Here is a 42165-nt window from a genome sequence, read left to right on the forward strand (position 1 = left end):
GGGTTGGTCCCCTCCACCCACCCCCACACCCCCCCCCGTCGGACGTCGTCCCCAGGAGGGTCTCAGCGCAGGAAGGGGTCCACGGCGATCGCGAGGAACAGCACCGACACGTAGGTGATGGACCAGTGGAAGAGCCGCATCTCCTTGAGCTTGCCGCCCGTGGCCTCGGACTTGGCGCGGTTCTGCAGCCCGTGCGCCTCCCACAGCCACATGCCGCCCGCCACCAGCGCGACGGCCGTGTAGAACCAGCCGGTGTAGCCCAGCGGGGTCAGCAGCAGCGACACCACGACCATCACCCAGCTGTAGATGACGATCTGCCGTGCGACCACCTTGTTGGAGGCGATGACCGGGAGCATCGGCACGCCCACGCGCGCGTAGTCCTCCTTGACCTTCATGGACAGCGGCCAGTAGTGCGGCGGCGTCCAGAAGAACATCACCCCGAAGAGGATGATCGGCGCCCAGGACACCGAGTTGGTCACGGCCGACCAGCCGATGAGCACCGGCAGGCAGCCGGCGATGCCGCCCCAGACGATGTTCTGCGAGGTGCGGCGCTTGAGGATCATCGTGTAGACCACGACGTAGAAGAGGAGCGCGCCGAGCGAGAGCCAGGCCGACAGCCAGTTGACGGTGAGGCCGAACAGCAGGGTGGAGACGACGGCCAGGGTGATGCCGAAGACGAGGCATTCCGCCGGGCTGACCATGCCGGTCACCAGCGGGCGCTGCGAGGTGCGGTCCATCAGTGCGTCGATGTCGCGGTCGATGTACATGTTCAGCGCGTTGGCACCGCCGGCGGAGAGGTAACCGCCGACGCAGGTCAGCAGCACCAGCCCCAGATCCGGAACACCCTGTTCGGCGAGGAACATCACCGGAACGGTGGTGATCAGCAGAAGCTCGATGATCCGCGGCTTGGTCAGCGCCACGAACGCCTTGACACGGGCCCCGAACGGCCGGTGACTCGGGCTCTGGTTCGTCCCGATTACCCCCGCAGGACGGGATTCAACGGCCGTCACGCACACCCCTGACAGAGACATCCCAGCAAGCCTCCCCGTGTGAAGTGGCGGTAAAGGCTCGCGCGTACCACGCCACTTTAGACGTTGCCCATACCTCGGCCTTCGCGGGGGTGGGGTCGTGTTGGAAGGGGTGCTCCGACGTGCGTTCGGAGAGTCGATTGAGCAGTCAGATGAGCGGCGCCGTATTCACTTGCCGAATGCGGTTTCGCCCAGTCGACAGGCGGATCGTGAAGAGTCCCGGCAGTCTGGATTCCAGCGGAAAAACGCACGTACTTACGGGGGTAGGCTCGACAGCGGCCGGCCGATCTCACGGACGCGCCGGCAGCCGGTGGGCGCCCACGTGCACCGGCATCCGACATGTGGAGAGGAGCCCTGACTCAGGGTGAGCACCAAGCCGACCACCACAGACCTCGAGTGGACCGAACTGGACCAGCGGGCCGTGGACACCGCCCGCGTCCTGGCCGCCGATGCCGTACAGAAGGTTGGCAACGGCCATCCGGGTACGGCGATGAGCCTGGCGCCCGCCGCCTACACCCTCTTCCAGAAGGTGATGCGGCACGACCCCGCCGACGCGAACTGGGTCGGACGCGACCGCTTCGTGCTGTCGGCCGGCCACTCGTCCCTGACCCTCTACACCCAGCTGTACCTGGCGGGCTTCGGCCTGGAGCTGGCGGACCTGGAGTCCTTCCGCACCTGGGGCTCCAAGACCCCCGGGCACCCGGAGTACGGGCACACCACGGGCGTGGAGACGACGACCGGCCCGCTGGGCCAGGGTGTCGCCAACGCCGTGGGCATGGCGATGGCCGCCCGCTACGAGCGCGGTCTGTTCGACCCGGAGGCCGCCGAGGGCACCTCCCCGTTCGACCACTTCGTCTACTGCGTCGCCGGTGACGGCTGCCTCCAGGAGGGCATCTCCTCCGAGGCCTCCTCGCTCGCGGGCCACCAGAAGCTCGGCAACCTGGTCCTGCTGTGGGACGACAACCACATCTCCATCGAGGGTGACACGGAGACCGCCGTCTCCGAGGACACCTGCAAGCGCTACGAGGCGTACGGCTGGCACGTGCAGCGCGTCGCCCCGAAGCCGGACGGGGACCTGGACCCGAACGCGCTCTACGACGCGATCGAGGCGGCGAAGAAGGTCACCGACCGGCCGTCCTTCATCGCCCTGCGCTCGATCATCGCCTGGCCCGCCCCGAACGCGCAGAACACCGAGGCGGCGCACGGCTCGGCGCTCGGCGACGAGGAGGTCTCGGCCACCAAGCGCGTCCTGGGCTTCGACCCGGAGAAGTCCTTCGAGGTCTCCGACGAGGTCATCGAGCACACGCGCGGCGCCCTGGAGCGCGGCCAGGCGGCCCGCGCCGTGTGGGAGAAGTCCTTCCAGCAGTGGCGGGACAACAACCCCGACCGCGCCGCCGAGTACGAGCGCGTCGCCAAGGGTGAGCTGCCCAAGGGCTGGGAGGAGAAGATCCCGGTCTTCGAGACGGGCAAGGGCCTCGCCACCCGCGCCGCGTCCGGCAAGGTGCTCCAGGCGCTCGGCGCGTTCGTGCCCGAGCTGTGGGGCGGCTCGGCCGACCTGGCCGGCTCGAACAACACGACGATCGACAAGACGTCGTCCTTCCTCCCGGCGGGCAACCCGCTGCCCGAGGCGGACCCGTACGGCCGCACCATCCACTTCGGCATCCGCGAGCACGCGATGGCCGCGGAGATGAACGGCATCGCGCTGCACGGCAACACGCGCATCTACGGCGGAACGTTCCTGGTGTTCTCCGACTACATGCGCAACGCCGTGCGGCTGTCGGCGCTGATGCACCTGCCGGTGACGTACGTGTGGACGCACGACTCCATCGGTCTCGGTGAGGACGGCCCGACCCACCAGCCGGTCGAGCACCTCGCCTCGCTGCGCGCCATCCCGGGTCTGAACGTGGTCCGTCCGGCGGACGCCAACGAGACGGCGATCGCCTGGCGGGAGATCCTGCGCCGCTGGACGAAGGAGTTCGGCAAGGGCCAGCCGCACGGTCTGGCGCTGACCCGTCAGGGCGTGCCGACGTACGAGCCCGACGACGACGCGGCCAAGGGCGGCTACGTGCTGTTCGAGGCCGACGGAGGCGACGCCGAGGTCGTGCTCATCGCCACCGGCTCCGAGGTGCACGTCGCCGTGGAGGCGCGTGAGCGGCTGCAGGCCGACGGTGTGCCGACCCGCGTGGTGTCGATGCCGTGCGTCGAGTGGTTCGAGCAGCAGGACCAGGGGTACCGGGACAGCGTCCTGCCCCCGTCCGTGCGTGCCCGTGTCGCGGTCGAGGCCGGTATCGGCCTGACGTGGCACAAGTACGTGGGAGACGCCGGCCGGATCGTTTCCCTGGAGCACTTCGGTGCCTCGGCGGACGGCAAGGTGCTCTTCAAGGAGTTCGGCTTCACTGCCGAAAACGTGGCCGACGCCGCGCGGGAATCCCTCGCCGCGGCTCGGCGCTGACGCCCGTATACGACACGTAGGAGATGCATTTTCCATGACAGACGCACTCAAGCGCCTCTCCGATGAAGGCGTGGCGATCTGGCTGGACGACCTGTCCCGCAAGCGGATCACGTCCGGCAACCTCGCCGAGCTGATCGACCAGCAGCACGTCGTGGGCGTCACCACCAACCCGTCGATCTTCCAGAAGGCGATCTCGCAGGGCGACGGCTACGACCAGCAGCTCGCCGACCTCGCCGTCCGCAAGGTCACGGTCGAAGAGGCCATCCGCATGATCACCACGGCGGACGTCCGCGACGCCGCCGACATCCTGCGCCCCGTCTTCGACGCCACCGGCGGCAAGGACGGCCGGGTCTCCATCGAGGTGGACCCGCGCCTCGCGCACCACACCAAGGCGACCGTCGCCGAGGCCAAGCAGCTCGCCTGGCTGGTGGACCGGCCGAACACCTTCATCAAGATCCCGGCCACCCTGGAGGGCCTGCCGGCCATCGCCGAGACCATCGGCCTGGGCATCAGCGTCAACGTCACGCTGATCTTCTCGCTGGAGCGCTACCGGGCGGTCATGGACGCCTTCCAGACCGGCCTGGAGAAGGCCAAGGAGCGCGGCCTGGACCTCTCGCGGATCCACTCCGTGGCGTCCTTCTTCGTGTCCCGCGTGGACACCGAGATCGACAAGCGGATCGACGCGCTCGGCACCGACGAGGCCAAGGCCGCGCGCGGCAAGGCCGCCGTCGCCAACGCCCGGCTCGCCTACCAGGCGTACGAGGAGGTCTTCTCCTCGGACCGCTGGGCGGCCCTGGAGAAGGCCGGCGCCAACAAGCAGCGTCCGCTGTGGGCGTCGACCGGCGTGAAGGACAAGGCGTACAGCGACACCATGTACGTCACCGACCTGGTCGCGCCGAACACGGTCAACACCATGCCGGAGGCCACCCTGGTGGCCACCGAGGACCACGGCGAGATCACCGGCAACACCGTCGCCGGCACCTACGAGCAGGCCCGCGCCGACCTCGACGCGGTCGAGAAGCTCGGGATCGGCTACGACGACGTGGTCCAGCTGCTGGAGAAGGAGGGCGTCGAGAAGTTCGCGGACTCCTGGAACGACCTGCTGAAGTCGACCGAGGCGGAGCTGAAGCGCCTCGCCCCCTCGGAGGGCTAGGACATTGTCAAGCAGCAACCCGCTGCGTGACCCCGCAGACCGACGGCTCCCGCGTATCGCGGGGCCGTCGGGTCTGGTCATTTTCGGCGTCACCGGCGACCTCTCCCGCAAGAAGCTCATGCCCGCCGTGTACGACCTCGCCAACCGGGGTCTGCTGCCGCCGGGCTTCTCGCTCGTCGGATTCGCCCGCCGCGACTGGGAACACGAGGACTTCGCCCAGGTCGTGCACGACGCCGTCAAGGAACACTCCCGTACGCCGTTCCGCGAGGAGGTCTGGCAGCAGCTCATCCAGGGGATGCGCTTCGTCCAGGGCACCTTCGACGACGACGACGCCTTCGAGCGGCTGCGCGGCACCATCGAGGAGCTGGACAAGGCGCAGGGGACGGGCGGCAACTTCGCCTTCTACCTCTCGGTGCCCCCGAAGTCCTTCCCGGTGGTCATCCAGCAGCTGAAGAAGCACGGGCTGGCCGACCAGTCGAGCGGCTCCTGGCGCCGCGCGGTGATCGAGAAGCCGTTCGGCCACGACCTGAAGTCGGCCGAGGAGCTCAACGCGATCGTCCACGAGGTCTTCGGCTCCGACCAGGTCTTCCGCATCGACCACTACCTGGGCAAGGAGACCGTCCAGAACATCCTGGCGCTGCGCTTCGCCAACACGATGTTCGAGCCGATCTGGAACCGGTCCTACGTCGACCACGTGCAGATCACGATGGCCGAGGACATCGGCATCGGCGGCCGGGCCGGTTACTACGACGGCATCGGCGCGGCCCGTGACGTCATCCAGAACCACCTCCTCCAACTGCTCGCGCTGACCGCCATGGAGGAGCCCGCCTCCTTCGACGCGGACGCGCTGGCCGCCGAGAAGACCAAGGTGCTCGGCGCGGTCCGGCTCCCCAGGGATCTGGGCCGGGACACCGTGCACGCCCAGTACGCGGCCGGGTGGCAGGGCGGCGCGAAGGCCGTCGGCTACCTGGAGGAAGAGGGCATCGACCCCAAGTCGAAGACCGACACCTACGCCGCGATCAAGGTCGGCATCGACAACCGCCGCTGGGCGGGCGTCCCCTTCTACCTGCGCACCGGCAAGCGCCTCGGGCGCCGGGTCACGGAGATCGCGGTCGTCTTCCAGCGGGCCCCGCACTCCCCCTTCGACTCGACGGCCACCGAGGAACTCGGCTCGAACGCGATCGTCATCCGCGTCCAGCCGGACGAGGGCGTCACGGTCCGCTTCGGCTCCAAGGTGCCGGGCACGTCGATGGAGATCCGGGACGTGTCCATGGACTTCGCCTACGGCGAGTCGTTCACGGAGTCCAGCCCCGAGGCGTACGAGCGCCTCATCCTGGACGTGCTGCTCGGCGACGCGAACCTCTTCCCGCGCACGGAGGAGGTCGAGCTGTCCTGGAAGATCCTCGACCCGATCGAGGTGTACTGGGACCAGCACGGCACCCCGGCCCAGTACCCGGCCGGCACCTGGGGCCCCGTCGAGGCCGACGACATGCTGGAGCGAGACGGACGGAGCTGGCGCCGCCCATGAAGACAGATCTCACGGACACCACCGCCAGCAAGATCAACAAGGCGTTGGTCCTCGGCCGCCGGGCCATCGGCACCCCGGCCATCGGCATGGTGCTGACGCTGGTCATCGTCACCGACGAGGAGAACGCCTACGACGCGCTGAAGGCCGCGAGCGACGCCGCGCACGAGCACCCCTCGCGCACGCTCGTCGTCATCAAGCGCGTCTCGCGCTCACCCCGGGACCGCACCAGGTCCCGGCTGGACGCCGAGGTGCGCCTCGGCGCCGACGCGGGCACCGGCGAGACGATCGTGCTGCGGCTGTACGGCGACGTCGTCGACCACGCCCAGTCGGTGGTCCTGCCGCTGCTGCTGCCGGACGCGCCGGTCGTGGCGTGGTGGCCGGTGAACGCGCCGCTGGACCCGGCCCGGGACCCGCTCGGCGCCCTCGCCCAGCGCCGGGTCACCGACACCTACGCCTGCGAGGAGCCGATCCGGGAGCTGGTGGCCCGCGCCGACGCCTACGCGCCGGGCGACACCGACCTGTCGTGGACCCGCATCACGCCGTGGCGCTCGATGCTGGCGGCGGCCCTGGACCAGGTCGACTGCGAGGTGCAGGCGGTCGAGGTGGAGGGCGAGGAGTTCAACCCGAGCTGTGAGCTGCTCGCGATGTGGCTGGCGGACCGGCTGGACGTGCCGGTGAAGCGTTCCGCGTCGAGCGGTCCGGGGCTGACGGCGGTCCGGATGGACACCGACTGCGGTCCGGTCGTCCTGGACCGGGCCGACGGATCGCTGGCGAACCTGTCGATCCAGGGCCAGCCGTCACGCGCGGTCGCGCTCAAGCGCCGCGACACGGCCGAACTGATCGCGGAGGAGCTGCGGCGCCTCGACCCGGACGACACCTACGCCTCGGCGCTGCGCTACGGGGTGGACCGGCTGAACGCCCCGGCCAAAGGGGACTCCGGCGACCGGGAAGGCGCCGTCGCGGTCGCCGCTCCCGTCGAAACGGTCGCGAAGGCCCGCGCGAAGGACGCGACGCAGGAGAAGACACCGGTGAGGAAGGCGGCGGCGAAGTGAGCGAGACCCCTCAGCTGGTCGTGCACCGCGACAAGGAGCTGATGGCCGAGGCCGCCGCCGCCCGGCTGATCACGAAGATCGTGGACGCGCAGGCCTCCCGGGGCAGCGCGTCCGTGGTCCTCACCGGCGGGCGCAACGGCAACGGCCTGCTCGCGGCGCTCGCCGGGTCCCCGGCCCGGGACGCCATCGACTGGAGCCGCCTCGACCTGTGGTGGGGCGACGAGCGCTTCCTGCCCGAGGGCGACCCGGAGCGCAATGTCACCCAGGCGCGCGAGGCGCTGCTGGACTCGGTGCCGCTGGACCCGAAGCGGGTGCACGCGATGCCGGCGTCCGACGGCCCGCACGGAGCCGACGCGGAGGCCGCGGCGGCGGCGTACGCGCGGGAGCTGGCCGAGGCGTCCGTCCCCGAGAACCACGCGGCGGTCCCGTCCTTCGACGTCCTGCTCCTCGGAGTCGGCCCGGACACGCACGTGGCGTCGCTCTTCCCGGAGCACCCGGGCGTGCGGGAGACGGAGCGCACGGTGATCGGCGTCCACGGCTCCCCCAAGCCGCCGCCCACCCGCGTCTCGCTCACCCTGCCCGCGATCCGCGCGGCCCGCGAGGTGTGGCTGCTCGCGGCGGGCGAGGACAAGGCGAACGCGGTCGCGATGGCCCTGTCGGGCGCGGGCGAGATCCAGGCCCCGGCAGCCGGCGCGAGGGGCCGCGCCCGCACCCTGTGGCTACTGGACTCGGCAGCGGCGTCACAGCTACCGAGGTCGCTGTACCCGCCGGCCTCGGCGTAACCAGGCACCGTCCGGCGCCCCCGACCGTGTGCCTTGCTCGCCCGGTCGGGGGCGGTGCCGCCCTGGTGGAGGATGCCTGGGCGGGGCTCCTGCGAGGGGCGCTGAGCGCCCTGGGTGTCGAGTTCCCGGTACGGGTTGGTCTCCGCCGGGGTCACGCGCCAATCAATAGGTCTCGACCATGGCCTTGTACTAGGTCCGGGTAATCGAGTGCGAGGGGCACAGCCGGACTGGCATACTCCGCGCGGTGACAACCCACCACAGCCCCGGCCCGGCCCTGATCACCGGCGCACGCGACGCCGAACTCAACGAACGTCTGACTGCCGAACTCGTCGCCTTCAACAGGGGTGCAACAGGTTCGGCCGATCGCGACATGTTTTCGGTCAAGGTCACCGATGAAGCAGGTGAGCTGATCGGCGGATTGGCTGCCTGGACCTGGGGCGGTTTGTGCGGCATCGAACTGCTGTGGGTGCGCGAGGACGACCGCAAGGATGGATGGGGCAGCAGGATCCTGCATGCTGCCGAGGCCGAGGCCCAGCGACGCGGCTGTGACCGCGTAGCTGTCTCTTCCTTCACCTTCCAGGCCCCCGACTTCTACCAGCGGCACGGCTATGTCGAGACCGGCCGAACCCTGGGCATTCCCGGCGGACATGCGGACGTGCACATGTTCAAGCCGCTGGCGTCAGGGCTCACGGCCTCGGACGAGGCGTGAACACCAGCCTCACAGCCACTCATTGACGGCCAACCAGGACGAGGCGTATCGGGGTACCGAGGGGGCACCTACTGTGAGCAGCGGAGCGGCGGATAGCGTGCGGGCATGGCGATGACGGGGAAGCGGCGGGTCCTGTACCGGCAGGGCAGCGGGTTCTGGCGGATGACGGCGAAGTGGGTTCTGGTCTTCGGGGCCCTGTACCTGCTGGACGGCGGGCTGCTCCGGACATGGGGCGACGCTCTGGTCTGGCCGATGATCGGGATCCTGCTGTGGGTGCCGTTCGGGGTCGGTGGCGCCTGGTACCCGAAGAAGGACCAGCGGGTCGCGCTGACGGCGCGTGAACTGCGGGTGCGGCGCAAGCGGCTGCCGCTGGAGAGGGTGAATCTGCTGCACGTGGCGCGGCTGTGGTTGGAGGGGCGGTCAACGGCGGACGACCAGCCGGTGCTGGAGTGGATACGGTTCGACCGGGTGGTGTGGGTGCCGTTGCAGGATGGCCGGGCGTTCGGCGTGGAGTTCCGCGACCCGGCGGCGTTCGCCAAGGTTTTCGGCGCCTTCGCGGTCGAGGCGTGCGGCGGGCCGGACATCGTCCGCGCGAGGGCCGCAGCGGAGACCTACCCGGAGCCGCGACCGATGCGGCACCGCCCCGCCGACGACGGCGGCTCCCGGCTGGATGTCCTGGACATCTTCAACTGAGAGCCGGAGGGAGACGCACGGCGAGGGGCAGCAGTCCGTCGGGGGGCGCGGGGAACTGCACAGGCCGGCGTGGAGAGGAACAGCCCGGCCAGCGGCGGCATGCGCAAACGAGACGCCCCGGCCGTGCGCCCTTGCTCGCACGGTCCGGGGCCGCTGCCCGCCCAAGGCTGAGGGAGCCTGGGCGGGGTCCAGCCTCACTGCCCTTGAGCCCTCGCTGCATTCCCGGAGGGCCAGGCGCCTTCGGCGTCGCGTTCCCGGTGCGGGTTGGTCTCCGCCGGGGTCACGCGCCAATACGTCTCGACCATGGCCTTGTACTGGCGGTGCGAGGGATTCAGGCCCGTGTGCTTGAGCGCCCAAACCTCCACAGGCTCACGGTCGTTGTCCGACGCCGGTGCTTCCTGGCCGCAGTCCATGCACACCGCGGAACAGATGGCGTGCGGAGCAGCCTCGACCGCTTCCGGTCCGAGTGACCATTCGGCGGCTTTGATGATCGCGCGTGTCACCTCGCCCCCTCGGTCGGCTGGTCGGCTGCCCTGCCGGTGCAGCGCCGGCAGATGCAAGGCGGGTACTGGCCGGTGAGTTCCGGCGCCGCCGCAGGCCTGACCGTGTGCTTGCCGCGCACCCAAGTGCGTGCGCCCGTCTGCGGATTGATGCGGTAGACCTTGATCGTCATCGTCATGACGCGCCCCCACCGCTGTGTGCGAGGCGGTACGTGCCCCACAGTTCCCGGCCCTTCTCGCAGCCTTCCGCAGCCGTGGTCACCCGCTTGCATGCCTCGCACTTGCGGGCATGCTCGAACCACAGGCGGTAGGTGCGCTGCATGTCGCCTTCCGGGGCGCTCATCGCGCGCCTGCCTTGGCGCAGGTGCAGACGCTTCCCGGCGGGGTGGTGTCCGGCTGGGCCGTGGCGCGCGTGTCCGCCCAGTTGGCCGGCGGCAGTACCCATGGCGGGGTGTACGGCGCCGGAACCGCCGTGGGTGAGGCGTCACCCTGGGCACGCAGCGTGGGCACGTCGACCAGCCGCGTGCCCACCGTGTACGGGGTGGGTCCCTGCGGGGTCTCGGTGGGCGCTGCGAGGCGGTTGTTCCTGCCCTGGGCGGACGGTCCGAGCAGGACCACTCTCAGCCATTCAAGGGCCTGTGTTACACAGTGCACTGTCGGCGCTCCTTGTCAGCGTGGGCCATGCCCCCGCGGCCGTTAGCGCGGTCGCGGGGGTCCTTACGTCTGACCACTCAACCGATTTGGCGACTGCCTACGGGAGTTGACCAGCGTTGACTAGACTGAAAAGTCAACGGTCAACACCTTCCGGAGCAGGCATGGACGACTTCAGAACGCGTGTCCGGGCGGCCCTCGACGAACGTCGTATGAGCATGCGAGGCGCTGCCCGTGCCCTCAATTATGACGTTTCCTATCTGAGTCGCGTCCTCAACGGGAAACAGCCACCATCCCTGCAATTGGCCGAAGGGCTGGACGCACTACTAGCCACCGACGGCGAGTTGGTCGCCCTTGCGGCTCGCCCCGGCCAGGCAGAAGAAGCGGTTTCCCCCGAACTCCGGCCCACCCGCGACGGGGACCGGGGAGCGGGTTTCGCGCGCGCCATTCGCGAAATGTCGCAACGTCTTGTCGTCCTCGACAATGAGATCAACGGCTTGCCCATCGCGGACGTAGCTGCGCGCGCCTTCAAGTCAGTGCATCGCCAGATGGGCGAGGGTGAATACGACCGCAGGGCTGAGCACGATATCCAAGCGGCGGCAGCGGAGCTGGCAGAAGTCGCCGGATGGGCACTGTTCGACGCCGAGAAACAGAAGGCTGCCCGCAGATTCAACCAAGAGGCGCTGTTCCTGGCTAAGCTTTCGGGTGACCGCTCGATGGAGCTACTGGTCATGCAGAACATGGCTATGCAGGCAGGATGGATGGGGCGCCCTCGCGAAGAATTGGCAATCGCACGATCCATCATCGAGCACGGTCGACTTTCCCCGCACACCGAAGCAATCTTCAGAGTCCGCGAGGCGAAAGGCCTAGCAGGATCGGGGCGGGAATCGGAGGCCGCCCAGTCATTCGACCGCGCCCGCTCGCTCATCCAAGAAAGTAAGCGTTGCAGCGACCCCTACTGGGCTTGGTGGGTTACAGCCAACGAAATTGATGGGAATCAAGGGTTCGCCTTCCAAGCGGCGGGCCAGTGGAAAAGGGGAATTCCCCACCTTCAAGGGGCTCTGCACGGCGCAGGCGAGGCCAAAGTGGGATACAGGAATATTTCTGCCGTCCGGCTACTCGGCTGCCTTCTGGGAGTAGAGGCATGGCCGGAAGCTGAGGACTTGGCGGAGTCAATCCTCCCAACCATTGGCGAGACTGCCTCTGCCCGCACTCTCAGACTGTTGGGCGAAACGACCCAGAGAGGAATCCGGCTGCCCGGAGCCCCCATGGGAGTCCGTGACGCACTCCACAGCATCTCTGACACACTGAATGAGGACCCTTACGCGTTCTAGTACGCGTTCTAGTTATCAGCGCGGTGGTCATGAGAGGGGAAGGATCGAGACAGCCGCGCCAGGGCCGCTTGGCGCTCCCCGGCGTCTGCCGTGGCGGCCGGAGCGCCGGGACCGGACCATGGGGGTGGAGGTGTTTGTCATGGGCGAGCGGGTCGACGCCGACGGGGTCGGGATCTGGGTCGAACGCCGAGGCCGGGGACCCGATGTGTTGCTGGTCGCCGGGCTGAGTGATCCTGCTGAGGCGTGGCAGCCGCAGCTCGACGGGCTCTCCGATCGTTACCGGCTCATCGCCTTCGACAACCGAGGGTCGGGGCGGACGCCGTTGCCCGAGGGGCCGCTGTCGGTGCCGATGATGGCTGATGACGCCGCGGCGCTGCTGCGGGCGCTCCAGGGGGAGAAGGCTCATGTCGTCGGCTTCTCGCTCGGCAGCCTGATCGCACAGGAGTTGGCGCTACGCCACCCGGAGCTGGTCCGCAGCCTTGTCCTCGTGAGCACCTGGGGCCGGCCGGACGCCTTCTTCCGCTCCATGACCCGCTTCTGGCACTGGCTCGCGACGGAGGCGCCGAGCGAGCGCGCCATGCTCGAGGCGTTCCTGCTCTGGGTCTACACCGCCCGCGCTCACGCGGACGGCACGGTGCAGCAGATCATCGACGAGACGCTGGCCTTCCCGTACGCGCAGTCCGCCGAGGCCTTCCAGCGCCAGCTGGATGCCTTTATGACGCATGAGACGCTCGACAGCCTGCCCGGCATCACCGCACCGACCCTCGTCCTGGCCGGCGAGCTTGACATCACCGCGCCTCCACGGCTCGGGCGGATGGTGGCCGAGGCGATTCCGGGCGCGGAGTTCGAGGTGCTGCCAGCTGAGGCGCACCAGCCCTTCCAGGAGTCTCCGGAGGTGTTCAACGCCAGGGTCGACGCGTTCTGGCGTGAGGTCGGCGGCATCCGATCCTGAAGCCGGGCTCCAGATCACGATCTACGGCTGGAGCACTGGCCAGCCGTTCGGATGCCTGGGAACGCGAGAGGGGGCGGCGAGGTCGAAGAACCCTCACCGCCCCGTCTACCCCTCACTTCACGGACCCCGCCATAACCCCCTGCACGAAGTGCCGCTGGAACGCGAAGAACACGACCACCGGCACGACGAGCGACAGAAACGCCCCGGGCGCCAGCACATCGATGTTGCTCCCGAACTGTCGGATCTGCGACTGGAGTTCCACGGTCAGCGGCTGCGCCGAGCTGTCCGCGAACAGCAGCGCCACCAGCATGTCGTTCCACACCCACAGGAACTGGAAGATGGCGAGGCTGGCGATGGCCGGCCGCCCCACCGGCAGTACCAGACGGATGAAGATCCGCCACTCGGTGCCGCCGTCCATGCGCGCGGCCTCCAGCATCTCCTTGGGCATCTCGGCGAAGTAGTTCCGCAGCAGGAACACCGCGAACGGCAGCCCGTACGCCACGTGGAACAGCACCACACCCGGGATGGTCCCGAACAGGCCCAGCTGCCCGAAGAGCTTGGCGACCGGCAGCAGCCCGATCTGCACGGGCACCACCAGCAGCGCCACGACGATCAGGAAGACCGCCTCGCGCCCCGGGAAGTCCAGCCATGCGAAGGCGTACCCGGCGAGTGCCCCGACGACCACGACGAGCACCGTCGTCGGCACGGAGATCAGCACCGTGTTCCAGAAGGCCTGGGTGATGCCCGAGTTGCCGAGCAGCGCCGAGTAGTTGTCGAAGGACAGCTGCCCGGGACTGGCCAGCGCCGTCCACCAGCCGCCCTTCGCGGTGTCCTCCGCGGAGCGCAGGGAGGAGAGGAACAGCCCGGCCAGCGGAGTCATCCAGACCAGGCCGACGAGCACCAGGAAGGCCTGGACGATCCCGTTGCCCAGATACCGCCGGACGGCGTTCATCGCTGACTCCTCATCGCTGACTCCTCTTGAAACGGCGGACGTTGAAGACCATGGCCGGGACGACGAGCAGCAGGAGCAGCACGCCCAGCGCGCTGCCGAGCCCCTGGTTGTTGCCGCCGCCGAACGACACCAGCCACATCTGCGTCGCGAGCACCGTCGCGTCCTCCTGCACGGGCCCGGGCGCGATGATGTAGACGAGGTCGAAGACCTTCATCACGTTGATGACGAGGGTGATGAAGACGACCGTCAGCACCGGCGCCAGCAGTGGCACGGTGATCCGCCGGAAGATCTGCCACTCGTTCGCGCCGTCCATCCGCGCCGCCTCCAGCGCGTCGCGCGGCAGCGACGACAGGCCGGCGCCGATCAGCACCATCGCGAAGCCGGTCCAGATCCACAGGTACGCCCCGATGATCGCGGGCGTGACCAGCGCGGGCCCGAGCCAGGAGACGCCCTCGTAGGGCGGGGCGAAGTTCGAGGCGGGCAGCTCGACGGCGTACGAGCCGTCGGCCAGCGACTCGAAGCGGAAGGAGCCGTCGGCCGCGGTGGTCGCGGTGGCGACCGTACGGCCGTCGCGCACGGCCTCGACCGTCATCCCGGGCAGCCCGCTCTCACGTCGGTCCACCCTGCCCTGCTCCCCTCCCCCGCCGGGTGTGAAGTCCAGGTAGACGACGCCGCTCACCTCACCGGCAGCCGCCTCGCGCCCGGCCGCGCCGTACGCGGGCTTCGTGCCGGACGGCAGGTCGTCGGGCAACACCCCGACCAGGCCGAGCGCCACCGTGTCGCCGGGGGACACACCGGCACTCGTCCGGTACGCGCCGTCCGCCGCCTTCACCAGGCCGCCGCCCTGCCCCTCGCGGGCCCGCGCGGTCGGGTAGGAGGCCGTGTCGGCGAAGGCGTCGTGGACCCCGGTCACGGCGGCGTTGAGGACGCCCTTGTCCGGGTCGTGGTCGTAGGCGAGCCGGAAGATGATGCCGGCGGCGAGGAAGGACACCGCCATCGGCATGAAGAGCAGCAGCTTGAAGGCGGTGGCCCAGCGCACCTTCTCGACCAGGACGGCGAGGATCAGGCCGAGGCCGGTCAGCAGCGTGGGTGCGATCACGACCCAGATGGCCGTGTTGCGGATGGCCTTGAGGGTGGCCGGGTCGCGGAACATCTCGCTGTAGTTCTCGCCGCCCACGAAGCGCGTTCCCGAGGCGTCGAAGAAGCTGCGCCCGACGGAGAACACCACGGGGTAGACGACGAGCGCGCCGAGCAGGAGCAGCGCGGGGAGGACGAAGAGCAGGGCGACGGCCGCCCGGCGCCGCCGGGGGCGCCGCAGCGGCGCCGGTCCGGGGGCGGTGGGCGGGCTCGCCTCTTTCACCAGGGTCGAGGTCATGACCGGTCAGCCCTTGTAGGCCTTGGCCGCCGCGGCCTCCAGCTGCGCGGCGGTCGCCTTCGGGTCGGACGGGTCGCGCAGGAAGTCCTGGAGGATCTTCCACTCGCCCGTGCCCTTGGTGCCGCCGAAGGCCGCCGGTGCCTGGTCGGACATGTCGAAGCGGACCGAGTCCCCGGCGCCCACCAGGGACTTGGCGGTGGCCCGGCTGACGTCGTCGCCGTAGGAGGCGAGGTCGAGCTTCTTGTTCGGGGAGAGGAAGCCGCCCGCCTCGGCCCAGACGGCCGCGGCCTCCGGCGTCGCGAGGTACTCCAGGAGGGCCGTTCCGGCCTTGGAGTTCTTGCCGTCCTTGAGGACTACGGCCGCGTCACCGCCGCTGACCACCGGCGCCTTGCCGCCGTCGACCGCGGGGAACGGGAAGAAGTTGGCGTCCTTGCCGATCTCCTTGCCGAACTGGTCCTTGGCCACCCCGGCGACGAAGTCGCCCTCGTAGACCATGCCGGCCTCGGGCTTCGGGCCGAAGACCTTCTCCACGGAGCCGGGGAAGTCGGTGTTCAGGGCGCCCTTCTGGCCGCCCTCGATCAGCTGCCTGTCCTTGAAGAGCTTGCCGAGGGTGGTGAGCGCCTCGACCACGCTGGCGTCGGTCCACTTCAGTTCGTGGGCGGCGAGGGCGTCGTACTTCTCGGGGCCGGCCTGCGAGAGGTAGACGTTCTCGAACCAGTCGGTCAGCGTCCAGCCGTCCTGCCCGGCGACCGAGAAGGCCGCGAGCCCGGAGTCGGAGACGGTCTGCCCGGCCTTCAGCATCTCGTCGTAGGTCTTCGGCGGCTCGACCCCGGCCTGGGTGAGGGCGTCGGGGCTGTACCAGACGGTCGACTTGTGGGCGGCCTTGAAGTAGAGGCCGTAGAGGGTGCCGTCGACGCTGCCGTACGACTTCCAGACGTTCGCGAAGTTGCTGTCCACGGACTGCTGGGCCGTCTTGGACAGCGGCTTCAGCCAGCCCTTCGCGGCGAACTGCTGGAGCACGCCGACCTGCGGGACCATCACGACGTCGGGGGCGTTGCCGCCCTCGATCTTGCTGCCGACGACGGTGGAGACGTTGTCGCCGGTGGAGACGAACGAGGTCTTGGCGCCGGTCTTCTCGGTGAAGGCGTCCAGCACCTTCTGGAAGTTCTCCTGTTCGGTGCCGGACCAGACACCGGCGACGGTGACGGACTGGCCGCTGAGCGCCTTGTCGCCGCCGCCGGCCGAGACGGGTCCGCCGCCGCCGCAGGCGGTCGCGCCGAGGGCGAGTACGAGGGCGGTGCAGCCGGTGAGCAGGGTGGAACGTCGTCGCATCATCGTTGATGTCCCTTCGAAGGGTGAGGTCGGAGCGAGGTCAGTGGTCGGCGATCCACCAGGCGGCGGTGGAGCCGGGCAGGGAGCCGGCCGGGCAGGGGCCGCTGCTGAGCAGCGGTGTGCCGGGGACCGGCGCGGGCGTGGGGGCGGTGCCGAAGTTGACGGCACAGACCAGTCCGTCGCCGCGGACGAAGGCCAGGACGCCGGGCGGGGTGTCCAGCCAGCGCAGGGTGCCCTCGCCCAACTGGGGCAGGTCGCCCCGGAGCTGGAGGCCGTCGCGGTAGAGGTGCCAGAAGGAGCGGGTGTCGGCGAGGGCGCGGTCGGTGGCGTACTCGGCGAAGTACTCCGGCTGCGGCAGCCAGGGCTTGGCGCTCCCGTCGCCGGAGGTGAAGCCGAACGGGGACGCCTGTCCCGACCAGGGCAGCGGCACCCGGCAGCCGTCGCGGACGCGGGCCCGGCTGCCGGTGCGGTGGAAGATCGGGTCGGTGAGCACGTCGTCGGGCAGGTCGACGACCTCGGGCAGGCCCAGTTCCTCGCCCTGGTAGATGTACGCGGCGCCGGGCAGCGCCAGCATCAGCAGGGCCGCGGCGCGGGCGCGGGCGGTGCCGAGTCCGCTGCCGTCGGTGGCGGGTTCGCCGTAGCGGGTGACGGTGCGGACCTGGTCGTGGTTGTTGAGGACCCAGGTGACCGTGGAGCCGGTCCCGGCGATGTCCTGCATGGCCTCGGAGATGACCTTGCGGAACGCGTCGGGATCCCAGGGGGCGCCGAGCAGGTCGAAGAAGAAGGCCTGGTGGAGTTCGTCGGGGCGGACGTAGCGCGCGTGTTCGCGGGCGCTGGGGACCGACACCTCGCCGACCAGGAGGCGCTCGCGGCCGTCGCGGTCGGCGTACTCCTCGCACACCGCGCGCCACTGCCGCCATACGTCGTGCACCTCGGGCTGGTTCCAGGCGAGCGGGTTGACCGAGTCGCGGGTACGGGCGTCGGCCTCCGGGTCCGGGGAGTCGGGCAGGTCCGGGTGCTTGAAGAGGCCGGCGGCGACGTCGATGCGGAAGCCGTCGACTCCCCGGTCCAGCCAGAAGCGGAGTATGCGGTCGAACTCGGCGGCGACCTCGGGGGTGCGCCAGTTCCAGTCCGGCTGCTCGGGCGTGAACATGTGCAGATACCACTGGCCGGGCCGGCCGTCGGGCTCCGTCACGCGGGTCCAGGCGGGGCCGCCGAACATGGCGTGCCAGTTGTTGGGCGGCTCGTCGCCGTCCGGGCCGCGGCCGTCGGCGAAGTGGAAGCGCGCGCGGGCCGGACTGCCGGGCTCGGCGGCGAGGGCCTCGCGGAACCACGGGTGCTCGCTGGAGCAGTGGTTGGGGACGATGTCCAGCAGCACCCGGACGCCGAGGCGCCGGGCCGCGGCGACCAGCGCGTCGAACTCGGCCAGGTCGCCGAAGAGCGGGTCGACGCCGCGGTAGTCGGCGACGTCGTAGCCGTGGTCGTGCTGCGGCGACGGGTAGAAGGGGCTCAGCCAGATCCCGTCCACGCCGAGCTTGCGCAGATACGGCAGTCCGGCCCGGACGCCGGCGAGATCGCCGACCCCGTCGCCGGTGCTGTCGAGAAAGCTGCGGACGTAGACCTGGTAGATCACCGCGTCACGCCACCAGTGGTGCCTGTTCACCCCGAAGACCCGTCTGTCGAGAACCTCTGCCGTTGTGCATGCATGTTAGGTAGCGGTGTCGCGAGGGTGTCAACGAATGAAACAAAGGCTACTGGGGAGTTGGGTGCTTATATCCGGACTTAGCAGCACACGGAGAACGCAGATGAGACGTCGGCGTTACCTAACACGTAACTAGGAAGCTCAGCGAAGCTCAGCGGTGGGAGATCGCGGCCAGTTCGCGCGCCAGCCGGCGCACCGCCGCCTCGGGTGTCTGCCGCCCGGTCATCGCGTCGTGCACGACCGCCTGCACGGCCAGGCTGACCTGGTCGTAGTGCGGGCTCTTGGGGCGCGGGGCGGCGGCGAGCACGCTCTCGCGCAGGGTCGGCAGATACGGGAACGCCTCGACGAGCCGGGGATCCTCGTAGAGATCGGCCCGTACGGGCGGCAGCGCCCCGCGTGTGAGGACCTGGCGCTGGACGCGCTCGCTGGTCAGGTACGCGATGAGGCGCGCGGCCGAGTCGGGGTGCCGGGCGTGGGTGCCGACGGCGAGGTTGGAGCCGCCCAGGACGCTCGCTCCGGGCCCGTCGGGGCCGGGCAGCGGCACGGCGCCGACCTTTCCGGCGATCTTCGAGTCCTCGGCGGAGGCGCCCACGTAGGCGTAGGGCCAGTTGCGCAGGAAGAGCAGGCGGCCGTCCTGGAATGCCTGCTTGGACTCCTCCTCCTTGTACGTCAGCGCGTCCCTGGGTATCCAGCCCTCGCGCACCCCGCGGGCCAGGAAGCCGATGCCCTCGCGTGCCGCCGCCGAGTCCACGGTGACGCGTTCGCCCTCGTCACCGAGGATGCTGCCGCCGGCCGAGTAGACGGCCTCGGCCGCGTTGACGGTGAGGCCCTCGTAGGGCAGGAACTGCCCCGCGTAGCCGTCGAGCCCGTGCTTCGGGGCGATGGTCTCGGCGTACCGCTCCAGCTCGGCCCAGGTGCGCGGCGGCGGGACGCCCTCCGCGGCGAGGACGTCCTTGCGGTAGAGGAGGAGGCCGGCGTTGGTGACGTACGGGACGGCGTACAGCCGCCCGTCGTAGGTCGCGGTGTCGACGACCGGCGGCAGGAAGGTGCCGAGCGGGAAGCGGTCGCGGGGCAGCGGACGTATCCAGCCCGCGGCGGCGAACTCGGAGGTCCAGTTGACGTCGATGTTGAGGACGTCGAAGCGGTGCCGGTCGCCGTCGCGCAGGTCGGTGGCCATCTGCGCGCGGGTCTCGTCGGCGGAGTCGGGCAGTTCGACGAGGGTGACCTTCTCGTCGGGATGGTCGCGGTTCCAGCCCTCCAGCAGCGGGCCGAGGTAGCCGGTGAGGTCACCGGCGGTGGCCAGGGTGAGCGGCCCGCGCCCGTTCCCGGCACCCACGTCGGCGCGGGCGCCGGAGGCGACGTAGCCGGTCAGGAGCACGACGAGGACGAGAAGGCCCCTACCGGCGGCGTGGATCCACCGCATAGGTTCCTCCCTGTACACCCTCGTACACCGGTCAGGGGCCATGTATACCTGTTAGGTATGCGCGATACTAGGGCCTGGAGCACATGTGACCAGAAGGGAAGGACGGCTGAGTGCGCCTGCACCTTCTGGCCCTTCTGGCCCGCGGACCGGCCCACGGCTACGAGCTGAAGCAGGACCTTGAGCAACTGCTGGGCTCCGCGTACCCTCAGCCGAACGTCGGCCAGATCTACGTCACCCTCGGCCGTCTCGAGAAGACGGGACTGATCGAGGGCGAGGACATCGAGCAGTCGAGCCGGCCCAACAAGAAGGTCTACCACCTCACCGACGCCGGGCGCGACGAGCTGCGGGCCTGGTACGAGGAGACGGCGGACGAGCCGCGGGTGCGGGACGAGTTCTTCATGAAGCTCGCCCTGGCTCCGCAGACGGGGCTCGCCGACCATGTCGCCCTCATCAACAGGCAGCGGCGGCAGTATCTGAACACGATGCGGCAGCTGTCGAAGCTGGCCGCCGCCGAAGACCGCGACAACCGCGTCGCCCACCTCCTCATCGAGGGCGCGATGCTGCACCTGCAGGCCGACCTCGACTGGCTGGAACGGTGTCAGGAAGAGCTGGAGGAGCTGGAGTGAGCGCTGGGGTCACCTCCGGGGTGGGCGCGGACGACGCTCCTGTGCTGCGCGCCGAGGGCCTGGTCAAGACGCATCACGGCGAGGGCGCCCCGGCGCACGCCGTGCGCGGGGTCGGCCTGTCCGTGCGGCGGGGCGAGTTCGTGGCGATCACCGGGCCGTCCGGCGCCGGGAAGTCGACGCTGCTGCATCTGCTGGGCGGGCTCCAGCGGCCGGACGCCGGGAGCCTCTGGCTGGACGGCGCGTGCACGGACCGGTACAGCGAGGCGCGCTGGGCGGTGGAACGCAGGAAGCGCATCGGGATCGTCTTCCAGTTCTTCAACCTGGTCTCCGACCTGTCCGTCGCCGACAACGTCGAGCTGCCCGCCCTGCTCGCCGGGCTGCCGCCGAAGCGGGCGCGCGCCGAGCGGGAGGAGCTGCTCGCCGAGCTGGGCCTGGCGGGCAAGGAGCGCAGCATGCCCGGTGAGCTGTCCGGCGGCGAGCAGCAGCGGGTGGCGCTCGCCCGGGCGCTGGTCAACCATCCGCCGCTGCTGCTGGCCGACGAACCCGCGGGCAGCCTGGACAGCAAGGGCACCCGCGAGGTGATGCGGCTGCTGACCCGCTTCCACCAGCGCGGGCAGACGATCCTGCTGGTCACCCATGACGCCCGGCTCGCGAGCGCCGCGGACCGGGTGATCAGCTTCTTCGACGGGCGCATAGCCGACGACGCCGAGCTGGACGCCGGCCCGCCCCCGCGCCGCCGGTCCGGCGCGTCCGCCGTGCTGGAACTCAAGGACTGACATGCGGGCGTACGACCACCGCGCGCACCGCGCGTCGAAGGGCTGAGGCCGGTGCGAGCCACCCTGCGCCGGGCCCACTCCGATCTGCGCGCGCACCGGGGCGAGGCGCTGTTCCTCGTCCTCGCCACCGCGGGCATCGTCGCCTCGCTGCTGCTGGCCACGGCCCTGTTCGGGTACGCGACGAACCCGTGGCAGCGCGTCTTCACGCAGGCCCGCGGCGCCCACGTCTGGCTGCACACCGACGCCGGCGCCGACACCCGCGAGCTGGCCGGTCTGGACGGCGTCCGGACCGTCGCCGGCCCCTACCCCACCGCCTCCGCCACGGTGGCCGTGCGCGGCACCCGCGCCTCCGTCGAGCTGCGCGGCACCGCCGAGGAACCCGACGTGGGGCGGCCGCTGCTCACCGCGGGGCGCTGGCTCGACCCGGCGGATCCGGACGGGGTGGTCCTGGAGAGCCGGCTGGCCCGCGCGCTCCTTGCCCAGCCCGGCGACACCCTCACCCTGCCGGGTACGCCCAGGACCCTGACGGTGCTCGGCATCGCCGACAGCCCCGAGCGCCGCTACCGGCCGGGCGAGCAGCCGGGCCTGGTGTGGGCGCCGCCGGCCGGCGTGGCCGACCCGGGTGGCCAGGTGATCGGGCTGCGGCTGACGGACCCCGGGGACACGGACTACGTCGTGCAGCGCGCGGTGACCTCGCTGGGCGCCGGGGCGATCGGGCAGGTCTCCACCTGGCAGCAGGCCCGTGCGGAAGCACAGGGCGACAACCGGCTGCTCGGCCAGGTCCTCGGCCTGTTCGGGCTGGGCGCGCTGCTCGCCGCGGGGCTCGCGGTGCACGGGGCGATCGGCACCCGGATCCGGGGTCATCTGCGGGACATCTCCGTGCTGAAGGCGATCGGCTTCACACCGGGCCAGGTCGTCCGGGTCTTCCTGCTCCAGCACCTCGCCTACGCCCTGCTCGGCGCGGTCGCCGCCGCCGCGCTCACCCAGGCCCTCGGCAGCCGTGTCCCCGGGCGGCTCGGGGACGCGGTCGGCGTGTGGCAGGGGCTGCCCGGACACACCGTCGCGCTGTTCGCCGTACCGGCGGGCGCGGTCCTGTTCATCGCCGCCACCACCGGCCTGGCGGCCTGGCGTGCGGGCCGGGTGCCACCGGTGCCGGTGCCCCGTCCGGCGGCGGCGCGGGGCGGCGGGCTCTCCGGCACGGCCCGGCGGGCCCTGGGGCTGCGCGGACTCAGGGTGCGCGGTGTGCGGGGACGCGAGGGCCGGCTTGAGATACGCGTGCCGCCCGCGCTCGTCCTCGGCTGGCACAAGGCGTTCACCCGCCGTCCCCGTTCGCTCGCCACGGTCGCCCGCCTCACCCTGCCGCTGCTGCTGATCGTGGTGGCGATGAGCGCGTGGACCACCATCGACCGCTTTAACAGCGAGCCGGAGCAGATCGGACTGCCGACCGCCCTCACCGTCCGCGCCGACGCCGGACTCGGCGACCGCGGCACCCGCGCCCTGCTGGAGCGCGACCCGGAGGTCTCCGCCGCCTATCCGGGCGTCGAGGTGGCCGCCCTGGTGCCGGGCCAGACCGCGACCATCGCGCTGCGCGGACTCGGCACCCGCGAGGACCCCTACCCGTACGCCCTGGCCGACGGCCGCCGCGCGCAGGGGCCGGACGAGGCGGTGGCCGGGCAGGGGCTGCTCGACCTGCTGGAGGTGGAGGTCGGCGACTGGGTGCGGATGACCGTCGGCGACCAGCCGCAGATCCTGCACATCGTGGGCCGCAGCATCGAGCCGGAGAACGCCGGCCGGGTGATCTCCACCTCCCTGGACACCCTCAGGGAGAACGACCCGCGGCTGAACCCGACCCTCTACCAGGTGCGCCTGCACCCCGGCGCAGACCCGGACGGGGTCGCCGGGCGGCTCGCCGAGGCCGGAGCGGGCCGGCTCGACGTGCACGCCGCGGCGAACCCCGCCGACGGGCTGCGCAGTGTCGTCCTCGGGCTGATCGCCGTGCTCGCCCTGATCGGGCTGATCGAACTGCTCACCGCGATCGGCGGTACCGTCCGCGAGAGCGAACGGGACCTGCTCGCCCTCAAGGCGATCGGCCTGTCCCCGCGCCAGATCACCGGCATCACCGTCGCGGCCACCGGGTACACCGCGCTGGCGGCCGTGCTCCTCGCCACCGCACTCGGGCTGCCGCTGGCGCACTGGCTGATCGACGCCCAGGGCGCCTCCAGCGGCATCGGCGCGGGGATCGCCCGGTCCCCCTCCCCCGCGTTCCTGGCGCTCCTCGGCACGGCCGCCGTGCTCGGTGCCGCGGCCCTGGCCGCCGTACCGTCGGCCCGGGCGGCCCGCAGACGCCTCGCGGACACGTTGAGCGCGGTGGCCTGACCTCCTCAGGCCACCCGCACCCTGCTCACCGCCGGCCGCGCAGCTCCCGGTACGCGGCGACCAGCGCCGTGGTGGAGGCGTCCAGACCGGGTACCTCCGCCCCCTCCGTGAGCGCCGGCTCGATCCGCTTGGCCAGCACCTTTCCCAGCTCGACACCCCACTGGTCGAAGGAGTCGACGCCCCACACCGCGCCCTGCACGAACACCTTGTGCTCGTACAGCGCGACGAGTTGCCCGAGCACCGACGGGGTCAGCTCCCGCGCGAGGATCGTGGTCGTGGGACGGTCGCCCCGGAACGTCCTGTGCGGGACCAGTTCCTCCGGTACCCCCTCGGCGCGCACCTCGTCCGGGGTCTTGCCGAAGGCGAGGGCCTGGGTCTGGGCGAAGAAGTTGGCCATCAGCAGGTCGTGCTGGTCCTTGAGTCCGTCGCTCAGCTCGGCGACCGGCCGGGCGAAGCCGATGAAGTCCGCCGGGATCAGCTTGGTGCCCTGGTGGATCAGCTGGTAGTAGGCGTGCTGGCCGTTGGTGCCGGGGGTGCCCCAGACCACCGGCCCGGTCTGCCACTCCACCGCACGGCCCTCGCGGTCGACGGACTTGCCGTTGGACTCCATGTCGAGCTGCTGGAGGTAGGCGGTGAACTTCGACAGGTAGTGGCTGTACGGCAGCACCGCGTGCGACTGCGCGTCGTGGAAGTTGCCGTACCAGATGCCCAACAGGCCCATCAGCAAGGGCACGTTGGACTCGGCGGGCGCGGTGCGGAAGTGGTCGTCGACGATGCGGAAGCCGTCGAGCATCTCCCGGAAGCGGTCCGGGCCGATGGCGATCATCAGGGACAGCCCGATCGCCGAGTCGTAGGAGTACCGGCCGCCGACCCAGTCCCAGAACTCGAACATGTTGGCCGTGTCGATGCCGAAGTCGGCCACCTTCTCCGCGTTCGTGGACAGCGCCACGAAGTGCTTCGCGACCGCCTTGTCATCACCGTCGAAGGCTTCCAGCAGCCAGGAACGCGCCGACGTGGCGTTCGTGATCGTCTCGATCGTCGTGAACGTCTTGGACGCCACGATGAACAGCGTCTCGGCCGGGTCCAGGTCCCGGACCGCCTCGTGCAGGTCCGCGCCGTCCACGTTGGACACGAACCGGAAGGTCAGCGAGCGGTCGGTGAAGGCGCGCAGCGCCTCGTACGCCATCGCCGGGCCGAGGTCGGAGCCGCCGATGCCGATGTTGACGACGTTGCGGATGCGCCTGCCGGTGTGGCCGGTCCACTCGCCGGAACGGACCCGGTCCGCGAAGGGGGCCATCCGGTCCAGGACGGCATGCACCTTCGGCACGACGTTCTCGCCGTCCACCTCGATCACCGCGTCCCGCGGGGCGCGCAGCGCGGTGTGCAGGACCGCCCGGTCCTCGGTGATGTTGATCCGCTCGCCGCGGAACATGGCGTCGCGCAGCCCGAAGACACCGGTGGCGGCGGCCAGTTGGCGCAGCAGTCGGAGCGTCTCGTCGGTGACGAGGTGCTTCGAGTGGTCGACGTACAGGTCTCCCACCCGCAGCGACCAGCCCGTCCCCCGCTCCGGGTCCGCGGCGAACAGCTCGCGCAGCCGCACGTCACCGAGTTGCTCGCGGTGGATCGCCAGCGCGGTCCATTCGGGCGTCTGGTCGAGCCTGGTACGGCCGTCTGCGTTCATGGCGGTCTTCAGCCTTCTTCCTCAGGTGTCCCAGCTGTCCCGGCTGTTCCAACCTAATTGATCAGAGAAGAAGGCGACCGACGGAGACGGAACTCCGGCAGTCCCTAGATCTCGCCGCGCAGTTTCGCGAGCGCCTCGGCGAGGATCGCCTCGCCGTCCGCGTCGCTCCGGCGTTCGCGCACGTACGCCAGGTGCGTCTTGTAGGGCTCGGTGCGCGGCGGGTCCGGTGGGTTGTCCCGGTCCTGTCCGGCGGGGAAGCCGCAGCGCGGGCAGTCCCAGGTCTCGGGGACCTGGGCGTCGCTCGCGAAGCTCGGCTGTGTCTCGTGTCCGTTGGAGCACCAGAAGGAGATGCGCAGACGCGGCGCGGACTCGCCACGCTCGGCCTCACCCATCGGCCCCGCCCCGACCCGGCTTCCCCGGATCGCGTTGCCACTTGCCACGGTCGTAACTCCCTGCGTGATGGTGCCGCAAAGCGAGTCGGCGTTCGCTTCGCTGCGAGCGCCTCAGTCTACGTAAGGCCCAACGCGCGTCCAGTGATTGGAGTTACAAGCCCCACAGCACAGACGCAAGCCCCATGATAGGCGGCGCGGTGAAGCGCGTACCGGACATGGGGCTTTACGTGTACAAGTGCGTGAGGTGTCAGTTGTTGGCCTTCATGAGCAGGCCGAGCACCATGATGCACGCGAACCACGCCAGACCGACCACCACGGTGATCCGGTCGAGGTTGCGCTCGGCGACGGAGGAACCGCCGACGGACGACTGCATGCCGCCACCGAACATGTCGGAGAGGCCGCCGCCCTTCCCCTTGTGCATCAGCACCAGCAGCATCAGCAGCAGGCTGAAGACGATCAGGGCGATCGAGAACCCCATAACCACGGCTGGACCAACTTCCTCGGCTTCGGATGAACGGCGGGGGCAGGGTGAAGCAGGCCACCATGCCCCCGCAAGGGTACGACGTATCGCCGCTACCGCATACTCACTGGTCGACCTACTGGTCGCGGAAGCGGACGATCTTGACGAACTCGTCCGAGTCCAGCGAGGCACCGCCGACCAGGGCACCGTCGATGTCTGTCTGCGCCATGATCTCGGCGACGTTGCCGGACTTGACCGAGCCGCCGTACTGGATGCGGACCTTGTCGGCCAGCTCCTGCGTGTACAGCTCGGCGAGCTTGCCGCGGACGGCCGCGCAGACCTCCTGGGCGTCGTCGGCGCCGCAGACCTTGCCGGTGCCGATGGCCCAGACGGGCTCGTAGGCGATCACGATCGACTCGGCCTGCTCGGCCGGGAGGTCCTTGAGACCGCCCTCGACCTGGGCGAGGGTGTGGGCGACGTGGTTGCCCGCCTCGCGGACCTCCAGCTCCTCGCCGACGCACATGATCGGGGTCAGGCCGTGCTTGTAGGCCGCCTTGACCTTGGCGTTGACCTGCTCGTCGGTCTCCGCGTGGTACTGCCGGCGCTCGGAGTGGCCGATCGCGACGTAGGTGCAGCGCAGCTTGGCCAGCATCGCGCCGGAGATCTCGCCGGTGTAGGCGCCGCCGTCGTGGGCGGAGATGTCCTGAGCGCCGTACTTGATCTTGAGCTTGTCGTGCTCGACCAGGGTCTGCACGGAGCGCAGGTCGGTGAAGGGCACGAGGACGGCGACCTCGACGGCGTCGTAGTCCTTGTCCGCGAGGGCGAAGGCGAGCTTCTGGACGTGGGCGATGGCCTCGAGGTGGTTGAGGTTCATCTTCCAGTTGCCCGCCATCAGCGGCGTGCGTCCGGACGGATTGGATGCCATTGCGGGTCAGTCCTCCAGTGCGGCGAGGCCGGGGAGCGTCTTGCCCTCGAGGTATTCGAGGGAGGCGCCGCCGCCGGTCGAGATGTGGCCGAACGCGTTCTCGTCGAAACCGAGCGTCCGCACGGCCGCGGCGGAGTCGCCGCCGCCGACCACGGTGAAGCCCGGGGCGTCGAGAAGCGCCTGGGCGACCGTCTTGGTGCCCTCGGCGTAGTCGGGGTGCTCGAAGACGCCCATGGGCCCGTTCCAGAAGACGGTGGCGGCGTCGGCGAGCTTGGACGCGTACAGCTTGCGGGACTCGGGGCCGATGTCCAGCCCCATCCGGTCCGCCGGGACGGCGTCCGCGGCGACGGTGTCGGGGTGGGTCGGCGCCTTCGCCTTGAGGTCGGGGAACCCGGGCGCGACCACGACGTCGACGGGGAGGACCAGCTCGACGCCGGTCTTCTCCGCGCGCTCGATGTACTCCTTGACGGCCGGGATCTGGTCCTCCTGGAGGAGGGAGACACCGACCTCGTAGCCCTTGGCCTTGAGGAAGGTGTAGGCCATGCCGCCGCCGATGAGGAGCCGGTCGGCCTTGCCGAGCAGCTCGTCGATGACGGCGAGCTTGTCCGAGACCTTGGCGCCGCCGAGGGCGACCACGTACGGGCGCCGGACGTCGTCGGTGAGCTTCTTGAGGACGCCGACCTCGGTGGCGATCAGGTAGCCGGCGTAGTGCGGCAGCCGCTTGGGGAGGTCGAAGACCGAGGCGTGCTTACGGTGCACGGCGCCGAAGCCGTCGCCCACGTAGACGTCCGCGAGGCCGGCCAGCTTGTCGGCGAAGGCGGCGCGCTCGGCGTCGTCCTTGCTGGTCTCCCCGGCGTTGAAGCGCAGGTTCTCCAGCACCGCGACGCCGCCGTCGGCGAGGCCGGCCACGGCGGCCTCGGCGGACGGGCCGACGGTGTCCTGGGCGAAGGCGACGTCGGCGCCGAGCAGTTCACCGAGACGGGCGGCGGCCGGGGCCAGCGAGTAGACGGGGTCCGGGGCGCCCTTGGGGCGGCCCAGGTGCGAGGCGACGATCACGCGCGCGCCCGCGTCCGCCAGGGCCTTGACGGTGGGCACCACGGCGCGGATGCGGCCGTCGTCGGTGATGGTGGTGCCGTCCAGCGGCACGTTGAGGTCGGCGCGGACGAATACGCGCTTGCCCGCGACGCCTTCGGAGAGCAGTTCGTCGATCGTCTTCAAGAGGGCTCCTGGGTTCTCGGATCGCTCGTGATCCTACGAGGGCCGGTCACAGCGGACGCGACGCAGGGCCCGGACGGCGCGACGTTGCGCTGCCCGAGCCCTGCTACCGCATGCGAGGTGCCTGCTGAGTCTGAGTCGCTCAGAGCTGCTCGCCGACGAAGACCGTGAGGTCGACGAGGCGGTTCGAGTAGCCCCACTCGTTGTCGTACCAGCCGAGGATCTTCACCGACTTGCCTTCCTGGACCATGGTCAGGGAGGAGTCGAAGGTGCAGGAGGCCGGGTCGCCGACGATGTCCGAGGAGACGATCGCGTCCTCGGTGTAGAACAGGACGCCCTTGAGGTCGCCGTCGTCGGCGGCCTTCTTGAACGCGGCGTTGACCTCGTCCTTGGTGACCTCGCGCTGGAGCTCCACGACCAGGTCGGTGGCCGAACCGGTGGGGACCGGGACGCGCATCGCGATGCCGTCGAGCTTGCCCTTGAGCTGCGGGAGGACCAGCGCGGTGGCCTTGGCGGCACCCGTGGTGGTCGGGATGATGTTCTCCGCGGCGGCGCGGGCGCGGCGCAGGTCCTTGTGCGGGAAGTCCAGGATGCGCTGGTCGTTGGTGTACGCGTGGACCGTCGTCATCAGGCCCTTGACGATGCCGAAGTTCTCGTCGAGGACCTTGGCCATCGGCGCCACACAGTTGGTGGTGCAGGAGGCGTTGGAGACGACGTGGTGGTTCGCCGGGTCGTACTTGTCCTGGTTGACGCCCATCACGATGGTGATGTCCTCGTCCTTGGCCGGAGCCGAGATGAGGACCTTCTTGGCCCCACCGGCGATGTGCTTCTCGGCGTCGGCCTTCTTGGTGAAGATGCCGGTCGACTCGATCACGATGTCGACGCCCAGCTGACCCCACGGGATGTCGGCCGGGTTGCGCTCGGAGAGGACCTTGATGGTCCTGCCGTCGACGGTGATGGTGTCCTCGGTGTGCGTGACCTCCTGCTTGAGGCGGCCGAGGATGGTGTCGTACTTCAGCAGGTGGGCGGTGGTCGCGGTGTCACCCAGGTCGTTGACAGCCACGATCTCGATGTCTGCACCCTGCTCCAGCAGCGCGCGGAAGTAGTTACGACCGATGCGGCCAAAGCCGTTGATGCCTACGCGGATCGTCACGAACCGATCTCCTCGTTGGTACGCCGGCCCGATGTGCCGGCGAGCTGTATTTGGGATGTCCCCGACCAACCCCGACCCTACCTCTCCGATGCTTGCGGGGTGACATCGAGACGCCCCATACCCGGCACGGCGGTCCGTACCCGCCAGTAGGGGTACGGACCGTCGTGCGCCACGGGGACCGATCACCCGATTTGGTTACATCCTCCGGTCCCCGCCGGGCCGGGATTCACTCGTCCAGGGCACGCAGCGCCTGCCGGACCAGTGCCGCCCGGGCGGCCGGCTCGGTGAGGTGCTCCAGGCCGAAGCCCAGCAGCACGGTGTCGTCCGTGGTGACCGCGCCGTACGTCTGGAACAGGGTCCCGGTGCGGGCCCAGTCCTTCAGGACGGCGGGGCTGCCCGCGGGCGGCCCGGAGACCTGCCAGGCACCCAGCGAGGTCTCGAAGCCCTCGGTGCCGGTCGCCGTGGAGCCGACGACCAGCGAGGCCTCGTCGGCGAGGACGCCGCGCCCGCCGCTGCCGGGGTCGGTGACGTAGGCGATCGACACGTCCACGGACTTCCCGGCGTAGGCGCTCAGGTCGAACTCGACCTGCCGCCAGCCCCCGGAGGCGCCGGTGAGGCTGTTCCACTGACCGGTGGTGCCGGTCGCGGTGCAGCCGTCGTCGGACAGGGTGAGGTAGTGCTCCAGCCAGGGATGCTCGCCGACGTAGAAGCCTGCCCCGCACTCCGCGGGCACGGCCGTACCGGTGGCGCCGCCCGCCTCGGGGAGCGTGGTCCAGTCGTCGGCGCCGGTGGTGTGCGCCTCGACCAGGGCGTGGTCGTAGCCGCGTTCGGTGTCCCACAGCAGCTGGGTGCGGAGCGTGGGGCGGCCGGCGGCGGTGACGCCGGTGAGGTCGACGGTGCGGGTGAGGCGCTTGTAGGCGTCGTCGGTGTGGACGGCGGCCGCCATCCACGCGCCCGCGTAGGGCCCGTACGGGTTGACCGTCCCGGCGAACTCGCCGGCGCCCTCGCTCGCGAACTGCGGATGGGTGTCGGCGGGCAGCTCGTCCGAGGTGACGCTGTAGGTTCCGGCGGCGTCCAGCGGGTTGCCGGGCGCGGCGCCGAGCGCGCCGGTGGTTCCGTCGAGCCGGCCGGTGCCGGTGAATCCGGCGGCGCCGGTGGTCGAGGTGCGGGTGTAGGCGCCCAGGTAGTACTGGCTGAAGTCGTCGGAGAGGTTGCCTCCGCCGAGGTCGACGTCGCCGCCCGCCTGCTCGCCGGCCTCGATCAGCCGGCCGCCCTCGTTGAGGAAGGGGCGCAGCTGGAGCTGGGTGGCGTTGCCGGGCACCGCGGCGCCCGTGTAGTGGACGACGGTGTCGAAGTGGCCGAGGACGCCGAGCGCGTCGGGGGCGCCCTGTGTGGCGACGTCCCAGACGGCGGCCCGCTTGCCGTTCGCCTTCAGGGCGTCGACGTAGGTCCGGGTCTGTGTGGCCTTCGCGCCTTCCTCGGCGACGACGAGGACGTCCGCGCGTGGCCGCTCCGCGACCGTGTACGTGAAGTGCTCGCTCGCGGTGCGTCTGCCGCCCTTGGTCTCGCCGGTGAACCAGACCTCGACCCGGTCACCGCGTTCGCCGTGCCGGACCTTGGCGCGGTACTCGTCGAAGTAGAGGTTGTCCTCACCGCCGTACGTCTCGCCGCCCCGCCAGTGCTTCAGCCGCACGTCGTGGGTGCGTCCGCCGTTGACGCGGTACTTCAGTTCCTTGTCGCGCACGGACTTGCGGGCGACGACGGAGACCTCCTGGTCGGCGCCGCGCGAGTAGGACGTGGTGAAGGCGCCCGGGGTGAAGTCGGCGGCGTCCAGGCCGACCGAGGAGGACGGCCGGTCCGGGTGGGCGGCGCTCTCGGCGACGGAGAGCGCGAAGGGGATGTTCTTCGCGAACTCCCGCTGGATCAGCTTCTCGTCGTCGGGGAAGTTGAAGCCCGACTGGCAGTCGCCGGCGTTCCACTCGTCGTCGGGGTCCTGCTCGGACACGGTCTGGCAGGTCGACATCTCCGGGGTGAACATCGCCACGCCGTTGACGTTGGCCGCGTGGCCGTCCGCCTCGCCGTTGGTGGTGTACAGCTCCGAGGAGACCTGGGGGTGGTAGCCGGGGATCGCGGGGTTGTCGGGCGTGCCGGCGAGCGCCTTGTAGAGGACGTCGTCCGGGGTGTTCGTGGCCACCTGCCAGCCGACCCCGTAGAGGATGAGTTCCGCGGCGGAGTGGTAGTTGATGCCGTACGTGAAGCCGATCCGCTTCTGGAAGCGGTCCAGGGCCTTGGTCTCGGGCTCGGAGTTCGGGCCGGCGCCCCGGTAGGTCTGGCTGGTGGGGTTGGGGGACGAGCCCTCGTCGTCGTAGCCCCACTTGTAGGCGAAGTTGCGGTTGAGGTCGACGCCGTCGCCGGTGCCGATGGCGCCGTCGCCGTTGTTGTCGCGCAGGTTCTTGCGCCACAGGCGGTTGTCGGTGTTCTCGAACGTGTGGTCGTAACCGTCGGGGTTGGCCGACAGGAGGAACCACAGTTCGGTGGAGTCGACCAGCTTCCTGATCCGCCGGTCCTCGTCGTACTTGTCCAGATAGTGGTGCATCAGCCGCCGGGTCATCTCCGGGGTGATCCACTCGCGCGCGTGCTGGTTGGACATGTAGAGGACGGAGGGCTTGGAGCCGTCCTTCGACTTCTTCGCGTTCTTGGTGAGCTTGAGCGCGAGGATGTCCTGGCCGTTCACCGTCCTGCCGATGGAGACGACCTTGGTGAGCCGGGGGTTCTTCCGGGCGGTCCGCAGGATCTCCTCGCGGAGGCCGCCGCTGCCGCTGTACGGGCGGAAGACGCCGTCGGCGGCGTCCTCGACGCGTTTCTCGGCCCGGGAGGAAAGGGAGTGCTCGGTGAGGTCGACGCCCTGTTTCTCCAGCTTGTCGGCCTGCTGGTCGGTGAGGTAGACCTCCACGGTGGCGGTGCCCCGGTCGGGGACCCGCTCACCGAGTTCGTGGCCGTCCTGGCCGGCGGCCAGCAGCAGGGGCACCTGCTGCTGGGTGACGTCGGCACGGAAGACCTTCACCTCGTCCGCGTCCGGGGTCACCGGACCCGCGGGTTGTGCCTGGGCGACGGGTGCGAAGCCCGCTCCGCCGATCAGGAGCGCGCCGACGGCGAGGATCGATCTCGCTCTTCGTCTCATGAACCCCCCTAGATGGGGCCTGTCTGACAGGCCTGGTTCCGCCACAGTGGCGAACAGATGCCAGGCTCATGACAGCTCATGATCGAGTCAAGGGCGCGGTAAAGACACGCGAAAACCGGTGCGGGTCACCCACGTGGGCGCCCGCACCGGTTTGTTGACGGCTCGTGTGCGGCGGGGCCGGTGCGTGTGCGGCGGGCCGACGCGTGTTCGGTCAGCCGACGAGGTTGTCCGCAAGCTCCTCGTCGCCGAGGTTGGCGTCCGTGCTGGGGATGCCGAGGTCCGAGGCCCGCTTGTCGGCCATGGCCAGCAGGCGGCGGATGCGGCCCGCGACGGCGTCCTTGGTCAGCGGCGGGTCCGCGAGGGCGCCCAGCTCCTCCAGGGAGGCCTGCTTGTGCTCCATGCGCAGCCGCCCCGCGGCCGCGAGGTGCTCGGGCACGTCGTCGGCGAGGATCTCCAGGGCCCGCTGGACCCGGGCACCCGCGGCGACGGCCGCGCGGGCCGAGCGGCGCAGGTTGGCGTCGTCGAAGTTGGCCAGGCGGTTGGCGGTGGCGCGGACCTCACGGCGCAGCCGCCGCTCCTCCCAGGCCAGCACCGAGTCGTGGGCGCCGAGCCGGGTGAGCAGCGCGCCGATCGCGTCGCCGTCGCGGACGACGACCCGGTCCACGCCGCGCACCTCGCGGGCCTTGGCGGGGATCGACAGCCGGCGGGCGGCGCCGACCAGCGCGAGCGCGGCCTCCGGACCCGGGCAGGTCACCTCCAGGGAGGAGGAACGGCCGGGCTCGGTGAGCGAGCCGTGCGCCAGGAAGGCGCCGCGCCAGGCGGCCTCCGCGTCGCAGGTGGCCCCCGAGACCACCTGCGGCGGCAGGCCGCGGATGGGGCGGCCCCGCCCGTCCACCAGGCCGGTCTGCCGGGCCAGCTGGTCACCGCCCGCGACCACCCGAACGACGTAACGCGAGCCGCGGCGCAGCCCGCCCGGCGCCATCACGATCAGCTCCGAGCTGTGCCCGAAGATCTCCAGGATGTCCTGCTTGAGCCGGCGGGCCGCCCGCGCGGTGTCCAGCTCCGCCTCGATCACAATGCGCCCGCTCACCAGGTGAAGGCCGCCGGCGAACCGCAGGACGGCGGATACCTCCGCCTTTCTGCAGCAGGTCCGGGTGACGGGGAGCCGGGAGATCTCGTCCTTCACCGCTGCCGTCATCGCCATGGGCCGATCCTTCCATGCATCCGAAAAATACGGTCGTACGCGGCGGCCAGCAGCTCCGGGTCGTGCCTCGGGGTCCCGTCGGTCCGGGCGACCGGAGCCAGTTCGACCGCGGCACCGAACCGTTTCGCGGCGTCGGTGAGCGAGTCACGGTCGGGCACGGCGGCCTCGTCGGCCAGCACCACGTCCAGGGCGAGTTTAGGGGCGTGTCGTCCCAAAACCTCCAAATGACGCTGCGGAGAGAACCCCTCGGTTTCTCCGGGCTGCGGAGCGAGGTTGAGGGAGAGGACCCGGCGGGCCTTCGTCTCGGCCAGCGCGTCCAGCAGATCCGGCACGAGCAGATGCGGGATGACCGAGGAGAACCAGGAGCCCGGGCCGAGCACCACCCAGTCGGCGTCCAGGACGGCGTCGACCGCCTCGGGGACGGCCGGCGGGGCGCCCGGCACCAGGTGCACGGACTGCACCTCACCGGGCGTGAGCGCCACCGTCGCCTGCCCCCGTACGGTGTCCACCTCGTCCGGGCGGCCCGGGTCGTGCCCCCGGACCAGGGCCTGCAGCTCCAGCGGGACGGCGGACATGGGCAGCACCCGCCCGTGCGCGCCGAGCAGCTTGCCGACCAGGTCCAGCGCCTGGACGTGGTCGCCGAGCTGCTCCCACAGGGCGACGATCAGCAGATTGCCGACCGCGTGGTCGTGCAGGTCGCCCTGGGACTGGAAGCGGTGCTGGATGACGCGGGCCCAGGTCTGGCCCCAGTCGTCGTCGCCGCACAGCGCGGCCAGCGCCTTGCGCAGGTCGCCGGGCGGCAGCACGCCCAGCTCGTCGCGCAGGCGCCCGCTGGAGCCGCCGTCGTCGGCCACGGTGACGACGGCGGTGAGGTCGCCGGTGATCCGGCGCAGTGCGGCGAGCGAGGCGGACAGTCCCATGCCGCCGCCGAGGGCGACGACCTTGGGCTGGGCGCCCCGGCGGCGCGGCCTGCCGCCGCGCGCCTGTTCGGGCCGGGCGGCGCGGGTCTCGGCGGGTCTGCCGCCGCGTCCCTCGGGCACCACCCGGCGCAGCCTGCTCAGCCGCGGAGTACGTCCAGTCATTCCCGTCCCATGTCCCGGTGGACGACCACCGTCTCCACGCCCTCGGCGGCGAGCCGGGCGGCGAGCTTCTCCGACATGGCCACGGACCGGTGCTTGCCGCCCGTACAGCCGACGGCGACGGTCACATAGCGCTTGCCCTCCCGGCGGTAGCCCGCGGCGATCAGCTGGAGCAGCTCGGCGTAGCGGTCGAGGAACTCCTTGGCGCCCGGCTGGTTGAGGACGTACGAGGACACCTCCTCGTTCAGGCCGGTGAAGGGGCGCAGCTCCGGGACCCAGTGCGGGTTGGGCAGGAAGCGCATGTCCACGACCAGGTCGGCGTCGACCGGCAGGCCGTACTTGAAGCCGAAGGACATGACGGTGGCCCGCAGCTCGGGCTCCTCCTCACCGGCGAACTGGGCGTCCATCTTGGCGCGCAGCTCGTGCACGTTGAGGCTGGAGGTGTCGATCACCAGGTCGGCGTCGCCGCGCAGCTCGCGAAGGAGTTCCCGCTCGGCGGCGATGCCGTCGACGATGCGGCCGTCGCCCTGGAGGGGGTGCGGGCGGCGCACCGACTCGAAGCGGCGCACCAGCGCGTCGTCGGAGGACTCCAGGAAGACGATCCGCCGGGTCACCGCGCGGGCTTCGAGATCGGCGAGGGATTCGCGCAGGTTGTCGAAGAAGCGCCGGCCGCGGACGTCGACGACGACCGCGATGCGGGCCACGTTGCCCTGCGAACGGGCGCCGAGCTCCACCATGGTGGGGATCAGCGCGGGCGGCAGGTTGTCGACGACGAACCAGCCGAGGTCCTCCAGACACTTGGCGGCCGTCGAGCGGCCGGCTCCGGACATGCCGGAGATGATCACCAGCTCGGGGATGGCCGCCTCCTGCGCCCCGGCTGTTTCCTTGCCCGTACTCACCTGTGCTCCGTCGTCCTGGCCCGGTCCGGAGCCGGCCGTCTGCGGGCCGGCGTCCTCGCCGGTCGTGCGGTGGGCCTGTTCTCGTCCCGCTGTGGGCTGTGCCTCGTGCTCGGTCATCTCTCCTGCCCCCGTCGTTCGTCCGGGGTGCCCGCGGACACGGGCTCCCCCGGGGCGTCCGCCGTCGTCTCGGGCGCCCCGTCCTCGTCATCCATGATCTCTCCGGTCGCCGTGTTCACGGCGGGCGCGGCCGGGGTGGCCCGGGCGAGGGCCACGGCGACCGTCTCGGCCGTCTTTCGGCCTATGCCGTGCACCTCGCAGATCTGGTCGATCGTCGCCGACCGCAGCTTCTTCACCGAACCGAAGTGCTTGATCAGCGCCTGCTTGCGGGTCTCCCCCAGGCCCGGCACCTCGTCCAGCGGGCTGGAGCGGAAGCGTTTGGCACGCTTGGTGCGCTGATAGGTGATCGCGAAGCGGTGGGCCTCGTCGCGGACCCGCTGGAGCAAGTACAGGCCCTCGCTGGTGCGCGGCAGGACGACCGGGTCGTCCTCGCGGGGCAGCCAGACTTCCTCCAGCCGCTTGGCGAGGCCGCAGACGGCGATGTCGTCGATGCCTAGTTCGTCCAGGGCCCGCTGGGCGGCCGCCACCTGCGGCTGTCCGCCGTCGACGACGACGAGCTGGGGCGGGTAGGCGAAGCGCTTGGGGCGGCCGTCGTCGTCCTTGAGCGCGGGCCCGTCGGTGAGGGCGAGGTCGGCGGCGGCGCGGCCGGGCGTGGCGCGGTGGTGGGGTGCGGCTTCGTGCGCGGGCGTGGAGTGGTGGTCGGGCATGGCGGCGTGTTCGGTCGGCGTGGCGGTTCGGTCGGGCGTGGCGGCGCGGTCGCGTTCGGCGATCTCGCCGTTCGTGGTGGCCGTCGTGACGCCGGTGTCCGTGCCGGCCCGGCCGTTCGCCCGCGGCACGCCGTCGCCGTTGTCCTCCCCGTCCGTCCACTCGCCGGTCCGCTCCTTCTCGGCGAGATAGCGGCGGAAGCGGCGGGTGATGACCTCGTGCATGGAACGGACGTCGTCCTGTCCCCTGAAGCCCTTGATCTGGAACCGCCGGTATTCGCTCTTCCGGGCCAGTCCGTCCTCGAAGACGACCATGGAGGCCACGACGTCGTCGCCCTGGAGGTGGGAGATGTCGTAGCACTCGATCCGCAGCGGGGCGCTGTCGAGATCCAGGGCGTCGGCGATCTCCTCCAGGGCGCGCGAGCGCGTCGTCAGGTCGGAGGCGCGCTTGGTCTTGTGCAGGACGAGCGCCTGCTGGGCGTTGCGCTGGACGGTCTCCATCAGCGCCTTCTTGTCGCCGCGTTGTGGGATGCGGAGCGACACGCCCGAACCCCGGCGGTCGGTCAGCCACTGCTGGACCGGCTCCACCGGATCGGGCAGGGCGGGAACCAGGACCTCCTTGGGAACGGCGTCCCCGGTCTCCTCCCCGTACAACTGCTGGAGGGCGTGTTCCACGAGGGCGCCGGTGGTGATCTCCTCCACCTTGTCGGTGACCCAGCCGCGCTGGCCGCGCACACGTCCGCCGCGCACGTGGAAGATCTGGACGGCCGCCTCCAGCTCGTCCTCCGCGACCGCGATCAGGTCGGCGTCGGTGGCGTCGGCGAGCACGACCGCGCTCTTCTCCATGGCCTTCCTGAGCGCCCCGATGTCGTCGCGCAGACGGGCCGCCCGCTCGTACTCCATGTCCTCGGCCGCCTCGTCCATCTTCCGCTCCAGCCGGCGCAGATAGGTGCCGGTGCGGCCGGCCATGAAGTCGCAGAACTCCTCGGCCAGCTCTTGGTGGTCCTCGGCGGAGATCCGCTCCACACAGGGGGCGGAGCACTTGCCGATGTAGCCGAGCAGACAGGGGCGGCCGGTGCGGGCGGCGTTCTTGAAGACACCGGCGGAGCAGGTGCGCACCGGGAAGACGCGCAACAGGAGGTCGACCGTGTCACGGATGGCCCAGGCGTGCCCGTACGGCCCGAAGTAGCGCACGCCCTTCTTCTTGTGGCCGCGCATCACCTGGACGCGCGGGAACTCCTCGTTCATCGTCACCGCGAGATACGGGTAGCTCTTGTCGTCGCGGTACTTGACGTTGAACCGGGGGTCGTACTCCTTGATCCAGGAGTACTCCAGCTGGAGCGCCTCGACCTCCGTGGACACCACAGTCCACTCCACGGACGCGGCTGTGGTGACCATGGTGCGGGTGCGGGGGTGGAGGTTCGCCAGGTCCTGGAAGTAGTTCGCCAGGCGCTGGCGCAGGCTCTTCGCCTTTCCGACGTAGATCACCCGGCGGTGCTCGTCACGGAACCTGTACACCCCCGGGGAGTCCGGGATCTCACCCGGCCTGGGGCGGTAGCTGGAGGGGTCGGCCATGACTCACACCCTACTGGCGAGGGCCGACACTCCGGCGGCCCTGTGGACGACGGGCCGGGCCCCTGTGGACGGCCGCCGGGGAAGCCCGGGGAGGACGGTCCGGGGCCGGTCGGTCACGCCGCGTGCCCTCGGGACGGCGGGCCCGTGCGTTCTCGGCCAGGAGCGCGTGACGGTCGGGCGTCAGGTGTTGTCGGGACTAGGTCAACACGCTTCAATGCGGGGGGACTCGGGGCCCTGAAGCACGGCGTACGGATGTGAAGACCGCTGCGCCGCGACCGGGGGAGGGCGGCCCCGGCCGATCCGCGTCGAACGGTCTGACCAGCCGTCGTGAACTTCACAGAAAGGCCCCTGCATGCCGCACGCCACACAGCACGCGGACGTCGCCACCGCGGAACTCGACTCGGCCCTGCGCGGTGGCCCCTTCCACGTCGCCCTGCGCGCCGCGATCGCCGCTCGTGGACTACCGCTGCAGCGCGTGCAGCACCATCTGTCGCGCCACGGGGTGAAGGTGGGCGTCACCAGCCTGAGCTACTGGCAGCAGGGCGCTCGCCGCCCGCAGCGCCCCGAGTCGCTGCGGGCCGTGCGAGCCCTGGAGGAGATACTCCAGCTGCCCGAGGAATCGCTGATACGCCTGCTCGCCGACGCCGACGAGGACTCCCCCGAGCGGCGGCCCGCCGCCCGCTCCTACCGCGCCCACCTGGAGGCTTCGGGCGTCCTGGACCGGCTGCTGGCCGAACTGGGCCAACCGTCGCAGGACGGCGGGGTGCACATCCTCGGCCACCACGAACTGATCCGCGTCGGAGCACACCGGGAGCTGGCGGGACGCGAGTCGCACCACATCGTCCGCGCCCACCGCGACGGCGTCGACCGCTTCGTCGCCGTCCACTACGGCGATCCGGGATGCGCTCCCGCGCGGATGACCGTCCACGCGCTGGAGAACTGCCGCACGGGACGCGTCCGCATCCACCACGACACCGGTCTGCTCGTGACCGAGGTGCTCTTCGACACATGGCTGCGCGCCGGGGACACCCATCTCTTCCGCTACGGCGTGGAGGACGGCACGGCGGGGGTGTCGCGGGAGTACGTCCGCGGGTTCGGTTCGGCGGGCGGGCAGTACGCGCTCCAGGTGCGGTTCGACGCCGCGGCGCTGCCGGTGCGCTGCCACCGGTTCACCCAGCACTCGCCGGCGGCACCGCGCGGCGGCCGGCAGGAGCTGGCCCTCAGCGGCCGGCACCACTCGGTGCATCTCGTGGAGCCGCGGGCGCGGGCGGGGATGCTGGGGATCGGGTGGGACTGGAAGTGAGTGGACGGGGAGCAGGCTGGGAAGCGGGCGGGCAGCGGGCTGGTTCAGCCGGCGGCTCCGGCCCGCTCCCGGTCAGGTCCCTGGGCTCGCGACGATGCGGCCCTGCTTCACCTCGACCGGGAGCTCGATGAGCGGCGCGGTCGCCGGGGCGTGCAGCACCTCGCCGGTCCGGGCGTCGAACTCGCTGCCGTGACAGGGGCAGACCAGCTTCGTGCCCTCCAGCTTCTTGATGGGGCACCCCGCGTGCGTGCAGACCGTGCTGAACGCCTTCAGGGTGCCGTCCTCGGCCCGGCTGACCACCACGTTCCCGTCGGGGTAGAGCTTCGTCGCACCCTTGGCGACCTCGCCCTCCGCTCCCAGCTCGACGGGTGCGGTGGGCCTGGCCGGCGCGGCACCGTCGTCGCCCGGTGAGCAGGCGGCCGTCGCGAGTCCGGCGACGGGCGTGAGGGCCGCCGAGCGCAGGACGGTACGGCGGCTCGGGGCGGGGCGGCCAGGCATGGGGTCTCCACTGTTCAGGGGGCGTGCAGGGCGACGATATCCGGCGGGCGGGGCCGCGCCTCGGGGCGGGTCGGGGTGCCTGGGCACGCCGCGTAAACGCTTGCGCAAGCGTTTACGTCCACCCGGCGGATGAGGTACGGTCCCGGCCGGCGCACCCACTCGCGGCACGGAGCCGGTGCGCTGCGGCAGGGGAGATCAGGAGAACCGGAGAAGGGGGACGCCGATGCCGACCATGGCGGATGTCGCGCGGAGCGCCGGAGTCTCCGTGGCGACCGTCTCGCACGTGCTCAACGACACCCGCCCGGTCCTGCCGCGCACCCGCCAAGCGGTGCTCGACGCCATCGAGGAGCTGGGCTACACCCCGAACACGCTGGCCCGTTCCCTGGTGACCTCCCGCACCCGCTCGATCGGGCTCGCGGTGTCGGCGATCAGCAACCCGTACTTCACGGAGATCCTCCAGGGCGTCGAGGCCAGTGCGCTGGAGCACGGCTACAGCCTGCTCATCGCCGACCCCCACGACGATCCCGGGCACGAGCGCAAGGTCGTACAGCTGCTGCACGAGCGGCGCGTGGACGGCATGATCGTCGCGCCCTCCGCCGAGCCGCGGGACCTGGTCGCCTATCTCGGGCGCCATCGTGTGCCGGCCGTGTTCCTCGACCGGGTGGTCGAGGTGCCCGAGGGCGACGGCGTGCCGCGCTTCGACCAGGTCTGCGCGGAGAGCGCCGAGCCGACGACACGGCTGGTCGGCCATCTCGCCGGACTCGGCCATCGCCGCATCGGCCTGGTCGCGGGCCGGCCGGGGCTCAGCACGACGCGCGAGCGGATCACCGGGTACCGGCACGGCCTCGCGGCCGCCGGGCTGCCCTTCGACGAACGGCTGCTGGTCCACGGCGACTCCGAGGCGGAAGGCGGCGAAAGAGCCGCCGCGGCCCTGCTGTCGCTGGCGGTGCCGCCCACCGCGCTGGTCACGGCCAACAACGCGATGACCATCGGCGCGCTGCGCGCCCTCCGGGACCGGGGCCTGTCCGTGCCCGGCGACCTCGCGCTGTGCTGCTTCGACGACTTCGCGTGGGCCGATCTCTTCACGCCGCGCCTCACCGCCGTCGCCCAGCCCAGCAGGGACCTCGGCGCGCAGGCCGTCCGGCTGCTGCTGGAACGCCTCGCCGCGCCGGACCGGCCCGCCCGGACCGTGCGCCTGCCCTGCGCCTTCGTCCACCGCACTTCCTGCGGCTGCCCCGAGCAGACCGAGCAGGCCGGGCGGTCTGAGCCACCCGGGCACCCCGAGCAGACCGAGCAAGCCCACGTCACCGCTCCCGAAAGGACCCTCCCGTGATCGTCGTCGCCGGTGAGGCACTGATCGACCTGGTACCGCAGGGCACGGGCGCCCTCGCCGCACTGCGGCCGGCCCTCGGCGGCGGCCCGTACAACACCGCCGTCGCAGTGGGCCGCCTCGGCTCCCCCACCGCCTTCTGCTCCCGGGTCTCGTACGACGCCTTCGGCGAGGCGCTCCTGGACCGGCTGCGGGAGACCGGTGTGGACGTCGCGCCCGTGCAGCGCGGGGACGAGCCGACGACGCTCGCCGTGGCCTCGGTGGATGCGGACGGTTCGGCCGCGTACTCCTTCTACGTCGACGGGACGGCGGACCGGCTGTTCACGGTGCCCGCCGCGCTGCCGCCCGGCACCCGGGCGGTGTCCTTCGGGACCTGCTCGCTGGTGCTGGAGCCGGGAGCGAGCGCGTACGAGGGGCTGCTGCGCGAGACGGCCGCGCGGGGCGTGTTCACGGCGCTGGACCCGAACATCAGGGCCGGACTGATTCCGGACCCGGACGCCTACCGGGCCCGGTTCAAGAGCTGGCTGCCGTCCGTGTCGCTGCTGAAGCTGTCCGAGGAGGACGCCGGGTGGCTCGGCGGCACGCCCCGGGCGTGGCTGGCGGACGGCCCGGCGGCGGTCGTGGTCACCCGGGGTGGCGCCGGGCTGACCGCGTTCACCCGCGACGGAGGCGAGTACGCGGTTCCGGGTGAGCGGGTCGAGGTGGTGGACACGATCGGTGCGGGCGACACGGTCAACGCGGCACTGCTGCACGGCCTCGCCGCACGCGACGCCCTCGACCCCGACGGCCTGGCCGCCCTGGGACCGGAGGGATGGACGGGGCTGCTGGGCTTCGCCGCCCGCGCGGCCGCGATCACCTGCTCCCGCGCGGGCGCCGAACCGCCGTACGCCCACGAAGTGACCGACTGACAGGTCGCCCGGCCGGGCGCGGGCCGCACGCCCGGGCCGCACGCACGACGCGGGGGGGGCGCCCGCAAATTGGGGGGCCCCCCGGCCGGGGGGGGGGGCGGTGGGGGCGCGGGCGGCGCGCGCGGGGTGGGTCTGGCGGGGGGGC

37 protein-coding genes are annotated in these 42165 nt (G+C 71.0%); 15 read left to right on the forward strand and 22 right to left on the reverse strand.

Annotated features, from left to right (window positions below):
* Window positions 1-62 precede the first annotated feature (62 nt).
* Window positions 63-1031 (reverse strand): heme o synthase, encoded by a 969-nt coding sequence (locus tag ACFWR9_RS32265; RefSeq protein WP_383848260.1) that lies wholly within the window; start codon window positions 1029-1031, stop codon window positions 63-65.
* Between the two features lie 361 nt (window positions 1032-1392).
* Between ACFWR9_RS32265 and tkt the strand changes: the two genes are divergently transcribed.
* The 7 genes from tkt to ACFWR9_RS32300 all read left to right on the forward strand — a co-directional run bounded on the left by tkt (window position 1393) and on the right by ACFWR9_RS32300 (window position 9397).
* Window positions 1393-3480 carry a transketolase gene (gene tkt / locus ACFWR9_RS32270; RefSeq protein WP_383848263.1) on the forward strand — a complete coding sequence of 696 codons (2088 nt, stop codon included), beginning with the start codon at window positions 1393-1395 and terminating at the stop codon, window positions 3478-3480.
* A 34-nt stretch (window positions 3481-3514) separates the two neighbouring features.
* Entirely contained in the window at window positions 3515-4633 is a 1119-nt protein-coding gene (tal, locus tag ACFWR9_RS32275) for a transaldolase (RefSeq protein ID WP_383848265.1), read from the forward strand.
* A 4-nt stretch (window positions 4634-4637) separates the two neighbouring features.
* Window positions 4638-6161, forward strand: a complete 1524-nt coding sequence (zwf, locus tag ACFWR9_RS32280) for a glucose-6-phosphate dehydrogenase (protein ID WP_383848268.1) — start codon at window positions 4638-4640, stop codon at window positions 6159-6161.
* On the forward strand, window positions 6158-7213 hold the full coding sequence (opcA, locus tag ACFWR9_RS32285) for a glucose-6-phosphate dehydrogenase assembly protein OpcA (RefSeq protein WP_383848270.1): 1056 nt from the start codon (window positions 6158-6160) through the stop codon (window positions 7211-7213). The genes zwf and opcA overlap by 4 nt, the downstream gene beginning before the upstream one ends.
* Window positions 7210-7995 (forward strand): 6-phosphogluconolactonase, encoded by a 786-nt coding sequence (pgl, locus tag ACFWR9_RS32290; protein ID WP_383848272.1) that lies wholly within the window; start codon window positions 7210-7212, stop codon window positions 7993-7995. Before opcA ends, pgl begins: the two co-directional genes overlap by 4 nt.
* Window positions 7996-8239: 244 nt before the next feature.
* Entirely contained in the window at window positions 8240-8704 is a 465-nt protein-coding gene (locus ACFWR9_RS32295) for a GNAT family N-acetyltransferase (RefSeq protein ID WP_383848275.1), read from the forward strand.
* 105 nt (window positions 8705-8809) lie between these two features.
* The gene (locus ACFWR9_RS32300) at window positions 8810-9397 is read left to right on the forward strand and encodes a hypothetical protein (protein WP_383848278.1); all 588 of its coding nucleotides are present in this window, start codon (window positions 8810-8812) and stop codon (window positions 9395-9397) included.
* A 194-nt stretch (window positions 9398-9591) separates the two neighbouring features.
* Here ACFWR9_RS32300 and ACFWR9_RS32305 read toward each other — a convergent pair whose 3' ends face one another.
* Genes ACFWR9_RS32305 through ACFWR9_RS32320 form a run of 4 tightly spaced genes read right to left on the reverse strand, consistent with a single transcriptional unit; the run spans window position 9592 to window position 10551 of the window.
* Complete coding sequence (locus ACFWR9_RS32305) at window positions 9592-9900, reverse strand: hypothetical protein (protein ID WP_383848281.1); 309 nt, start codon at window positions 9898-9900, stop codon at window positions 9592-9594.
* Entirely contained in the window at window positions 9897-10076 is a 180-nt protein-coding gene (locus tag ACFWR9_RS32310) for a hypothetical protein (RefSeq protein ID WP_383848283.1), read from the reverse strand. Before ACFWR9_RS32310 ends, ACFWR9_RS32305 begins: the two co-directional genes overlap by 4 nt.
* Window positions 10073-10240: a hypothetical protein gene (locus ACFWR9_RS32315; protein ID WP_383848285.1), complete on the reverse strand. Its 168-nt coding sequence runs from the start codon at window positions 10238-10240 to the stop codon at window positions 10073-10075. The genes ACFWR9_RS32310 and ACFWR9_RS32315 overlap by 4 nt, the downstream gene beginning before the upstream one ends.
* The gene (locus ACFWR9_RS32320) at window positions 10237-10551 is read right to left on the reverse strand and encodes a hypothetical protein (protein WP_383848288.1); all 315 of its coding nucleotides are present in this window, start codon (window positions 10549-10551) and stop codon (window positions 10237-10239) included. Before ACFWR9_RS32320 ends, ACFWR9_RS32315 begins: the two co-directional genes overlap by 4 nt.
* Before the next feature lie 161 nt (window positions 10552-10712).
* Here ACFWR9_RS32320 and ACFWR9_RS32325 point away from each other — a divergent pair, with 161 nt between their 5' ends.
* Together ACFWR9_RS32325 and ACFWR9_RS32330 are read left to right on the forward strand one after the other, a co-directional pair.
* On the forward strand, window positions 10713-11882 hold the full coding sequence (locus ACFWR9_RS32325; RefSeq protein ID WP_383848290.1) for a helix-turn-helix domain-containing protein: 1170 nt from the start codon (window positions 10713-10715) through the stop codon (window positions 11880-11882).
* Between the two features lie 139 nt (window positions 11883-12021).
* Entirely contained in the window at window positions 12022-12834 is an 813-nt protein-coding gene (locus ACFWR9_RS32330; RefSeq protein ID WP_383848293.1) for an alpha/beta fold hydrolase, read from the forward strand.
* A 112-nt stretch (window positions 12835-12946) separates the two neighbouring features.
* Here ACFWR9_RS32330 and ACFWR9_RS32335 read toward each other — a convergent pair whose 3' ends face one another.
* The 5 genes from ACFWR9_RS32335 to ACFWR9_RS32355 form a co-directional block, all read right to left on the reverse strand.
* Window positions 12947-13786 (reverse strand): carbohydrate ABC transporter permease, encoded by an 840-nt coding sequence (locus tag ACFWR9_RS32335; protein ID WP_383848296.1) that lies wholly within the window; start codon window positions 13784-13786, stop codon window positions 12947-12949.
* Between the two features lie 10 nt (window positions 13787-13796).
* Window positions 13797-15161 (reverse strand): carbohydrate ABC transporter permease, encoded by a 1365-nt coding sequence (locus ACFWR9_RS32340; RefSeq protein WP_383848298.1) that lies wholly within the window; start codon window positions 15159-15161, stop codon window positions 13797-13799.
* Window positions 15162-15167: 6 nt separating this feature from the next.
* A complete protein-coding gene (locus ACFWR9_RS32345; protein WP_383848300.1) occupies window positions 15168-16496 on the reverse strand; it encodes an ABC transporter substrate-binding protein in 1329 nt (442 codons plus the stop codon).
* Window positions 16497-16533: 37 nt separating this feature from the next.
* Window positions 16534-18156, reverse strand: coding sequence for a glycoside hydrolase family 13 protein (locus tag ACFWR9_RS32350; protein ID WP_383848303.1), 1623 nt, complete (start codon window positions 18154-18156; stop codon window positions 16534-16536).
* 190 nt (window positions 18157-18346) lie between these two features.
* Complete coding sequence (locus ACFWR9_RS32355; protein ID WP_383848306.1) at window positions 18347-19618, reverse strand: ABC transporter substrate-binding protein; 1272 nt, start codon at window positions 19616-19618, stop codon at window positions 18347-18349.
* A gap of 110 nt (window positions 19619-19728) precedes the next feature.
* Between ACFWR9_RS32355 and ACFWR9_RS32360 the strand changes: the two genes are divergently transcribed.
* The 3 genes from ACFWR9_RS32360 to ACFWR9_RS32370 are packed head-to-tail and all read left to right on the forward strand — an operon-like array spanning window position 19729 to window position 23396.
* Entirely contained in the window at window positions 19729-20244 is a 516-nt protein-coding gene (locus ACFWR9_RS32360) for a PadR family transcriptional regulator (RefSeq protein WP_383848309.1), read from the forward strand.
* Between the two features lie 20 nt (window positions 20245-20264).
* Window positions 20265-21020: an ABC transporter ATP-binding protein gene (locus ACFWR9_RS32365; protein ID WP_383848359.1), complete on the forward strand. Its 756-nt coding sequence runs from the start codon at window positions 20265-20267 to the stop codon at window positions 21018-21020.
* 51 nt (window positions 21021-21071) lie between these two features.
* The gene (locus ACFWR9_RS32370) at window positions 21072-23396 is read left to right on the forward strand and encodes an FtsX-like permease family protein (protein WP_383848312.1); all 2325 of its coding nucleotides are present in this window, start codon (window positions 21072-21074) and stop codon (window positions 23394-23396) included.
* A gap of 25 nt (window positions 23397-23421) precedes the next feature.
* Here ACFWR9_RS32370 and pgi read toward each other — a convergent pair whose 3' ends face one another.
* From pgi to uvrC, 11 genes are all read right to left on the reverse strand, one after another.
* The gene (gene pgi, locus ACFWR9_RS32375; RefSeq protein ID WP_383848314.1) at window positions 23422-25077 is read right to left on the reverse strand and encodes a glucose-6-phosphate isomerase; all 1656 of its coding nucleotides are present in this window, start codon (window positions 25075-25077) and stop codon (window positions 23422-23424) included.
* Between the two features lie 104 nt (window positions 25078-25181).
* The gene (locus ACFWR9_RS32380; protein ID WP_003976875.1) at window positions 25182-25517 is read right to left on the reverse strand and encodes an RNA polymerase-binding protein RbpA; all 336 of its coding nucleotides are present in this window, start codon (window positions 25515-25517) and stop codon (window positions 25182-25184) included.
* A gap of 199 nt (window positions 25518-25716) precedes the next feature.
* The gene (secG, locus tag ACFWR9_RS32385; RefSeq protein ID WP_030866729.1) at window positions 25717-25947 is read right to left on the reverse strand and encodes a preprotein translocase subunit SecG; all 231 of its coding nucleotides are present in this window, start codon (window positions 25945-25947) and stop codon (window positions 25717-25719) included.
* Between the two features lie 118 nt (window positions 25948-26065).
* Window positions 26066-26821, reverse strand: coding sequence for a triose-phosphate isomerase (gene tpiA / locus ACFWR9_RS32390; protein ID WP_383848362.1), 756 nt, complete (start codon window positions 26819-26821; stop codon window positions 26066-26068).
* Window positions 26822-26860: 39 nt separating this feature from the next.
* Window positions 26861-28072: a phosphoglycerate kinase gene (locus ACFWR9_RS32395; RefSeq protein WP_383848317.1), complete on the reverse strand. Its 1212-nt coding sequence runs from the start codon at window positions 28070-28072 to the stop codon at window positions 26861-26863.
* Window positions 28073-28211: 139 nt separating this feature from the next.
* Window positions 28212-29222 carry a type I glyceraldehyde-3-phosphate dehydrogenase gene (gene gap, locus ACFWR9_RS32400; protein ID WP_383848319.1) on the reverse strand — a complete coding sequence of 337 codons (1011 nt, stop codon included), beginning with the start codon at window positions 29220-29222 and terminating at the stop codon, window positions 28212-28214.
* A gap of 226 nt (window positions 29223-29448) precedes the next feature.
* Window positions 29449-32403 carry a M14 family zinc carboxypeptidase gene (locus ACFWR9_RS32405; RefSeq protein WP_383848322.1) on the reverse strand — a complete coding sequence of 985 codons (2955 nt, stop codon included), beginning with the start codon at window positions 32401-32403 and terminating at the stop codon, window positions 29449-29451.
* Between the two features lie 211 nt (window positions 32404-32614).
* On the reverse strand, window positions 32615-33607 hold the full coding sequence (whiA, locus tag ACFWR9_RS32410) for a DNA-binding protein WhiA (protein WP_383848324.1): 993 nt from the start codon (window positions 33605-33607) through the stop codon (window positions 32615-32617).
* The gene (gene yvcK / locus ACFWR9_RS32415) at window positions 33598-34689 is read right to left on the reverse strand and encodes a uridine diphosphate-N-acetylglucosamine-binding protein YvcK (protein WP_383848327.1); all 1092 of its coding nucleotides are present in this window, start codon (window positions 34687-34689) and stop codon (window positions 33598-33600) included. Before yvcK ends, whiA begins: the two co-directional genes overlap by 10 nt.
* Complete coding sequence (gene rapZ / locus ACFWR9_RS32420) at window positions 34686-35702, reverse strand: RNase adapter RapZ (RefSeq protein WP_383848330.1); 1017 nt, start codon at window positions 35700-35702, stop codon at window positions 34686-34688. The genes yvcK and rapZ overlap by 4 nt, the downstream gene beginning before the upstream one ends.
* Complete coding sequence (uvrC, locus tag ACFWR9_RS32425) at window positions 35699-37981, reverse strand: excinuclease ABC subunit UvrC (protein WP_383848333.1); 2283 nt, start codon at window positions 37979-37981, stop codon at window positions 35699-35701. Before uvrC ends, rapZ begins: the two co-directional genes overlap by 4 nt.
* 352 nt (window positions 37982-38333) lie before the next feature.
* Here uvrC and ACFWR9_RS32430 point away from each other — a divergent pair, with 352 nt between their 5' ends.
* Window positions 38334-39284 (forward strand): hypothetical protein, encoded by a 951-nt coding sequence (locus ACFWR9_RS32430; protein ID WP_383848336.1) that lies wholly within the window; start codon window positions 38334-38336, stop codon window positions 39282-39284.
* A gap of 72 nt (window positions 39285-39356) precedes the next feature.
* Here the strand turns inward: ACFWR9_RS32430 and ACFWR9_RS32435 are convergent, their stop codons facing one another.
* Window positions 39357-39782, reverse strand: a complete 426-nt coding sequence (locus ACFWR9_RS32435) for a Rieske 2Fe-2S domain-containing protein (RefSeq protein WP_383848339.1) — start codon at window positions 39780-39782, stop codon at window positions 39357-39359.
* Window positions 39783-40005: 223 nt separating this feature from the next.
* Between ACFWR9_RS32435 and ACFWR9_RS32440 the strand changes: the two genes are divergently transcribed.
* Together ACFWR9_RS32440 and ACFWR9_RS32445 are read left to right on the forward strand one after the other, a co-directional pair.
* A complete protein-coding gene (locus ACFWR9_RS32440) occupies window positions 40006-41115 on the forward strand; it encodes a LacI family DNA-binding transcriptional regulator (protein ID WP_383848342.1) in 1110 nt (369 codons plus the stop codon).
* On the forward strand, window positions 41112-42020 hold the full coding sequence (locus ACFWR9_RS32445) for a carbohydrate kinase (protein WP_383848344.1): 909 nt from the start codon (window positions 41112-41114) through the stop codon (window positions 42018-42020). The genes ACFWR9_RS32440 and ACFWR9_RS32445 overlap by 4 nt, the downstream gene beginning before the upstream one ends.
* Window positions 42021-42165 lie beyond the last annotated feature (145 nt).

It is taken from the genome of Streptomyces sp. NPDC058534 (assembly GCF_042717365.1).
Taxonomy (GTDB): Bacteria; Actinomycetota; Actinomycetes; order Streptomycetales; family Streptomycetaceae; genus Streptomyces.

Bases quoted from the DNA above. Each gene is read 5' to 3' on its own strand.
- ACFWR9_RS32265 (WP_383848260.1), bottom strand. From the start codon at position 1,031: ATGTCTCTGTCAGGGGTGTGCGTGACGGCCGTTGAATCCCGTCCTGCG.
- tal (WP_383848265.1), top strand. From the start codon at position 3,515: ATGACAGACGCACTCAAGCGCCTCTCCGATGAAGGCGTGGCGATCTGG.
- opcA (WP_383848270.1), top strand. From the start codon at position 6,158: ATGAAGACAGATCTCACGGACACCACCGCCAGCAAGATCAACAAGGCG.
- ACFWR9_RS32300 (WP_383848278.1), top strand. From the start codon at position 8,810: ATGGCGATGACGGGGAAGCGGCGGGTCCTGTACCGGCAGGGCAGCGGG.
- ACFWR9_RS32310 (WP_383848283.1), bottom strand. From the start codon at position 10,076: ATGACGATGACGATCAAGGTCTACCGCATCAATCCGCAGACGGGCGCA.
- ACFWR9_RS32315 (WP_383848285.1), bottom strand. From the start codon at position 10,240: ATGAGCGCCCCGGAAGGCGACATGCAGCGCACCTACCGCCTGTGGTTC.
- ACFWR9_RS32325 (WP_383848290.1), top strand. From the start codon at position 10,713: ATGGACGACTTCAGAACGCGTGTCCGGGCGGCCCTCGACGAACGTCGT.
- ACFWR9_RS32330 (WP_383848293.1), top strand. From the start codon at position 12,022: ATGGGCGAGCGGGTCGACGCCGACGGGGTCGGGATCTGGGTCGAACGC.
- ACFWR9_RS32335 (WP_383848296.1), bottom strand. From the start codon at position 13,786: ATGAACGCCGTCCGGCGGTATCTGGGCAACGGGATCGTCCAGGCCTTC.
- ACFWR9_RS32340 (WP_383848298.1), bottom strand. From the start codon at position 15,161: ATGACCTCGACCCTGGTGAAAGAGGCGAGCCCGCCCACCGCCCCCGGA.
- ACFWR9_RS32345 (WP_383848300.1), bottom strand. From the start codon at position 16,496: ATGATGCGACGACGTTCCACCCTGCTCACCGGCTGCACCGCCCTCGTA.
- ACFWR9_RS32355 (WP_383848306.1), bottom strand. From the start codon at position 19,618: ATGCGGTGGATCCACGCCGCCGGTAGGGGCCTTCTCGTCCTCGTCGTG.
- pgi (WP_383848314.1), bottom strand. From the start codon at position 25,077: ATGAACGCAGACGGCCGTACCAGGCTCGACCAGACGCCCGAATGGACC.
- secG (WP_030866729.1), bottom strand. From the start codon at position 25,947: ATGGGGTTCTCGATCGCCCTGATCGTCTTCAGCCTGCTGCTGATGCTG.
- tpiA (WP_383848362.1), bottom strand. From the start codon at position 26,821: ATGGCGGGCAACTGGAAGATGAACCTCAACCACCTCGAGGCCATCGCC.
- ACFWR9_RS32405 (WP_383848322.1), bottom strand. From the start codon at position 32,403: ATGAGACGAAGAGCGAGATCGATCCTCGCCGTCGGCGCGCTCCTGATC.
- whiA (WP_383848324.1), bottom strand. From the start codon at position 33,607: ATGGCGATGACGGCAGCGGTGAAGGACGAGATCTCCCGGCTCCCCGTC.
- yvcK (WP_383848327.1), bottom strand. From the start codon at position 34,689: ATGACTGGACGTACTCCGCGGCTGAGCAGGCTGCGCCGGGTGGTGCCC.
- rapZ (WP_383848330.1), bottom strand. From the start codon at position 35,702: ATGACCGAGCACGAGGCACAGCCCACAGCGGGACGAGAACAGGCCCAC.
- uvrC (WP_383848333.1), bottom strand. From the start codon at position 37,981: ATGGCCGACCCCTCCAGCTACCGCCCCAGGCCGGGTGAGATCCCGGAC.
- ACFWR9_RS32430 (WP_383848336.1), top strand. From the start codon at position 38,334: ATGCCGCACGCCACACAGCACGCGGACGTCGCCACCGCGGAACTCGAC.
- ACFWR9_RS32435 (WP_383848339.1), bottom strand. From the start codon at position 39,782: ATGCCTGGCCGCCCCGCCCCGAGCCGCCGTACCGTCCTGCGCTCGGCG.
- ACFWR9_RS32440 (WP_383848342.1), top strand. From the start codon at position 40,006: ATGCCGACCATGGCGGATGTCGCGCGGAGCGCCGGAGTCTCCGTGGCG.